Source organism: Marinobacter salicampi (assembly GCF_011074795.1).
Lineage (GTDB): Bacteria > Pseudomonadota > Gammaproteobacteria > Pseudomonadales > Oleiphilaceae > Marinobacter > Marinobacter salicampi.
Genome location: NZ_JAAMPF010000002.1, coordinates 1 through 57671, shown reverse-complemented (window position 1 = coordinate 57671; position 57671 = coordinate 1). Strand labels below are relative to the sequence as shown.

51 protein-coding genes (1 of these 51 running past the window's edge) are annotated in these 57671 nt (G+C 58.3%); 36 read left to right on the top strand and 15 right to left on the bottom strand.

The genetic code is table 11. The features are described from left to right. The 3 genes in view from era to pdxJ are tightly spaced (at most 21 nt apart) and all read left to right on the top strand, a layout consistent with a single transcriptional unit that may run on beyond the window. Positions 1–604: the 3' portion of a GTPase Era gene (gene era, locus G7W63_RS00550; protein WP_166251539.1), read on the top strand. Its footprint begins 317 nt before the window's first position; 604 of the gene's 921 nt are visible here — the last part of the coding sequence; its start codon lies off the left edge, out of view; it ends in the stop codon at positions 602–604. A 7-nt stretch (positions 605–611) separates the two neighbouring features. After that, entirely contained in the window at positions 612–1319 is a 708-nt protein-coding gene (gene recO / locus G7W63_RS00545) for a DNA repair protein RecO (protein WP_207308853.1), read from the top strand. A gap of 21 nt (positions 1320–1340) precedes the next feature. Next, on the top strand, positions 1341–2084 hold the full coding sequence (pdxJ, locus tag G7W63_RS00540; protein ID WP_166251533.1) for a pyridoxine 5'-phosphate synthase: 744 nt from the start codon (positions 1341–1343) through the stop codon (positions 2082–2084). 27 nt (positions 2085–2111) lie between these two features. On the opposite strand, the gene G7W63_RS00535 is transcribed toward pdxJ, so the two are convergent. Further along, complete coding sequence (locus tag G7W63_RS00535) at positions 2112–4988, bottom strand: response regulator (protein ID WP_166251530.1); 2877 nt, start codon at positions 4986–4988, stop codon at positions 2112–2114. A 182-nt stretch (positions 4989–5170) separates the two neighbouring features. Between G7W63_RS00535 and cysM the strand changes: the two genes are divergently transcribed. The 5 genes from cysM to G7W63_RS00510 all read left to right on the top strand — a co-directional run bounded on the left by cysM (position 5171) and on the right by G7W63_RS00510 (position 11171). Continuing rightward, positions 5171–6064 (top strand): cysteine synthase CysM, encoded by an 894-nt coding sequence (gene cysM, locus G7W63_RS00530; RefSeq protein ID WP_166251527.1) that lies wholly within the window; start codon positions 5171–5173, stop codon positions 6062–6064. 34 nt (positions 6065–6098) lie between these two features. After that, positions 6099–7436, top strand: a complete 1338-nt coding sequence (gene rlmD, locus G7W63_RS00525) for a 23S rRNA (uracil(1939)-C(5))-methyltransferase RlmD (RefSeq protein WP_166251525.1) — start codon at positions 6099–6101, stop codon at positions 7434–7436. Positions 7437–7528: 92 nt separating this feature from the next. Then, the gene (gene relA, locus G7W63_RS00520) at positions 7529–9766 is read left to right on the top strand and encodes a GTP diphosphokinase (protein WP_166251522.1); all 2238 of its coding nucleotides are present in this window, start codon (positions 7529–7531) and stop codon (positions 9764–9766) included. 3 nt (positions 9767–9769) lie between these two features. Next, on the top strand, positions 9770–10627 hold the full coding sequence (gene mazG, locus G7W63_RS00515) for a nucleoside triphosphate pyrophosphohydrolase (RefSeq protein ID WP_166251519.1): 858 nt from the start codon (positions 9770–9772) through the stop codon (positions 10625–10627). Between the two features lie 199 nt (positions 10628–10826). After that, the gene (locus tag G7W63_RS00510; protein ID WP_166251516.1) at positions 10827–11171 is read left to right on the top strand and encodes a pilin assembly protein; all 345 of its coding nucleotides are present in this window, start codon (positions 10827–10829) and stop codon (positions 11169–11171) included. 293 nt (positions 11172–11464) lie between these two features. Here the strand turns inward: G7W63_RS00510 and G7W63_RS00505 are convergent, their stop codons facing one another. Continuing rightward, a complete protein-coding gene (locus G7W63_RS00505; RefSeq protein WP_166251513.1) occupies positions 11465–11704 on the bottom strand; it encodes a hypothetical protein in 240 nt (79 codons plus the stop codon). Positions 11705–11825: 121 nt separating this feature from the next. On the opposite strand from G7W63_RS00505, the gene ppc reads away from it, so the two are divergent. The 7 genes from ppc (at position 11826) to G7W63_RS00470 (ending at position 19557) form a co-directional block, all read left to right on the top strand. Continuing rightward, positions 11826–14468, top strand: a complete 2643-nt coding sequence (gene ppc / locus G7W63_RS00500) for a phosphoenolpyruvate carboxylase (protein WP_166251510.1) — start codon at positions 11826–11828, stop codon at positions 14466–14468. A gap of 68 nt (positions 14469–14536) precedes the next feature. Next, positions 14537–15916, top strand: a complete 1380-nt coding sequence (locus tag G7W63_RS00495; RefSeq protein ID WP_166251507.1) for an HDOD domain-containing protein — start codon at positions 14537–14539, stop codon at positions 15914–15916. Between the two features lie 210 nt (positions 15917–16126). Then, entirely contained in the window at positions 16127–16780 is a 654-nt protein-coding gene (gene adk / locus G7W63_RS00490; RefSeq protein ID WP_166251504.1) for an adenylate kinase, read from the top strand. A gap of 16 nt (positions 16781–16796) precedes the next feature. Then, entirely contained in the window at positions 16797–17495 is a 699-nt protein-coding gene (tsaB, locus tag G7W63_RS00485; RefSeq protein ID WP_166251501.1) for a tRNA (adenosine(37)-N6)-threonylcarbamoyltransferase complex dimerization subunit type 1 TsaB, read from the top strand. A 26-nt stretch (positions 17496–17521) separates the two neighbouring features. Next, the gene (locus tag G7W63_RS00480) at positions 17522–18319 is read left to right on the top strand and encodes an undecaprenyl-diphosphate phosphatase (protein ID WP_166251498.1); all 798 of its coding nucleotides are present in this window, start codon (positions 17522–17524) and stop codon (positions 18317–18319) included. 69 nt (positions 18320–18388) lie between these two features. Beyond that, on the top strand, positions 18389–18751 hold the full coding sequence (locus tag G7W63_RS00475) for a UDP pyrophosphate phosphatase (protein ID WP_166251495.1): 363 nt from the start codon (positions 18389–18391) through the stop codon (positions 18749–18751). Further along, the gene (locus tag G7W63_RS00470) at positions 18751–19557 is read left to right on the top strand and encodes a class I SAM-dependent methyltransferase (protein WP_166251492.1); all 807 of its coding nucleotides are present in this window, start codon (positions 18751–18753) and stop codon (positions 19555–19557) included. The genes G7W63_RS00475 and G7W63_RS00470 overlap by 1 nt, the downstream gene beginning before the upstream one ends. Before the next feature lie 38 nt (positions 19558–19595). On the opposite strand, the gene plsB is transcribed toward G7W63_RS00470, so the two are convergent. Then, positions 19596–22061 (bottom strand): glycerol-3-phosphate 1-O-acyltransferase PlsB, encoded by a 2466-nt coding sequence (gene plsB, locus G7W63_RS00465; RefSeq protein ID WP_166251489.1) that lies wholly within the window; start codon positions 22059–22061, stop codon positions 19596–19598. A 133-nt stretch (positions 22062–22194) separates the two neighbouring features. Here plsB and nudC point away from each other — a divergent pair, with 133 nt between their 5' ends. Beyond that, entirely contained in the window at positions 22195–23016 is an 822-nt protein-coding gene (gene nudC / locus G7W63_RS00460) for an NAD(+) diphosphatase (protein WP_166251486.1), read from the top strand. Beyond that, complete coding sequence (gene murI / locus G7W63_RS00455; protein WP_166251483.1) at positions 23013–23867, top strand: glutamate racemase; 855 nt, start codon at positions 23013–23015, stop codon at positions 23865–23867. The genes nudC and murI overlap by 4 nt, the downstream gene beginning before the upstream one ends. Here the strand turns inward: murI and G7W63_RS00450 are convergent. Then, the gene (locus G7W63_RS00450) at positions 23845–24852 is read right to left on the bottom strand and encodes a DUF2156 domain-containing protein (protein WP_166251480.1); all 1008 of its coding nucleotides are present in this window, start codon (positions 24850–24852) and stop codon (positions 23845–23847) included. The two genes, murI and G7W63_RS00450, sit on opposite strands and share 23 nt — an antisense overlap. Positions 24853–24897: 45 nt before the next feature. Next, a complete protein-coding gene (locus G7W63_RS00445) occupies positions 24898–25554 on the bottom strand; it encodes a class I SAM-dependent methyltransferase (protein WP_166251477.1) in 657 nt (218 codons plus the stop codon). Positions 25555–25903: 349 nt separating this feature from the next. On the opposite strand from G7W63_RS00445, the gene G7W63_RS00440 reads away from it, so the two are divergent. Beyond that, complete coding sequence (locus G7W63_RS00440) at positions 25904–26776, top strand: transporter substrate-binding domain-containing protein (RefSeq protein ID WP_166251474.1); 873 nt, start codon at positions 25904–25906, stop codon at positions 26774–26776. On the opposite strand, the gene G7W63_RS00435 is transcribed toward G7W63_RS00440, so the two are convergent. Together G7W63_RS00435 and G7W63_RS00430 are read right to left on the bottom strand one after the other, a co-directional pair. Next, positions 26773–28944 (bottom strand): putative bifunctional diguanylate cyclase/phosphodiesterase, encoded by a 2172-nt coding sequence (locus G7W63_RS00435; RefSeq protein ID WP_166251471.1) that lies wholly within the window; start codon positions 28942–28944, stop codon positions 26773–26775. The two genes, G7W63_RS00440 and G7W63_RS00435, sit on opposite strands and share 4 nt — an antisense overlap. Before the next feature lie 19 nt (positions 28945–28963). After that, the gene (locus G7W63_RS00430) at positions 28964–30934 is read right to left on the bottom strand and encodes an HDOD domain-containing protein (protein WP_166251468.1); all 1971 of its coding nucleotides are present in this window, start codon (positions 30932–30934) and stop codon (positions 28964–28966) included. Positions 30935–31222: 288 nt separating this feature from the next. Between G7W63_RS00430 and G7W63_RS00425 the strand changes: the two genes are divergently transcribed. The 4 genes from G7W63_RS00425 (at position 31223) to G7W63_RS00410 (ending at position 37498) form a co-directional block, all read left to right on the top strand. Next, positions 31223–32572, top strand: a complete 1350-nt coding sequence (locus G7W63_RS00425; RefSeq protein WP_166251466.1) for an AAA family ATPase — start codon at positions 31223–31225, stop codon at positions 32570–32572. Between the two features lie 318 nt (positions 32573–32890). Further along, positions 32891–34426 (top strand): fatty acyl-CoA reductase, encoded by a 1536-nt coding sequence (locus G7W63_RS00420; RefSeq protein ID WP_166251463.1) that lies wholly within the window; start codon positions 32891–32893, stop codon positions 34424–34426. A gap of 413 nt (positions 34427–34839) precedes the next feature. Further along, positions 34840–36789: an acetate--CoA ligase gene (gene acs, locus G7W63_RS00415; RefSeq protein ID WP_166251460.1), complete on the top strand. Its 1950-nt coding sequence runs from the start codon at positions 34840–34842 to the stop codon at positions 36787–36789. Positions 36790–36829: 40 nt separating this feature from the next. After that, positions 36830–37498, top strand: coding sequence for a response regulator (locus tag G7W63_RS00410; protein WP_166251457.1), 669 nt, complete (start codon positions 36830–36832; stop codon positions 37496–37498). 74 nt (positions 37499–37572) lie between these two features. Here the strand turns inward: G7W63_RS00410 and G7W63_RS00405 are convergent, their stop codons facing one another. Further along, positions 37573–38145 (bottom strand): DUF1415 domain-containing protein, encoded by a 573-nt coding sequence (locus G7W63_RS00405; protein WP_207308849.1) that lies wholly within the window; start codon positions 38143–38145, stop codon positions 37573–37575. Positions 38146–38148: 3 nt separating this feature from the next. After that, a complete protein-coding gene (locus G7W63_RS00400) occupies positions 38149–38706 on the bottom strand; it encodes a YceB family lipoprotein (RefSeq protein WP_166251454.1) in 558 nt (185 codons plus the stop codon). 91 nt (positions 38707–38797) lie between these two features. Between G7W63_RS00400 and G7W63_RS00395 the strand changes: the two genes are divergently transcribed. Continuing rightward, positions 38798–39400, top strand: a complete 603-nt coding sequence (locus tag G7W63_RS00395; protein WP_166251451.1) for an HAD family hydrolase — start codon at positions 38798–38800, stop codon at positions 39398–39400. A gap of 28 nt (positions 39401–39428) precedes the next feature. Here G7W63_RS00395 and G7W63_RS00390 read toward each other — a convergent pair whose 3' ends face one another. Both G7W63_RS00390 and G7W63_RS00385 read right to left on the bottom strand, forming a co-directional pair. Then, positions 39429–39620 (bottom strand): CPXCG motif-containing cysteine-rich protein, encoded by a 192-nt coding sequence (locus G7W63_RS00390; protein WP_166251448.1) that lies wholly within the window; start codon positions 39618–39620, stop codon positions 39429–39431. An 80-nt stretch (positions 39621–39700) separates the two neighbouring features. After that, on the bottom strand, positions 39701–40924 hold the full coding sequence (locus tag G7W63_RS00385; RefSeq protein ID WP_166251445.1) for a pyridoxal phosphate-dependent aminotransferase: 1224 nt from the start codon (positions 40922–40924) through the stop codon (positions 39701–39703). 218 nt (positions 40925–41142) lie between these two features. Here G7W63_RS00385 and G7W63_RS00380 point away from each other — a divergent pair, with 218 nt between their 5' ends. Beyond that, positions 41143–42126 (top strand): D-2-hydroxyacid dehydrogenase, encoded by a 984-nt coding sequence (locus G7W63_RS00380; RefSeq protein WP_166251442.1) that lies wholly within the window; start codon positions 41143–41145, stop codon positions 42124–42126. A 103-nt stretch (positions 42127–42229) separates the two neighbouring features. On the opposite strand, the gene G7W63_RS00375 is transcribed toward G7W63_RS00380, so the two are convergent. Continuing rightward, the gene (locus tag G7W63_RS00375) at positions 42230–43381 is read right to left on the bottom strand and encodes an isocitrate/isopropylmalate dehydrogenase family protein (RefSeq protein WP_166251439.1); all 1152 of its coding nucleotides are present in this window, start codon (positions 43379–43381) and stop codon (positions 42230–42232) included. A gap of 170 nt (positions 43382–43551) precedes the next feature. Here G7W63_RS00375 and G7W63_RS00370 point away from each other — a divergent pair, with 170 nt between their 5' ends. Both G7W63_RS00370 and G7W63_RS00365 read left to right on the top strand, forming a co-directional pair. Further along, complete coding sequence (locus tag G7W63_RS00370; protein ID WP_242634261.1) at positions 43552–44331, top strand: EAL domain-containing protein; 780 nt, start codon at positions 43552–43554, stop codon at positions 44329–44331. A gap of 39 nt (positions 44332–44370) precedes the next feature. Continuing rightward, positions 44371–44733 carry a hypothetical protein gene (locus tag G7W63_RS00365; protein ID WP_166251436.1) on the top strand — a complete coding sequence of 121 codons (363 nt, stop codon included), beginning with the start codon at positions 44371–44373 and terminating at the stop codon, positions 44731–44733. A gap of 43 nt (positions 44734–44776) precedes the next feature. On the opposite strand, the gene G7W63_RS00360 is transcribed toward G7W63_RS00365, so the two are convergent. Continuing rightward, positions 44777–45682, bottom strand: a complete 906-nt coding sequence (locus G7W63_RS00360; protein WP_166251433.1) for a LysR family transcriptional regulator — start codon at positions 45680–45682, stop codon at positions 44777–44779. A 153-nt stretch (positions 45683–45835) separates the two neighbouring features. On the opposite strand from G7W63_RS00360, the gene G7W63_RS00355 reads away from it, so the two are divergent. The 5 genes from G7W63_RS00355 to G7W63_RS00335 all read left to right on the top strand — a co-directional run bounded on the left by G7W63_RS00355 (position 45836) and on the right by G7W63_RS00335 (position 50549). Next, positions 45836–47047, top strand: coding sequence for an acyl-CoA dehydrogenase family protein (locus G7W63_RS00355; RefSeq protein ID WP_166251430.1), 1212 nt, complete (start codon positions 45836–45838; stop codon positions 47045–47047). Between the two features lie 22 nt (positions 47048–47069). Then, positions 47070–47885, top strand: a complete 816-nt coding sequence (locus tag G7W63_RS00350; RefSeq protein ID WP_166251425.1) for an SDR family oxidoreductase — start codon at positions 47070–47072, stop codon at positions 47883–47885. Positions 47886–47931: 46 nt separating this feature from the next. Further along, positions 47932–48996, top strand: coding sequence for a phosphotransferase family protein (locus tag G7W63_RS00345; RefSeq protein ID WP_166251422.1), 1065 nt, complete (start codon positions 47932–47934; stop codon positions 48994–48996). Next, complete coding sequence (locus tag G7W63_RS00340) at positions 48996–49685, top strand: histidine phosphatase family protein (RefSeq protein WP_166251419.1); 690 nt, start codon at positions 48996–48998, stop codon at positions 49683–49685. The genes G7W63_RS00345 and G7W63_RS00340 overlap by 1 nt, the downstream gene beginning before the upstream one ends. Positions 49686–49778: 93 nt before the next feature. After that, entirely contained in the window at positions 49779–50549 is a 771-nt protein-coding gene (locus G7W63_RS00335; RefSeq protein ID WP_166251416.1) for an SDR family oxidoreductase, read from the top strand. A 32-nt stretch (positions 50550–50581) separates the two neighbouring features. On the opposite strand, the gene dacB is transcribed toward G7W63_RS00335, so the two are convergent. Beyond that, positions 50582–52129 (bottom strand): D-alanyl-D-alanine carboxypeptidase/D-alanyl-D-alanine endopeptidase, encoded by a 1548-nt coding sequence (gene dacB / locus G7W63_RS00330; protein ID WP_166251413.1) that lies wholly within the window; start codon positions 52127–52129, stop codon positions 50582–50584. A gap of 307 nt (positions 52130–52436) precedes the next feature. On the opposite strand from dacB, the gene G7W63_RS00325 reads away from it, so the two are divergent. The 3 genes from G7W63_RS00325 (at position 52437) to G7W63_RS00315 (ending at position 54938) form a co-directional block, all read left to right on the top strand. Next, the gene (locus G7W63_RS00325; protein WP_341273672.1) at positions 52437–53210 is read left to right on the top strand and encodes a glutathione S-transferase N-terminal domain-containing protein; all 774 of its coding nucleotides are present in this window, start codon (positions 52437–52439) and stop codon (positions 53208–53210) included. 119 nt (positions 53211–53329) lie between these two features. After that, the gene (locus G7W63_RS00320; protein WP_166251410.1) at positions 53330–54262 is read left to right on the top strand and encodes an aldo/keto reductase; all 933 of its coding nucleotides are present in this window, start codon (positions 53330–53332) and stop codon (positions 54260–54262) included. A gap of 4 nt (positions 54263–54266) precedes the next feature. Then, entirely contained in the window at positions 54267–54938 is a 672-nt protein-coding gene (locus G7W63_RS00315; protein WP_166251407.1) for a DUF6064 family protein, read from the top strand. An 18-nt stretch (positions 54939–54956) separates the two neighbouring features. Here G7W63_RS00315 and dkgB read toward each other — a convergent pair whose 3' ends face one another. After that, positions 54957–55766, bottom strand: a complete 810-nt coding sequence (dkgB, locus tag G7W63_RS00310) for a 2,5-didehydrogluconate reductase DkgB (RefSeq protein WP_166251404.1) — start codon at positions 55764–55766, stop codon at positions 54957–54959. 342 nt (positions 55767–56108) lie between these two features. On the opposite strand from dkgB, the gene G7W63_RS00305 reads away from it, so the two are divergent. Together G7W63_RS00305 and G7W63_RS00300 are read left to right on the top strand one after the other, a co-directional pair. Continuing rightward, positions 56109–57101, top strand: a complete 993-nt coding sequence (locus G7W63_RS00305) for a zinc-dependent alcohol dehydrogenase family protein (protein ID WP_242634260.1) — start codon at positions 56109–56111, stop codon at positions 57099–57101. Positions 57102–57164: 63 nt separating this feature from the next. Beyond that, on the top strand, positions 57165–57578 hold the full coding sequence (locus G7W63_RS00300) for a GFA family protein (RefSeq protein WP_166251401.1): 414 nt from the start codon (positions 57165–57167) through the stop codon (positions 57576–57578). Positions 57579–57671: the final 93 nt, after the last annotated feature.

Below are 57671 nucleotides of genomic sequence, written 5' to 3'. Positions count from 1 at the left end.
CCACTGGACCACCGCGGACGAGATGGTTCTCGACAAGCTGTCGAACGTACCGTGCCCGGTTATTCTCGCCATTAACAAAGTGGACAAGATCGAGAACCGGAATGTGCTGTTGCCGCATCTCGAGATGCTGTCGAAAAAGCGCGAGTTTGCAGAGGTCATTCCTCTCTCGGCACTGAAGGGCACCAACCTGGAACCTCTGGAAAAGTCCGTTAACCGGTTCTTGCCCCAGAGCGTGCATTTTTACCCTGATGACCAGATCACCGACCGCAGTGAACGCTTTCTCGCCGCCGAAATGGTGCGGGAGAAAATCACCCGGCAATTGGGCGCAGAACTGCCGTACTCGGTTGCTGTGGAGATCGAAGAGTTCCGCCGTGACGTCAAAACCTTGCATATTTCCGCCTTGATACTGGTGGAGCGGGAGGGCCAGAAAAAAATTGTCATAGGCGACAACGGCGAGCGCCTGCGAAGTATCGGCCAGGATGCCCGGATCGACATGGAGAGGCTTTTCGACAGCAAGGTCATGCTACGGCTCTGGGTCAAGGTGAAGCGGGGCTGGGCTGACAGCGAGCGCGCCCTGAAAAGTCTTGGAATGAACGACTTCTGATATGCCTGTGACCGGGTCGGTTCAACAGGAGCCCGCCTATGTCCTGCACCGCAGGCTCTACCGTGAGACCAGCCTTCTGGTCGATGTATTTGCCCTCAACGCTGGCAGAATCAGCGTCATCGCCCGCGGCGCCAACTCCGCCAGAAGCCCACTGAAAGCGCAGTTGCAGCCCTTCCAGCCGCTTTTGCTGGACTGGCAGGGCCGCAGTGAGCTCAAGACCCTCACCCAGACCGAAGTGCGTCCGGGCCCTGTACTTGGCCAGACCCGGGCGCTCTACAGCGGCCTTTATATCAACGAATTGCTCCAGCGTATCCTTCCTGCCGGGGACCCCCAGCCAGAGCTCTTTGCTGCTTATATTGAAACCCTCCATGCCCTTGAGCAGAATCTGGAACTGGAGCCGATCCTGCGCCGGTTCGAGTTTGCCTTTGCCCGTGCCATGGGTCTCGATTTTGACTGGGGTGAGGCCATGGATACCGGTGACCCGGTGCAGGCGGGCGGCTTCTACGGCTATGATCCGGAGCAGGGTATTGTGACCGAATCCGTGGCCGGTACCCGCCTTACCCGTCTGCCTGGGCGGGTGCTTCTGGACATAGCCGAGGGTGACCTTGATACGCCCGAGTGCCGCCGTCTGGCCAAACGTGTCATGCGGATTCTCATCGATCATTTAATGCAGGGCCGGCCACTTAATAGCCGGGCCCTGTTCAGTCAGGATTAGTCAGGATTAAAGGAGCACATCATGAACCCTAGAGTACTGCTCGGCGTCAACATCGACCATGTCGCCACCCTTCGCCAGACCCGTGGCACCCGATATCCGGACCCGGTCCAGGCCGCTCTGCTGGCAGAAGAGGCGGGCGCCGACGGCATCACACTGCATCCACGGGAGGACCGCCGTCATATCCAGGACCGCGATGTGCTGATGTTGAGGGAAATGCTCAATACCAAGATGAACCTGGAAATGGCAGTGACCGATGCCATGCTGGCCTTTGCCGAGCAGGTCCGGCCCCAATGCGTATGCCTGGTCCCCGAGAAGCGTGAAGAGTTGACCACCGAAGGCGGCCTGGATGTGGAAGGCCAGGAAACACGTATTGCCAAAGCCTGTGAGCGTCTGGCCCGGATTGGCGCCGAAGTCTCCCTGTTCATCGACCCTAACCCGGCCCAGATTGATGCTGCCGTGCGGTGTGGCGCCCCTGTCATAGAGTTGCATACCGGCGAGTACGCTGAAGCAGATGCGCCAGAATCCGTTGAAGCCACCTTCGGCACACTGGCCGAGGCCGTCGCCTATGCCAGACGCAAGGGCCTCATCGTCAATGCAGGCCATGGCTTGAACTACCACAACACGGAACGCGTCGCGGCTATTGCAGGGATAAATGAGCTGAATATCGGACACGCCATTATCGCCCGGGCTGTGTTTACCGGCCTCAAAGAAGCCGTGCGGGACATGCGGGCCATACTGGACAGCGCCCGGCGGCCGGAGTTTTAACCCCGGCTCGCGGGCCAGGCTTGTTGATCAGCTATTGCGATCGCTGAGCGCGCGTCCATACTCCCTGAACAGGCTGTGCCAGTCAGTCTGTTCACCCCAGATCTCCAGACGCTCGATAGCAGCAATGAGTCGGTTTTTGCGGCCTTCCAGGTCTGGTACCGACCGCTTCAGCCCGGCCTCCAGATGCTCGGCCACATGACGCAGTTCAGGGACACCACAGTATCGGGTGGCGCCATGGAGCTTGTGGACCACCTCCAGCATGACGGCCAGGTCGTTTTTCTCCCAGTTCGACCGTATGGCGCGCAGATCACCCTGAAGCTGCTCTAAAAGCATGCTGAAGAGCTCTTCTGCCAGGTCCGTTTTCCCAGCCGCCAGTCGCACACTTTCTTCCACATCCACGCAGGGTTGTTGTTGCTCGCGGGTGGATGGCCGTGCCGCTCGGCGGGTATCCCGCAACTCCGGCAGTGCGGGGACGTGGCCCACAGTGGCGGCGCAGTCGAAGCCGGTGTAGTCACGGATGGTGTCCATCAGCTGTTTGTTGCTGATCGGTTTGGCCAGGTAGCCGCTGAAGCCCTCCTGCATCAACCGTTCCTGCTCGTCGGCCAGGGCGTGGGCGGTGAGGGCAATGACCGGCATCTCCCGGTTCTGTCCGTCCAGGTTGCGCAGGCGCTCAGTGGTTTCGATCCCATCCATGCCCGGCATCTGGAGGTCCATGAAAACAAGGTCGAAGGCTTGCTGTCGGGCTTTGCTCAGGGCTTCAAAGCCGCTAGCCGCGCCTTCAGCACGGACATTGCAGTCCCGCAGCAGGGTCAGTACCAGTTTGAGGTTGGCTTCGTTATCATCGACTGCCAGAATCCGGGGGGCTGCGAGCAGACCTCCTCCGTCGGTCTGGAATGTAAGCGCTTCATGGGCCTCGGCCGTGTTGATGCCGTGAACGAGCATCAGGAGTTCATCGTAAAGCGCTTCGCGACACACCGGTTTGGTAATGTGGCCACTGGCAAACCCTGACAGGGTCATGTCGTGGGTATCCAGTGTGGGTGTTAGTAGCAGGGTGCGGCAGTCCCGGTCAATTTCCAGGTTGTGGAGCAGTTCCCGGTATAGGGTTGAGTTGAGCAGATGCCGGGTTATGCCCACCATGGCGACACCGTAACCCGCCTGGTTCCGCTGCGCTGCTTCCACCCGTTCCAGCAGCTCCGCAGGGGTACTGGCTTTATCCACCCCAATACCCCACTCCTTGAGCAGGTGCTCCACCGCAAGGCCGGTGGTTTTCTGGTGTTCGAGATAAATAACCCGTTCGCCCTTCAGCGCGTCCCGGGGCTCGGGGGCTTCACCACCGGGGGTTATTTCCGAGCAGAGGGTGAACCAGAAGGTGGAGCCGTGCCCCAGTTCGCTTTCCAGCCCGATTTTGCCCCCCATTTCCTCCACCAGCCGCTTTGATATGACCAGACCAAGCCCGGTGCCGCCGTATTGACGGGCAGTGGACGCATCGGCCTGGCTAAAAGCATTGAAAAGAGATTGTTGCTGGGCCCGGGAGAGGCCAACACCGGAGTCGGTTATGCTCAACCTCAGGGTGACCCGGTTTGCGTCGGAGTCCTGGTCTTCCAGACTGACGCGCAGGACCACCTCCCCGGTCTGCGTGAACTTGATGGCGTTGTTGACCAGGTTGGTAATGACCTGCTTGACCCGCAGCGGGTCGCCCACGACATTGTCGGGCACATCACGGTAAACCAGCGGCACCAGGTCCAGGTTCTTGCTGTGAGCCGATGGTGCAAGCATCACCATGACGTCTTCGATAATATCCCTGAGCTGGAAAGGCACCCGATCGAGGATGAGTTTGCCCGCTTCAATTTTCGAAAAGTCCAGAATGTCATTGATGATCGTGAGCAGAATTTCCGAGGACTTGCGGATGGTGTTGAGGTGGTCCCGTTGTTGTTTGGGTAGGGGGCTTTTCAGTAGCAGCTCAGTGAAGCCAATGATGCCATTCAGTGGCGTACGGATTTCGTGGGACATGTTGGCCAGGAACTCCGACTTGATGCGGCTCGCTTCCAGGGCTTCCTTGCGAGCAAAGTCCAGTTCGATGTTCTGGATCTCGATGGTTTCCAGGGTTTCCCGGAGGTCTTCAGTGGCCTGCTCAATATTCTGCTGCATCTCTGCCTGAGCGTCGCTGAGCTCTTCGGCCATGGCATTGAGGCCAGACTCCAGCTGCTCAAATTCGGGGCCTGCACGGGTATGCACGCGTGTGTCCAGCTTGCCTTCCTTGAGCCTGGCCACTGCCATATTGAGCTCATACACCGGGTGGGTAATAGACCGGCTCATGCGCATGGCGATCAACAAGTTAAGCCCTACACCCGCCAGTACCAGCAACAGGCTGATGAGCATGGCCTTGTAGGTTTCCTTCTCGGTGCTCAGGTGGGACATCTCGACCGCGACCCAGCCAATAGGTTCCGCCGGGCCAAGGCCGGAACTGCCGGATTCGAACTCCAGGACACTGTCCAGCATAAGGTCACGGAGGAAAATCGGTGCAAGGAAGACCGTGCTGTCCGCCAGTTGTCTACGGCTGGGCCCGGTAGGGTCCAGGGCGGCTTTGTCCAGCGGTCGCGCAGTGCGGGGGCCGGTATGAAGAAGGCGCTCGTGGCTGGCGTTGTAAAAACTCAGGGAGCGCACATCCTGCTCTTCCAGCAGAGAACTGGACAGGCTGTTCAGAAGGCTCCGGTTCGCGGTAGCCATGCCGTATTCGGCGGCAGCGGATAGCTGGCGGGAGAGCGAATCGCCCCGGTCCCTGAGCAGCTGCTCAATGTTACTGACCCAGCTGTAGGTAAAGAACAGGCCCAGCATCAGGGTGGTCAGGAGAGTAGGGACCAGTGTCACTACCAGTACTTTTTTTCGAATGCCCCACCGACGCATGACCTGGTTCCTGAGTTCGCCCGTCGTTAACGACGCCTGATATACCCCATGGTCATTTTGATAGCGGTAAGCTGTATTGGGACACGGTTGGGGTTACGCGTATGATGCGATGCCAGAGTGTATCATAGGGAGCATTACGAGATTCACCACTCCCTTTGTTGGATGCCAGAGCGAGGACAGTTATGCATTTCCCCACCATTGAGGACCACGTCGGCCACACGCCCCTGGTGCGCCTGCAGCGGCTGCCAGGCCAGACCAGTAATGTCATTCTGGCGAAGCTGGAAGGTAATAATCCCGCCGGCTCCGTCAAGGACCGTCCCGCCATCTCCATGATCCAGGAGGCCGAACGCCGAGGTGATATCAAGCCAGGGGACACCCTGATTGAAGCCACCAGCGGTAATACCGGCATTGCGCTGGCCATGGCAGCGGCCATAAAAGGCTATCGCATGGTGCTCATCATGCCCGCCCACATGAGCGAGGAGCGCCGGGCGTCCATGCGCGCCTATGGGGCCGAGCTTGTCAGCGTGAGCAAGGAGGAGGGCATGGAGGGCGCCCGGGATCTGGCAGACCGAATGCAGGCCGAAGGTAAAGGCTACGTTCTGGACCAGTTCGGCAACCAGGACAACCCGCTGGCCCACTACCGCACAACCGGCCCGGAAATATGGGAGCAGACCGGCGGTCGGGTTACCCACTTCGTGAGCTCAATGGGCACAACGGGCACCATCATGGGCGTTTCCCGTTACCTCAAGGAGCGCAATCCGGACATCCAGATTATCGGTCTCCAGCCCCGGGAAGGGGCCTCAATACCCGGCATCCGGCGCTGGCCGGAAGCCTACCTGCCAAAAATATTTGACGCCGCCCGGGTCGATCAGGTGATCGACATCGGCCAGCAGGAAGCGGAAGAAACCATGCGGGCCCTGGCCAAGAAAGAGGGTATATTTGCCGGCGTTTCGTCCGGTGGTTCCGTGGCGGCGGCGCTGCAGCTGTCGGCACAGGTTGAAAACGCGGTTATCGTGGCCATCATTTGTGACCGGGGTGACCGCTACCTGTCCACCGGAGTTTTTCCTACCGCCTGATGCGGCCGTGATCCAGTATGAATGAGAGCAGATTATGACCAGACGACGCAGGAAAAGCCTGCCGGCCGAGCCGGTCCGGTGCGTCATTGAAAAGCTGAGCCACGACGGCCGGGGCATTGCGTACAAAGAAGGCAAGATCCAGTTTGTGGATGGCGCCTTGCCAGGTGAGACCGTGGTCGCAAAAGTGATCGGTTCCCGTAGCAAGTTTGATGAGCTGCGTACGCTGGAGGTCATCGAGCGGGCCCCTGAACGGGTTGAGCCTCCCTGTGCCTTTGCCGACCTCTGCGGAGGCTGCAGCCTCCAGCATATGGGCAGTGACGCCCAGATCCAGTTCAAGGAAACGACACTGCGGGAGAACTTTGCCCACTTCGGGGGCACCGAGCCTGAAGCCTGGGAGCCACCCATGCGCTCACCCTCGCTTGCGTACCGGCGCAAGGCGCGCCTTGGGGTCAGGTTTGTGCCCAAGCGGGACTCGGTTCTGGTGGGCTTCCGGGAGAAGCGCAACAGTTTCCTCACCGACATTACCCGCTGTGAGGTGCTCGATGCCAGAATCGGCGACCGCATTACTGGCCTGCGCGAACTGCTCTACACCCTTGAGGCCCACAGCAGTATTCCCCAGGTAGAGGTGGCCTGCGGAGACGATGATGCGGCACTGGTTTTCCGCAACATGGAGCCTCTCAGCGATAAAGATCAGGAGCGCCTGATTGAGTTCGGCAAGGCCCATAACTTGCATATTTATCTTCAGCCCAAGGGTCCCGATACCGTCTACCGTATCTGGCCCACCGATGGGGAAGAGCGCCTGAGTTACCGGTTGGACAGCTTTGACCTGACCCTGAAGTTTCATCCCATGGACTTCACCCAGGTCAATGCACAGATCAATCAGGAGATGGTAAAAAAAGCGCTGGACTGGCTGGACGTTCAGCCCGGCGAGCGGGTGCTCGACCTGTTCTGTGGTCTTGGCAATTTCACTCTGCCACTGGCCCGCAATGCCGGCCATGTGGTTGGTGTCGAGGGCGACGAAGCCATGGTCGTGCGTGGCCGGGAAAATGCAGCCCTGAACGACCTGGACAATGTCACCTTCCATGGTGCCAACCTGCAGGGCGACTTTACCTCCGAGCCCTGGGCCCGCGAAGGCTTTGACAGAATCCTTATTGATCCACCAAGGTCCGGCGCCCAGGAAATCTGTGAGTACCTGCCAGCGTTCGGGGCTCAACGCATTGTCTACGTATCCTGTAATCCGGCCACCCTGGCGAGGGATGCCGGCGTGCTGGTCAGCAAGGGTTACCGCCTGGTCAGGGCGGGGGTGATGGATATGTTCCCCCACACCACCCATGTGGAGTCCATCGCCCTGTTCGAACGGGGCAAGAAGTAGAACCGGATATGGGACAGATCAGTCTGACAATTTTGGGGAACAATCAAGTGATCAGGTTGTCAGCGCAGCACACATAGGAAAATGGAAACGGCATGGTAAAAGTCCGCGAAGATTATGCTCTGACCAAGGACGGTCACATCGACATCGAATGCTGGGTCAACAAGATCCAGGCCCAGACCAATCTTGAGGATGTGGATCAGTTCCGGCGCGCCTGTGAAAAAAGTGCCGAGATCGATCTGCAGGCCTTCCGCGAGGACCGCCTCTGGGCCCCGGGTGCCAGCAGTTTCCGTACCGGCATCGAAATGGCCCAGGTACTGGTGGAGCTGCACCTGGACCAGGCGAGCCTGGTGGCAGCCATTCTTTACCGGGCGGTCCGGGAAGAGCGCGTAGCCCTGGCTGAGATTCGCCGTGAGTTTGGCGATGAGGTGGCGGGACTGATCGATGGCGTCCAGCAGATGGCGGCCATATCCTCTATCCACCATCCCCTGAAAGGCAATGTGCTGGGTCAGAGCGAAGGCCAGCTCGACAACGTCCGGAAGATGCTCGTGACCATGATTGATGACGTCCGGGTGGCGCTGATCAAGCTTGCGGAGCGGACCTGTGCCATCAGGGCGGTGAAGGATGTATCTCCGGACAAGCGAATGCGGGTGGCGCGGGAGGTCTTCGATATCTACGCACCGCTGGCTCACCGGCTGGGCATCGGGCATATCAAGTGGGAGCTGGAGGACCTGTCCTTCCGTTACCTCCACGAAACCGCCTACAAGAAAATTGCCAAGCTGCTCGACGAAAAGCGGCTGGACCGGGAAGGCTATATCAAGCGCGCCCTGGAGACCCTGGAAACCGAGCTCAAGGCGGCCAACATCAAAGGCGAGCTGGCGGGCCGGGCCAAGCACATATACAGCATCTGGCGGAAGATGCGCCGCAAGGGCATCGATTTTTCCCAAGTCTATGACGTCCGGGCCGTGCGGATCCTGGTCCCCGACGTACGTGACTGTTACGCCGCCCTTGGCATTGTCCACAGCCTCTGGCGCCATATTCCCAACGAATTTGACGATTACATTGCCAGCCCCAAGGAGAACGGCTACCAGTCCCTGCATACGGCGGTGATCGGCCCCGAAGGCAAGGTCGTGGAAGTCCAGATCCGTACCCATAAGATGCACGAGGAAGCGGAGCTCGGCGTCTGCGCCCACTGGCTGTATAAGGGCATGGACAAAGGCAACAAGTCGGCCGGCTATGACGCCAAGATCAACTGGCTGCGGCAGGTACTCGAGTGGCAGGAGGAGCTGGGTGATCTCTCCGGCCTGGTGGATCAGCTCAGGAATGACGTAACCCCTGACCGGGTCTACGTGTTTACCCCCGAAGGCCATGTGGTAGACCTGCCGCAGGGCGCGACGCCGGTGGATTTTGCCTATCGGGTTCACACCGAAGTCGGTCATGCCTGCCGTGGCGCCAGGCTCAACGGACGTATTGTGCCGCTGACCTATCCCCTGAAAACCGGGGACCAGGTCTTCATCCTGACCTCAAACAACCCGGCCCCAAGCAGGGACTGGCTCAACTCAAGCCTGGGCTACATCCAGACTTCTCGGGCCCGGGCGAAGGTGACACACTGGTTCAAGGAGCAGGACCGTGACCGTAACATCGCTGACGGTCGGGCGATCCTCGAAGATGAATTCAAGCGGCTTTCCATCTACGACGTGGACCTCAATGACCTGGCGGTAAAAGTCAATCACCGCAACTCCGAGGATATGTTTGCAGCGGTCGGCGCCGGCGACCTCAAGCCGACCCATGTGGCCAACGCGGCCCAGCAGATGATCGAGCCCCGAGTTCACCAGCTCGACCTGAAGCTGAGCGGCAATCGGGCTACGCCCTACGATACCGAGTCTGATATCCAGATCCAGGGGGTCGGCAAGCTCAAGACTCAGGTGGCCAAGTGCTGCAAGCCGCTGCCGGGTGACCCTATCGGAGGTTATATCACGGTCGGCCGGGGCGTCACCGTACATCGCCAGGACTGCCTCACGTTTCTGCACCTGCGCGAATACGAGCCCAATCGCATCATCGAAGTGAACTGGGGTGGCAAGCCGGAGGCGGTCTATCCGGTGGATATCGAGATCGAGGCCTACGACCGGTCCGGGCTGCTGCGCGACATCACCATGGTGCTGTCGACTTCCCGCAGTAACGTACTTGCCCTGAGTACCATGTCCAATCCCAACGATAACACTGCGATGATGACCGTTACGGTCGAAATTTCCAGCCTGGAGCAACTGGCACGGCTACTGGCGCAGATCCGGAATCTACCCAACATTCTTGAAGTCCGTCGAAAGCGCAGGTGAGTGATGAGCTATTCCATTGAAGACCTCAAGATCCTGATGGCAAGGCTGAGGGATCCGGACACCGGCTGTCCCTGGGACACAGGGCAGACCTTTCGCAGCATTGTTCCTCACACCCTGGAGGAAGCCCACGAGGTCGCTGATGCCATCGAGCGTGCCGATTACCCCCACCTGAAAGATGAGCTTGGGGACCTGCTGTTTCAGGTGATCTTCTACGGTCAGCTCGGTGCCGAGGAGGGTCATTTCGATTTTGACAGTATCGTCGACAATCTGGTGCGTAAGCTCATTCGCCGTCATCCCCATGTGTTTCCCGAGGGCACCCTTACCAGTAAGGTCGACCCGGCCAACCGACCTGACGAAGCCCAGATCAAGGCCAACTGGGAGCGCATTAAGGCCGAAGAGCGTGCCTCTGCACCGGATAAGGGCACCGCGACCGAGTCCGGCAACGCTCGACTGGATGGCATAGCCCGGACCCTGCCGGCCATGGTTCGCGCAGAGAAGCTGCAGCGCCGGGCATCCAGTCACGGCTTTGACTGGCCGGACGTTGAGCCCGTGTTTGACAAGCTTCACGAGGAAATCGATGAGCTCCGGGAAGCCTGGAAGACTGCCCAGTCGAACCTTGCGGCACAGGATGCGGTTGAAGATGAGCTGGGCGACCTTCTTTTTGTGTGTGTGAATCTGGCACGCTTCATGAAGGTTAACCCTGACCAGGCTCTGCGCAGGACCAATCACAAGTTCGAGGCCCGCTTTCGTGCCATTGAGAGACAGCTTGAGGAACAAGGCCTGGCCATGGAGTTGCAGAGTCTGGAGGCCCTCGACAGAATCTGGCAATCCGTAAAGGGTGTAGAGAACAAACAGGCTTGACTGGGACAGAAAACACCTATTCTGAAACATGTGTAATCTGATAAGTACAATCCGTAACCATATAAGAGACTTAAGGTTATTTGTTTCGTCTACACTAATCCCAGTGATAAAAAATTAAAGAGTGCTTGGCACAGGGCCACAAGCCGCCAACATTCACAGTCCGGATATCATCCGGAATTCGGGTCAGGAGTTGAAGGATATGAAGATTAAGGATCTGGTGAAATACTGGGATAAACACGCCCGTGGAAGGCTGACGCGGGACGCCTATTACATGGCATTGTCAGACCAGCATCACCATCGGCTGGAAAAGCTCTCTACGCTTTATCCCATGAAATCGTCCCAGGATCTGGTCCGCGACCTCATCTCCGCTGCACTGGATGAGCTTGAGACCAGCTTTCCTTATGAACAGGGCTCCAAGGTTGTTGCCTTCGATGAAGATGGTTTTGAAATTTACGAGGACAAGGGGCTGACACCGAAGTTCGTTAGCCTTAGCCAGAAGCACATTCAACGGCTCAAGTCCCGTCAGATCGAATCGGTCGCCTGAAGCAATTCTGGTCCACCACCCCGGGGACCAGTATTGCCGATCGCCGGCGCGGTTGCGCTCGTGCGGTGGGTGCTCGTGCGGTGAGTGAAAGTGCCGTGTTGGGTGAGTGAAAGTACCGTGGCGGCAGTGCCGTTTGTCCGGAAATGCTATCGATTGAGCGTTCAGTCAATCAAGGGTGAGGTTGGCCGAGGGTGCCGTTGACCAAAGATTCCAGCGGAGACTCCGGGTGTCCAGCACCCGGGACCCGCAAGCGACTATTCTAATCTAACGTTCTGTCCCAGTTTCAGTTTCTGTTACTGCCCATCTTTGGTATTCGTGAGCTTGTCTTTCAGCGGGCTCTGACGCACCAGGTCATCCAGGGCCGCACCAATCATATCGTTAAGAATGTCACTTTCAGTACGATCAGGATACAGTTCAGCCAGGGCCGCTATACGGGCCGCATCTTCCAGCGGCAGGCGCAGGTTGTAATCATGGCTGCGTTCAACGGGCTGCTTTTCCTGTTCCCAATACTTGGGTAAATCCGTCACTTTCATCGCGGGCTCCTAAAGAACTTGGCCTGGCCCGGCGGGGCGGACCAAATGGCGCATAGACTTGTCCAGACATTCCTTAGTATCGTTATAAGCGTTGGTATCCGTCAATTTAAAAGGACGTCACGTGGCAGAACTACACCCCGATCTCCGTGAAAATGTGCGCTTGTTGGGCGAGCTGTTGGGACAAAGTATCCGTCAGCATCCCGGCCAGGAATGTTTCGAGCTTATTGAAGAAATACGGGCGGCGGCCAAGGCCGACCGGCGCCAGGAAAGCGGTTCCGGCCAGCGCCTGATTCAACTGCTTAGCCGCCTAACAGACGACCAGCTATTGCCCGTAACCCGTGCCTTCAACCAGTTCCTGAACCTTGCCAATCTTGCCGAACAGTACCATGGCATCCGCCGTAAGCGGGGACACCAGTCGGACCTCATGGTCGAATCCCTTAGCGAAGTGTTCGATCGTCTCAAGGACCAGGGCGTGGCGCCGGAAGAGCTCCATGACCGGGTGCGGGATCTTCGTATCGAGTTTGTGTTAACCGCCCACCCCACCGAGGTGGCCCGGCGAACCCTGATCATGAAATACGACGAGATGTCCGATTGCCTTGCCAGGCTGGATCACGATGATCTGTTGACCCGTGAGCATGACGAGATCATTGAAAGGCTCCGGCAGCTGGTGACCGAAGCCTGGCACACGGATGAAATCCGCTACGAACGACCCACCGCGGTCGATGAGGCCAAGTGGGGCTTTGCGGTAATCGAGAACAGTCTCTGGCAGGCGCTGCCGCGGTTCCTGCGTAGCCTTGATGATTCATTGCTGACAGCAACCGGCCAGGGGCTGCCGGTCGATGCCGCGCCCATACGGGTCGCTTCCTGGATGGGGGGCGACCGGGACGGTAATCCGAATGTGACCCATGATGTGACCCGGCGAGTGTTCCTGCTGGGCCGCTGGATGGCAGCCGACCTCTATCTCCGGGACATTCAGGCGCTGCGCGCAGAACTTTCCATGTGGCAGGCCAACGACGCGTTGCGGGCAGCGACCGGTGACAGTCGGGAGCCTTATCGGGTGGTCCTTGCCCGCCTGCGGGACCGGCTGGTGAAAACCCGGGACTGGGCAGCGGCCCGGGTGAACGACGAGCCTGCGGACAACACCGATATCCTCTTCGAAAACAGTGACCTGGTAGAGCCATTGACGCTCTGTTACCAGTCACTGGTTGACTGCGGTCTGGAAACGGTGGCCAGCGGGCCATTGCTGGACACCCTGAGGCGCGCCCATTCCTTCGGCCTGCCCCTGATCCAGCTGGACGTCAGGCAAGAAGCCAGCCGTCATGCAGAGGCTGTGGCCGAGATCGTAGACTACCTGAACCTCGGGGATTACCTGGCCTGGAGTGAAGACGAGCGTCAGTCCTTTCTGATTAAAGAACTGAAGGGTAGACGCCCGCTGATTCCCCGTCACTGGAAGCCATCGGACCCGGTTCAGGAAGTGCTGGCTACCTGCGAGGTGATCGCAAAGCAGACCCCGGAAGCCTTGGGTTCCTACGTTATCTCGATGGCCAGCAAGCCGTCGGACGTTCTGAACGTTATTCTGCTGCTCCGGGAAGCGGGCATGACCTTTCCGATGCGCGTTGTGCCCCTCTTTGAAACCCTCAATGATCTTTCGGGCGCGCCGGAGAGCATGTCTGCGCTGTTTGAGCTGGACTGGTACCGTGACTACTGTAATGGTCACCAGGAGGTCATGATCGGCTATTCCGACTCCTCCAAGGACGCAGGCCAGCTGATGGCTGCATGGGCCCAGTACCAGGCCCAGGAAAAACTCACTGACATAGCGCGGCAGTATGGCCTGCACCTGACCCTGTTCCACGGCCGCGGTGGCACCGTGGGGCGGGGCGGTGGCCCGGCAAACCGGGCGATACTGTCCCAGCCCCCGGGTTCGGTTAATGGCAGCTTCCGGATAACCGAGCAAGGGGAAATGATCCGCTTCAAATTCGGTTTGCCGAGGCTAGCGGAGCAGAGCCTGACCCTCTACACCACCGCAGTGATAGAAGCGACCCTTGCGCCACCGCCAGCTCCGGAACCGGAATGGCGGGATACCATGGACTGGCTGACCGAGCGGTCCCTTGCGTCCTATCGCAAGGTGGTGCGTGAAGATCCGGACTTCGTTCCTTACTTCCGCCAGGCGACACCCGAGCAGGCGCTCGGCAAGCTGGCCCTGGGCAGCCGTCCTGCCCGGCGCAATGCTACCGGCGGTGTCGAAAGCCTGCGGGCCATCCCCTGGATTTTCGCCTGGACCCAGATGCGCCTCATGTTGCCAAGTTGGCTTGGCAGCGATGTGGCACTGAAGGAGGCGGCTGAATCCGGGCGTTTGCCTCTGTTGCAGGATATGATGGCGCGATGGCCGTTTTTCCGCACCTACGTGGACATGCTGGAAATGGTCCTTGCCAAGGCAGATCTGCGCATTGCCAGCTACTACGAAAAAACGCTGGTAGAGCCTGGTCTTCAGCATCTGGGAGAAGATCTCCGGCAGCGTCTGACCGGTTGCATAGAACAGGTAAAGGCGCTCAAGAACCAGGAGGCCCTGCTACAGGCAGAACCGGTCTTTGCCCACTCCATGCGGGTACGGACACCCTATACTGATCCCCTGCATTATTTGCAGGCGGAGTTGCTTCGGCGGGATCGTGAGAATAGCGAGGCGGGTCAGGTGCCGGAACTGGTTGAGCGAGCGCTGAAAGTGACCATGGCAGGGATCGCCGCCGGTATGCGTAACACCGGCTAGGACCGGTCGGGCCGGCGCCTGACCTGCAGACGCGTGGCCAATATCATCAAGCAGTAAGGAGATATACCGTGGCGTCATCTGCCCGACTCGAAATGTACCTGAACAGGAAGGGCCTTCACTTTGATGAAATTCCGCTGGCCCCCGGTGACGGTTTTGAAGTGGCCGTCATGCATTGCGGCAGGGCGCTGGAACAGGTGGTTCGCGCAACCTTGCTGATTGATGCATCCGGTGTGTTGATGGCTGTGCATCCGTTCGATACGGTCCTCGACACCGAGGCGGTTCACGCCCTTACCGGTCGCCGGCTTCAACCCCTGACAGCTCGCCAGGCTGACCGTCTGTTCAGCGACTGTGACTCAGGCTTTCATCCGCCCGTGGGCGGTGCTTACGGCGTGCCGGTTATTGTGGATGACCGGGTGCTGTCCCAGCCGAGGGTGCTCATGACAGGCGGCAGTGCCGGCGCGCTGATCGAAATGGACGGTCGAGCTCTGCGTCTGGCATTGGCAGGAGCACGGTCGGCCCACCTGGTTCTCAATGGTTCAGGACAGGCCCCGGGCAATGGCCAGCAGGTAGTTACCCTCGAAGAGGTGGCCGAGCAGCTACAGAAGCTCTATCGCTTGCCGCCCATGCCGGCATTGGCATTGAGAATCCTCCGGCTCACATCCAACACGGATGCTACCGCACGCGAGTTGGCAGACCTGATCGAGTTTGACCCCAGCATGACCGCCCAGATCATGCGATATGCCCGGTCTGCCCTGTTCAATTACCCGGGCCAGATTGACTCGGTCCAGGACGCAGTGACCCGTGTTCTGGGCTTTGATCGGGTCGCACACATTGCCCTGGGTATTGCTTCGGTCAGAGCATTTGACGTTCCCAGGGGAGGTATGCTGGGAATGGATGAGTTCTGGCGTCACTCCTTGTATTGTGCCTTCCTCTGTCAGAAGATGGCCGGCAAATGCAATGCAGATAAGGGCCTGGCGTACCTGTGCGGTCTGTTGCACAACTTTGGTTTGCTGTTGATAGGACATCTTTTTCCTGCTGAGTATCAACAACTGGGTGTCCTGCGTGAGGCCAATCCCGAGCACAGCATGCGTTCCCTTGAGCGCCAAGTGTTTGGAAATGACCAGGGGCAGGAGTTAATGGTTGTCGGCCACGGCGCGATCGGTGGAATTCTGCACAAGCTGTGGCAATTACCCGATGCCGTCGTGAAGTCGGCCGGCGTCCATCAGCAGGAGGATTACCATGGCGAGCACGAGTCCTATGTGCTTATGGTGCAGCTGGCAAATGAGTTGCTGAAGGAAAAAGGCATCGGTGACGAGTTCAATCTTCGCAGCCCGGCTGACCAGGCCGGGCGACTCGGATTGAGCGACAACGATCTGGACCAGCTTCGAGAAGCGGTTGATACAGTGTCTGAGGACCTGGACGCCCTGGCACGTTCGCTGACATCCTGATGTGGCAAAAGACCGGCAGGGGGTCAGAAGGCCTGCTACGGAGGTCCACTTTCTCTCGTGGGCCTGAGTTCGTATAATGCCCGATCTTTTGAATTCAGGACCCAGCCTGCACGTGACAAGTCAGGGTAAGAGGCCCGGAAGCTGCGGAGTTGATTGCTGCTCAGTCCCCGCCCTTCACACAAAAATTTTACTATAAGGGAGCAGAACGAAATGAGAGTCATCATGCTAGGGGCGCCTGGCGCCGGGAAGGGCACTCAGGCCCAGTTCATCACCGAGCGCTTTAATATTCCACAGATTTCCACCGGTGATATGCTGCGGGCGGCGATCAAGGCGGAGTCCGAACTTGGCAAGCAGGTCAAGGATGTCATGGCCAGCGGTGGTCTGGTCTCCGACGAGATCATTATTGCGCTTATCGAGGAGCGGGTTAAACAGGAAGATTGCCGGAATGGTTTCCTTCTGGACGGCTTCCCCCGCACCATCCCTCAGGCCGAGGCTCTCAAGGAGCAGGGCATCGTCATCGACTATGTGGTGGAAATCGCAGTGGACGACGAAGAGATTGTCCAGCGTTTGTCAGGGCGCCGTGTCCATGAGCCCAGCGGCCGCACCTATCATGAGAAATACGATCCGCCGAAAGTACCCGGAAAGGATGATGTGACCGGCGAGCCGCTGGTACAAAGGCCGGACGACAAGGAAGAAACCGTGCGCAAGCGCTTGAGCATCTACCACGCCCAGACAGCGCCACTGGTCAGCTATTATCGTGATTGGGCTGCCACCGACAAGGAAGCCGCGCCGAAATACGTACGTGTGGAAGGCGTCGGTTCGCTGGATGACATACGTCAGCAGATTCTGGAGAAGTTAAGCTGAGCCGGGATTTTCTGCTGTGAAGATATTGGCTCTGGACACATCATCCGAGGGTTGCTCGGCAGCACTTCTGGTGGATGATCAGCTTACCGACCGCTTCAGTCTGGCACCGAGGGGTCACACCCGTCTGCTCATGCCGATGGTCCGGGACCTGCTCAGCGAACAGGGGCTCGCTCCTGCCCAACTGGACGCCATTGCCTTTGCTTGCGGACCCGGTTCTTTCACGGGATTGCGTATTGCAACAGGCGTGGTCCAGGGACTTGCCTATGGCCTTGGCATACCGGTGCTGCCGGTTTCCTCCCTTGCTGCTGTCGCTGCCCAGCTGATTCCCGAGCATGCCCCGACTGGCACCGACACAGGCTTTGCGATCGCTTTTGACGCCCGCATGGGTGAGGTCTACTGGGGGTGCTTTTTGTGTCGTGACGGTGAGCCGAAGCTTATTGTGCCGGAGCGCGTGTGTCGTCCTGAATCCCTTACCCTGCCGGACGGCCCAACGACCTGGCTAGGTGCCGGTTCGGGCTGGCGTCTTGAGGCGGATATGCCTGGGGCGTTGGTCAACAGCGTAATCGATGTCGACCCAACCCTCGTGCCCAGGGCGAGGGAGGTTGCCCTTCTAGGCCGCGGGGCCTGGCAAAGAGGTGAGTCGGTGGCTGCCCACGAGGCCAGGCCGGTGTACCTGCGTGACGAAGTGACCTGGAATAAACTGCCCGGTCGTTAACCATCCTTTTTGCGGAATCCCAAGCCATGGATCTGTGGCATATCATTATATTGTCTATCCTGCAGGGCCTGACTGAATTTCTTCCGATCAGTAGCTCCGCACATCTTATCCTTCCGTCGCAGCTTCTGGGCTGGCCTGATCAGGGGCTTGCCTTTGATGTGGCGGTGCATGTAGGTACTCTGGCTGCTGTGGTCTGGTATTTCCGCCGCGACGTGGCCCGGCTGAGCCAGGCTTGGTTGACGGATACCTACCACCGCCGCGTAGGAGAGGACAGCGGCCTGGCCTGGGCCGTCATAGCGGCAACCATTCCCGCTGGTTTGGCCGGTCTTTTGTTGGACGACATGATAGAAGCCCACTTGCGGTCCGGACTGGTCATAGCATTTTCCACCATCGGGTTCGGTTTGGTGCTCTGGTGGTCAGACGCAGTCGGTCGGCGCGAGCGCGAGTTGCCGGGGCTGCGGTTAAAGGATGCGGTCATCATCGGACTGGCTCAGGCCCTGGCTCTGATTCCCGGCACTTCCCGCTCGGGCATCACCATGACCGCCGCACTGTTTCTGGGATTCAGCCGTGACTCAGCGGCCCGGTTTTCGTTCCTGATTTCCATACCACTGATTGCGGCAGCAGGGCTTCTGAAGGTCATTGAACTTATCAACCTGGGTGAGGCGGCAGACTGGCAGTCCATTGCCCTTGGGGCTGGCATTTCGTTTGTCAGTGCGGTCGTCTGTATTCATCTGTTCCTGAAATTCCTGGAACGGCTGGGTCTGATGCCCTATGTCATCTATCGCATGTTACTGGGTGTAGTGCTCTTGGTTGTGCTTTGGTAACCGGGCTTTTATTTTCCCGCGACCCGTTCCATACTTTGCTTTCAGCTGAATTTGCCCGGACAATTCGAAATGGTTGGTCTGCCCTCTAGCACATTTCTTCCTGCCCAGAGCGAGGCTGCGTCAGCCCGCAGCCGGCCGGATGTCGCCCGCAACCCGGCCGTCAGCGGACCAAACGCCAGCGGGACCGATATTCGCAGGACGCTTGCTGAGCCCAGAGACGAGCGCAGTCCACGCCAGCCGGATGCAATCGACAGCGCGGCGATCGAGCGCCGGGTGGAGGCGCGCCAGGCAGCCGAGGATGCCCGTCTGGAACGGTTCCGTGCCGACGAACTTCCATTTGCCAGTGCCCGCGCACTTGATGTATTCGCAGCGGTGGCAGGGCAGCGGGATGGCGGGGATGTTGAAATGGCCGGGATTGATATCCGGGTCTGATGCTGACGCCTTCCAATACCTCTATTGCTGTCGCGGGCTCAGGCCTGGCTGACATTGCCGGCCTTCGGCAACTTGCTCTTGATCTTGACCTGCCCTTTCTTGGCACCGTCGATCCCCGCCACGTCCGTAATTTTTCGATGCTTCTTTATGGCGACGAGCAGGGTCTGTGCCTGCAGGTCACCGGCAAGGGAGCTCCGGGTCCTGTGCGCGCTGCCTTCGACACCGGCAAGGCAGGCTACCGTCTGGAGCATGGTGGTGGCACAGGCCAGTTGATCGCAAGGGCCGTCGGGCTCCAGAAAACACGGCAACCTCTGCGCATACTCGATGCCACTGCCGGCCTGGGCCAGGATGCCTTTGTGCTCGCCGGGCTCGGCTGTTCAGTGACACTGCTTGAGCGTTCACCGATCGTCCACGCATTGCTGGCTGACGGGCTGGAGAGGGCGAGTCTGAATGCCGCTGCGGCGCCGGTGGTCGAACGCATGGAGCTGATCAGGGAAGACAGTGCTAACTGGCTGGAAGGATCGGAGCCGGACGTAGCAGACGTCATTTACCTTGATCCGATGTTTCCCCACCGGGATAAATCAGCGCTGGTCAAAAAAGAAATGCGGGTATTCCGGGATCTGGTGGGTGATGACGACGATGCGCCGGCTTTATTGAGGGCTGCCCTGGTGCGGGCGACCTATCGGGTGGTGGTCAAGCGTCCGCGAAAAGCGCCGCCCGTGACAGGCATTGAACCGGCTACCCGGCTGGAAGGTAAGACCAGCCGCTACGACATCTACCCGATCAAGGCCCTCCCGGTCCGATAAGCTGTTTCCCGGAGGACCCATACTCCCCCTCGAAATGGTCAAGCTCCCAGCATGGTTACCTGCTGGATCGCCTGACGCTTCTCCACGCTCAGCACCAGGCGAGCATCTTCAGCTACTTCATCCAGGCCGTCGGTATAGCATAGCTGGCCGTTGGCATCCTCGGTGATAACCTCGTTCTTTTGCAGGTTGGCTATGAAGTTGCGGAACAGTGTCTTGTCAAAGAATTCGGGCGCGTTCAGGCCAAACAGTATGGACATGCGCTCGGCCATCAGGGTGCTCTGCTCTTCCAGTTCGGTCGCGCTGATCTTCCCTGAGCCATATTTGCGAAGTACGGCAATGGAAATATGGTAGCGTTCCAGGGTCTGGATAATGAACCGCGACAGTATTCTCAGCCGGAGCATGGCGTCGGTGCCTTCCAGGGGTCGCATGATCAGGTCCCCCTCGGAGCGCAACAATCCCTGTGACACGAGTACATCCAGCCACTGGTCGACCACCTGTTCGGCCTGCTCCGGATGATATTTGAGGAACAGCTCCGATTGCAGGTAGGGATACACGACGCTTGCCAGGAAGACCACCTTGTCCTGGGCAAGGGAGGCATTGTTCTCGAACAGAGAGGCAATCAATGAAGGCAGGGCAAACAGGTGCTGGATGTTGTTCCTGTAATAGGTCATCAGGATGGCGTTATTGCCCTCGAGCGCGATGATATCCCCCAGTTTCTGTGGTTGGCGATCCACCAGCCCCATGCCCTCGCAATAATCTACCCAGTCTTTGCCCTGGCCTTCGGGAAGGGTCACCGTGTCGGCGTAGGGAAAGGCCCGCAACAGGTCGGCAAACTGGTCCATCAGGCGACTGAGCTGGGACTCATCCATTGCCAGCCTCTCAGTGCTTAGCAATACGGTCGCTGTCATGCCAATGGGGTTCACGGCGACCGCGGCATTGATCCGGGTGGCGACCCGGATCGCCAGTTCTGAAACCGCCCTGTTCAGCCATTTGGGGCGATAGTCACTGGCGTAAGCCTGTTTGCGCCAGCTTGGCTCCACCTCGTCCAGCAAGGGCGCTAGGGGAATGGCCTCGCCAAAATTGACTGCGACCTTGCCGAACGAGTTCCTGAGCTTGCCGATTGCCCTGATCAGGGAGAAAATACTTTCTTTCTGCTTCTTCTTGCCTCGCAGCTCACCAAGATAGGAGCGTCCCTCCATCACCTTTTCATAGCCTACGTAAACCGGCACGAACACGATCGGCTTGCGATGGTCCCGTAGAAAACTCCGTACGGTCATGGCAAGCATGCCCGGACGCGGCTGGAGCATTCTGCCGGTGCGACTGCGCCCGCCTTCAACGAAGTACTCTACCGAGTAGCCCCGGGTGAACATCACGTGCATGTATTCGTTGAACACCGTGCTGTACAGGGGGTTGTCCTTGAAACTGCGGCGCATGAAGAAAGCCCCGCCACGGCGAAGCACCGGGCCCACCACGGGCATATTCAGGTTGATGCCCGCCGCTATGTGAGGCGGCATCAAGCCATTGCGATACAGAACATAGGACAGCAGAAGGTAGTCAATGTGGGATCGGTGGCAGGGCACATAGATCACCGAGTAATCGCGGGCCACATCCTGGGCGACTTCGATGTTATTCACCGCAACGCCGTTGTAGATCCGGTTCCATAACCAGCTGAGAACCACCTCGAGGACGCGTATTGTCGCCACCGACATGCTGGCGGCAATTTCGTCTGCGTACTTGCGGGCTTTCATGCGGGCTTTTTCCGGCGGAATGTCCTCTTTTCGCGCGGTTTCCCTTATGGCGTCTTTTACTGCAGGGGTACGGATCAGGCCTTCAACCAACGTGCGCCGGTGCGACAGGTCCGGTCCAAGGACCGCCTGGCGCACACGGCGAAAGTGGGTGCGCAGGACACGGGCCACCTTTCGTATGGCTTTCTGCTCGTTATCCCGGTGCTCATCGACCACCTGGCTGAGGGACAGGGGCTTGCTGAACTGAACGTAGGTATTGCGGCCGTGCACCAGGATGATCAGGAATTTCTGCAAACGACCGGCGACCGACCAGGTGTCTGACAGCACCAGCTTGACCAGTGACCTGGCCTTGTCAGGCGCCCGGCCCCAGAACAGTGAAACCGGCACGACCTGGATATCGAGGGTAGGGTCGCCAAGGCAGAGTTCGACGTATGCCTGCATGCGCTCAGTCAGGGTAGGGGTCTGTCTTCTTCGGAACAGGCCGCCGGTGCGGTGGTATAGGAAGAAGAAGGACCGCTGGGGTGCGCCGTGAATCGGGACGGGCTGTTCGGCGGAGGGCAGACCGGCGCGAAGCACCTCCTGCTCCAGGACCAGGCGGCTGGAAAGGGAGCTGTACTGGAGCACGTAGCAAATCGGCTTGTCTGGATCCAGTTCCAGTTGTTCCCGGCTGGCGCCTATAACGTCCGTTCTGACCCAGAGAAACAGGCATTTACGAAACAGGGTCAGGATAAGGCTGCTCAGGCCCGGCAGAAAACGCATAGTCGATCGCTCTGGTTACCAAACTGGCGCTAAGTGTACTTGCTCTGCCAGTCGGCGCAAAGCCGCTAAGCTGTTATGGCTCGGGCAGCGATATGGTACATTTCTCTGTGCAGCCATAGACGAGGTTTTGGTAATGACAGAATGGGTGGCCGGCTGGTCTCGGCAGTGTCCTGAGCATAATGATGGGGTGATCGCGCTGTGTGGCGACGCAATCGTTCGGCCTGAAACCGGCTGGCTGCAGGACTGGTCACAAGTCAGCGATTTACTGGCCTCAGACAGCGAGCCGGTGTATGTGGGGCGCTATCAGGAACGTAACGTTTACGTGGTGGAGGTCAGTCCGGAAACCCAGTCCCGGGCTGGCTACCCTGTACCCCTGCGTGAAGCCCTGCTGAACACCGAAGATGCGCCCACCACAATGCTTGGGACCGCCATGCAGGTTCAGCATTGGTGGCGTGATCACCGATACTGTGGCCGATGTGGCCAGCCGACGGACTACCATCCGGCTGAGCGGGCCCGCTGGTGCGAGCCTTGCCAGCTACCCTGGTACGCCCGCCTGGCACCCTGTGTGATTGTGGTCATTCGCCGGGAAGGCAGGTTCCTGCTGGCTCGGTCCTCCCGGACCCGGCGGCACTACTACAGCCTGATCGCAGGCTTTGTCGAGCCTGGTGAAAGTGCGGAAGAGGCAGTACGCCGGGAAGTGAAGGAGGAGACCGGGCTGGACGTCGATAACATCCGCTATCATGCGTCCCAGCCCTGGCCCTTTCCCCATCAACTCATGCTGGGCTATTTCGCTGATTATGTGGCCGGTGATCTCGTTCTGCAGGCCGACGAGCTTGCTCACGCCGATTGGTTCGAGCCTGGGGATCTGCCGCCCGTGCCACCCCTGACTACCATTGCCGGTCGCTTGATTCGGGCAATGGAAAATGAGATCAATGGTACAGAGGCACTGTCGTGAGCGGCCCGAAGGTATTGGTTTTCGATTCGGGTATCGGTGGATTGAGCGTAGCGCGCTGTATTGGGCAGACTGTGCCGAATGCGAGGCTGACCTACCTGATGGACAACGCCTTTTTTCCCTATGGCAACCAGCCCGAGTCCGTAGTCATTGAGCGCTGCGTAAGTCTGATCGGCCAATGTCTACAGAATACTGGAGCAGATGTGGTGGTGATTGCCTGTAACACCGCCAGCACCATTGCCCTGCCGGCGCTGAGGGCAGCCATTCCTGTACCTGTGGTTGGGGTCGTCCCCGCCATCAAGCCGGCGGCCGGCGTATCCCGGAACCGGCGAATAGGCCTGCTGGCGACGCCTGCGACCGTTAAACGTCCCTACCTGGACGCGCTCATTGGCGAGTTTGCTTCTGATTGTACAGTCACACGAGTTGGTCAGGCCGACCTGGTGCACTGGATTGAGGCCTGGGCTTCGGGGCACGCGGCGCTGCCGGCAGAGCAGCTGTCAGCCGCGCTGGAGCCTTTCAGGGTCGCTGAGGTGGACACGGTTGTATTGGGTTGTACCCATTACCCGCTGATAGACGAGCTGTTAAGAACCCTGTTGCCCGGTGTCAGTCACTGGGTGGACTCAGGAGAAGCGATAGCCCGACGGACCCGGCAGTTGTTGACCGCGGCCGGTTTCGTGATGACACAAACGGTTCCGCGCGACGTCGTTGGGGTGCGTGTGAACGGATGTTTCAGCGGCCCGGCACCGGCTCATATCAGAACTTATATGGCCGGGCTGGGCATGGCGCCTGATGTGCTCACAGGCTTCTGGCCAGGTACGCCTCAGGCTGACGCTACAGCAGTCGCGTCAGCTTGAACATGGCAAGAAACTCGAGCGCCGGCAGCGAGCGTTGATGGCAGCAATAGGTTTTGAAGCTACTGCCCCTGAACCGGGATTTGGTGAATTCCAGCCCTTTGAAATTATAAAGGAAATTACCGCGATCATAGAGTCCGTGCAGGATTCGTTTCAGTAAACGGCTTTCCTGGTGTTCGGTCTCCCTGTCCAGTGACAGGGGGATCAGGCCAAGATCCAGGTGAGGCACGCCTTCCTTCTGGAATACTTCCATGGCGTGGGCCATGAGGGTGTAGAAGATACCTTGTCGGAACTGCGCGTTGGCCCGGGAAATGTTCGGAACATAGCTGACAATGCGATTGTTGCGGTAGATGGGATCGAAGTAGATGAACCCAACAGCCTTGCCATCCTGATAGGCGTAGAAATGCCGCTCGTTCTCCCGATAGCTCATTTCCATTGGCCGGATGAGGAAGCGTATTTCCTTGCTTTTGCATTTCCGGGTGCGTATCCAGGCATCGGAAATCTCTCGGGTATGGTCGTCGCTGAACCTTTCTTTTACGGTGATGCCGCTTTTTTCAGCCTGATTCAGGGCAGTGCGGATGATCTGCTTCTTCTTGCCGCTCAATGACCAGGTCTCCAGGTTGATCCGGGACTCGCTGCCAAACTGGGTACCGTAGAGATCAAAGCGACGATGCAGGTAGTCCACAACGGGTTTCGATACCTGAATATAGGAGGCATTCGGATAGCGTGAATGAAACCGCTCCAGAATGACTTCAAAATGCTCTGGTGCCGTGACCGGGTCGGACAGTACAAAGGTCATGCCCCATTTGCGCATGAATCCGATATAGCCGACCCCGGGCAGATCAAAGTAGTCCATACCGGGCTGCAGTGTCGAGAAGGACTGTGAGTGTGTGCCGAACTTCTTCAGGTAGTCCACGCGCTCGGAAAAGGTGAACGAGCCTTCTGCAAGCGAGCCGTACTGTTCCAGTGCCAGAATCTGATTTGTCATGCGGCCTCCCCCAGGGATTCAGGTGTTGTTCTGTGGTGTGGGGCGTTATTGCGCCTGTTTCTGTCCAAGGATCGACCAGTAGCAATTCATGTTGAGCAACTTGAAGTGCTTCTTCTCGGTTACCTGGAGGCCAAGGCGTTGCATGTGCTCGGGATAGTTGTAGATCTTGTGGAAAGCATTGTTGGCAAACAGCCAGAAGGTGAAAACAGCCATATACCAGTAGAGCTTTTTGAACATACGTGCCAGAGGGTTGCCGGAGGGGTAGCAAAAGTCACCCACGACAACTTTGGCGTCCGCCTTGCCGAGACGGATCAGGTGTTCAAGAACGCGGACCATCATGTCCTCGTCAAACACGTTCAGGAAGAAGTTCGCCACCACCATGTCGTACTGCTCGAATTCGTCCACTGTCATGATGTCGCTGTGGATGCGTCGGATGTTGAGATCGGGTGCTTCTTTTTGCTGAGCGTCGGCAAATTTGCGCAGCATGGTTTCAGACAGGTCGACGACAGTGACATCTGCCCCCAGTTCCGCTGCCCGTATGGCGTCACGACCGTGGCCAACACCGGCAAACAGAACACGGGTTCCGGGTTTAATGGTTTCGACATCAAGCATGGCGGTTTTACAACGGTGAATGTTTTTTCCGCTGTAGAGGTTGCTGAGGAAATCGTAAACGGGGCCTATGTATTTATATTTATCACGCATGGTTTTCAGTGCCTTCCAAGTCAGATTAACCCGCTGCGGTATTGTCGTTATTGAGTGCCGCGCGGGGCCTTGGACCTCACTCGGTTACGCAGTCGAGCAGTTCGTTGAAAAAGCTTAGAGTAAGAGGGAGGGGCAATTATGTGCAGTAGGCCGCATTTCCAGATACATAAGGTTACGCATCGCAACACTTTGCAAACCGCGTCATAATTGTTAATCGAAGTGTAGGACAATCTATTTATTGTTTTTCAGATATTTGGCAGCTCCTGTCACGAGGACGGCAGAATAAAAGTGACCCGGGTAAATTGCCGGGTCTATACTCCTGACATTATGTCACCGCTGAGGTGTTTGTTTGCAAAACATGCTTCTGGTGCACGGTGGACGACGGCGTTCATGGCTGCCTGATATACCAGGCCGGCACCATCTGCTGTGCCCGTCCCTGTGCGCCCTGATCCTGCTGGCAGGCCATTCCCCGGTCTCTGCGGAGCCCTCCTCTGCAACAGAGCCGCTGCGTATCACCTACCTAGTGTTGGACGACAAGGCCCAGCCATTCCAGATTGTGCAGGACAATGTCAGTACCCGAGGGATTGTTTCTGACATCGTCAGTGCAGTCTTCGCAGGCTCCCGGTACCAGGTTGAACCCATTGTGCTGCCGGTAAACCGCCTTCGTGACAAAGTGCAGAGCGGCCGGGTAGTGGACTGGGTGGCGTACGATGCTCCGGTCTGGAACTCGTTTGGTGACTATGGCGAGATGGCCGCTCAGCCACTGTTTGTGACCAATCACGTTTTGCTCACCTGTAATCCGGCCTTGCCGGCGCGGGTTGAACAGGTGGAGGACCTTAAGGGCCTGGCCATAGTCTCTTTGAGGCACTTCCGGTATCCCGGTTTTTCCGAGGCCATGGAAAGCGGGGACATACGATCAGTGCCAGTGGAGCGGTTCGATGCCGGGCTTAAGTTGGTCAGCGCGCAAAGCGCGGATGGTTTTCTTGAGCTGCACTCGCGGCTGAACTACCACGTTGAAAAGTTTTCCGGTGACAAGCAATGTTTTCGGGAGGTAGATGTCAGCTCCATTATTCCTCAGTTTCCCATTTACCTGAGTTACGATCGGAATATGCCGGCTGAAGTAAAAGAGTTGATCAACAGCAGACTTCTGGAGATGGGTGGTAGCGGCGAACTGGAGGCCATCCGCAGGCGCTACATTGCCGAAGAGGCAGGGCTCTACTAGACCGCGGCCCTGATGGCTCCGCATCCCAGCAGGCGGCTGATGGCGTCCGCTGGCTGAGCGGGGCCATAGAAAAAGCCCTGGACCTGATGGCAGCCAAGGCCTTTGAGGTAACTCAACTGGATGTCGGTTTCCACCCCCTCCGCCACTATGTCCAGTTTCAGCCCGTGTGCCATGGCAACGATGGCATTGACGATGCAGGCGCCGTCCTCGCCAGTACGTATGCCCCGAACAAAGGTCTGGTCCACTTTCAGGGTGTGAATGGGGAGCCGGTGCAGGTAATTCAATGACGAGTAGCCTGTTCCGAAGTCATCGATAGCAATTCGGACGCCCACGTTGGCGAGTTCCCGGAGCTTCAGGCTGATCTGCTCCAGATCGCTCATGATGACATTTTCAGTGATCTCGATTTCCAGGTTGCCGGGTGGGAAGTCCTGGTTGTGGAGTTGTTGCAGGAGGTTCTCCACAAATCTCGGGTGATCCACCTGGATGGGGGACATATTAACCGCCAGTCTCAAGCCCTCATGGCCGTCGTTGATCCATCGCTTCACTTCCCGGCAAGCCTGAGCCAATACCTGCTCACTGAGGTCGACAATCAACTTGGTTTCTTCCGCCAGCGGCAGGAAGTCTTTCGGATAAAGCAGTCCGCGTTCCGGGTGCTGCCAGCGGACCAGCGCTTCCAGGCCGACGATTTTCCCTGTAGTAGCGCTCACCTGGGGCTGATAGAAGACCCGGAGTTCATTGTTGTCGAGCGCCTGGCGGAGGTCCCGCTCAAGGTTAAGCCGGTGGGCGGTGTCGATGCTCATGGTGTCGCTGAAAAAACGGTAACCGTCCTTGCCCCTGGCCTTGACATGATACATGGCAATATCAGCGTTCTGTATCAGCTGATCCAGTGAATTACCCGCGTCCGGATAGAGCGAGATGCCGATGCTGACGCCCACGAAAACCTCATGGTCGCCAAGCTGGAACGGGGCCTTCATGGCACGTATGAGCTTCTTGGCAATGCCCCGGGCGTCTTCGTGGCTGTTTATTTCAGGAAGCAATAAGGTGAATTCATCGCCCCCGAAGCGGGACAGGGTGTCACCTTTGCGCAGACATTCTTCCAGACGCTGGGTCACGGCCTGAAGAAGGCGATCACCCATGGCGTGGCCGAGGGTATCGTTGATGATCTTGAACCGGTCAAGGTCCAGGAACATGACCGCAAGCTTGCGACGGTTGCGGCGGGCCTGAGTGATTGCCAGGTTCAGTCGGTCCTTGAACAGGGCGCGGTTGGGTAGCCGGGTAAGCAGGTCATGGTAGGCCTGGAAATTGATAAAGGCCTCTGCTTCCTTGCGCTCGGTAATATCCCGGGCGGTGCCATAGAACCGTGCCTTCTGGCTTGCCTCTCTGGCTGCGATGTCGGCGGCAAGTGGCCAGGTTTCATGATCAATGGGGAAGGCGGTAATCTCGAAGTAGCGGTTCGCCTTGCGGCTGCTGCGGGTCTTGATCCTCACTTCGAGGGTTCGGGGATTCTCAGCGCTGATGCCTGGGTCCTGCAGGGCATAAGTGCCCCGTGTCACATCCTGTTCATCGATCAGTGTTCGAAAATGCTTGCCGTTCAGATCGGCCGCCCGATAACCCAGCAGAGCTTCGATCTTGTTGTTGAGGAAACAGAAGCGGCCTCTTTCGTCGAGCATGAAGACGATGTCGGGTGAGCTGTTGACGATGTATCGGTGGAGCGCTTCGGATTTCTCAAGCCTTTGCTGAACGTCCGCATGGGCGCGGACGAGGGATTGCTTGCCCAGAACCCCTTCGAGGGTAGCCAGCAGTTCATCGGGATCAAACGGCTTCTTGATATAGTCCTGGGCGCCACGTCTGAGCGCTCGGCTGACACTGCTGAACGAGCTTTCGCCGCTAACCACGACAATGCCGCAGTCCGCCTGAACACCGGCAGCATGGGCCATGACATCAAAACCATCAACGTCGGGCATGCGCAGATCGAGCATGGCCAGATCAAAGCGCTGGTTAGAGAGCTCTTCACAGGCGGCCCGGCCTCCGAGCGCGGCGGTTACGTCATAGCCGCGCTGTTCCAGTAACGTCGCCAGGCTCTTGAGAAGACGGGGGTCATCGTCCGCAACCAGAATGCGGGCCATCGTAAGCGACGGCTTCAGTGGATAGGTGAGCTCCCTTGTCATCGCGAATTACCCATGATTATTATTCTTCGTCATTTTGGTCCGATGCTGCAGGCAAAAGGATACGGAAACGGGTTCCCTTTTCACCTGAATGGCAGCCGATGATTCCCTCCATGTCATCAATGAGCTGTTTCACAATGCTCAATCCCAGGCCGCTATGCCCTGCGCCCTTGCCAGAAGTTACCGGTAAGAACAGTCGATCCTGGACGTCTTTCGGTAAACCCGGACCGGTGTCTTCTACCAGCAACTCTACCCATTTGCCACCGTTTTGGAAAACGGGAGCAGTTGTGGTCAGTGCAATACTGCCCCCCGTGGTCATGCTTTCAACGGCATTGCGGATCAGGTTGATCACCACCTGACGCACCGGTGCCCTGGTTGCCTTGAGTTCGGTTGAGCCACTGCTCAAGGACAGCCGGGAGGTGACCTTGCGGTCTCCGAACAGCGTATCCTCAAACAGTTCGTTCAATGCCCGCAGTTCATCGTTCAGGATTGCGTGGCTTACCCCTTCGCGCTCATGCTCATGGGCTTCGCCCATCTGCAGCAACAGGTTGCCAGCGCGCTCCAGTTCATCCCGGATAATGTCCAGCTCTTCATGGACCTGGCTATCGTCGAGTTTACCGCGCAGTTGATATATGTACTGCCGGATGATGGTCAGCGGGTTGCTTATCTCGTGGATCTGGCGCCGGATACCCTCTTCCAGAAGCGCCTGGGTAAGATCCTCTGTGCCAGTGCCTGCCGCCACCGAGTCTGCGATCAGGCGTGTCAGGCGCTGGCTGAACATTCGGGCAAGGGTTTCCACTGCGGCGTCGTCAGCTGAGTCTGTGCCAAGCAGAAAAACACCGTAGCACTGTTCCTCAAAAAGCACCGGTAACGCCATCATGGTGGTGCTCCTGAGCAATCTTAGTACTTGCTGGTCAAGTATGCTCAGGTCATCAGGGTCGGAATAGACAATGACACTATCCCGGTGGCAACGGGTCAGGGCGCTCAGGGCAGGCGTTGCTGAAACAGCCATGTCAGGGCAGTCCCCCTGACTGGTGGACACGAGCTTCAGAGATTCAGGCCGGGCTGTGAAAAACAGCGCGGGACAGCCGGTTAGCAGGGTCAGGTTGCTGACAGTGCTGGCGAGCATCAGCGGGATGGTTTCGTGATTGCCTGCACAACTCAGGCTCTGCTCCGCCATGGCCTGCCGGATCACCGTCTGGTGAAGTACCCGGCTTGCCGCATGACCATCGTACTCATCAGCCAGGGTGACCCCGAGAGAAGCGGCCAGGGTTGCGACCTCGTTATTGATGCGCAGGCAGATTTCCCGGGTCAGGTCATCGCTGATGCCAAAGACTGTTCCCGCAGCAGAAATGCCGGCGGCGTCAGCCTGGGCGAGGCGGGTAGACAGGTTAATGAGTTTGACCAGGTGCGCGGCGTCCCGAATGCTGGCAGGCGACGCCTGCTGGTAACGCATGGCGTCGGCGGCCATTGGTCCCAGCCCCCAGGACAGGGCGAACTGGGCCCCTATCTCGGACTGACTGTTGAGCTTTTCCTGCTGGGAGTCACCGGGCGCCATTTTCAGGGCAATCAGTTCGCCGATGTTGTGGACCATCCCGATCATGAACGCTTCGTCAGCCGAGGGGTAGCGGGTGAGGGTAGCCAGTGCCTTGGCAGTTAGCGCGGTAGTCAGTGAGTGGCGCCAGAAGTCCCGCAGCTGCTGCCATTGGTCTGCACCCAGATCGAACAGCAGCTGACGCAGAGCCGCGGTCAGGATCAGGGTGCGAATCCGGTCGGTGCCCAGGCGTAATAGGGCGTGTTCCACCGAGCGGATTTCTCCTGGCCGGCCATACAGGGAAGAGTTTGCAAGGGCGAGAACGCGGGCCACCAGGGCAGTGTCGGTAGCAATAATCTGACTGATCTGGCGATAGCTGTCTTCATGCTGACATGCCTCCAGCGCCCTGAGGGTGATCTCGGGGAGGCTGGGGAGTTGTGTGTCTGGCGAAATCTGCATGGATTTACCGGTCACTGAATAAGTCATGTCAATTAAATATACGTATGGCAAGAGCTTAGACAATAAACCAGGTATCTTAAAATTTATTGTCGCTTAATTAAGCAAACTATAAGCCACGGTGTGCGTCCGTTACCATTTTTTAAAGTAAAATCCTGTCACATGGCTGAGACGGATGTCCCGTTTGTGCTTATATTTTGACGCATCTTCAGGCTACACTGGCCATTGCGTCTACTTGTCGGAGCGCCCAGCGCTGACCGAGCGGCTAATCAGCAGATTAAAGATAGGTTAATGACGGACTCTAAACCTGTATCGCGCCAGCCACGAATTCTTGCCATCACCGGAGGCAAGGGTGGGGTCGGTAAAACTTCGGTAGCGCTTAATCTTGCCCTTACTCTGGCCCGTGAGGGCAGCCGTGTGCTTTTGCTTGACGGGGATACCGACCTGGCAAACATAAGCATCATGCTGGGCCAGTACCCGGACCGGACCCTGGCCGACTTCCTTGATAAACGATGTTCCCTCACAGACACCCTGATGTCGGCACCCTTCGGCCTCGACATCATCCCTGGCGCGTCTGGTGTCCAGAAGTGTATGGACATGGCAGAGGCCGACAGTTTTGAGCTTCTGCGCTCTCTGGCCGAGCTCGAGCGGCACTACGAGTATGTATTGATCGATACCGCTGCCGGCCTTCAGCCTGTGGTGCTTCACATGATTGCCGCTGCCGGCATGGCATGCGTGGTAGTGACTCCGGACCCGACCGCTCTGACCGACGCCTTTTCACTGCTTAAGGTGCTGCAGCGCCGCGGCTACCGCCGTACCCCGAGTGTCCTGGTCAACATGGCCCAGGGCGCCAGTCAGGCACGCTCGGTGTTCCAGCGCTTTGCCGGGGCGCTTCAGCGTCACCTCAGTATCCAGCCGCACTATCTGGGCGCTATCTGGCGCGATGAAACCCTGCGCCAGTCGATTATCAATCAGCGACCTGTTGCGCTGATGCCGGAATCTGACCCGTCCAGCCGCCAGTTCCGGGTGCTGGCCGACATGGTGAAGGTCCGCCTGGACCAATTGCCGCCTCGTAAAGCGGGTATTGCGGCTTATTGGCACCAGATCGCAAAAAAGGGCCGCGTGGCGGAGAGCTCACGGGATGGGCACGAGGGCAATATTCATGGGCGGGTAGCAGCTCCGGCGGCTGCCGATACCGATGCCAAGCCGGCTGGCGTTGCGGAAGCCCCCGAGGATCGGGCAGGCAGGCTGGTGGCCGAACTGGGGGCACTGCTGAAGGATGACGATGGTCATGGGATGCTGCGTTATGAGGCATTTATGGCCTGGTTCGCGCTGTTGGGGCGCACCATGGATGAGGACACCATCGAAATCGTTCAGACTGGGCTTGCCTCCCTGGACTGGAACTCACTGGCGCCCGGCCATCGCCAGCACCTTGCCACCCATCTGCGCCACCTGGCCGATCAGATGGCGCCGGCAAAAGCTCCCGAAACCTCCGAATTGGCCGGGTTCAAGACCCTGGAGCCCCGGTATGACCAGGTCATTTTCGGGGATCAGGACCGTTTGCTCAAAGCCATGCGGGAACAGCCGGTGGACGTTTCCCTCGACCGCTTTCTAAGGTCGCTTACCGAGCGGTCCGGCTAGGGTTGGCTGATCTGAACAGCCACCACGCATGGCAGGGCTTCCGGTAGTGTTTTTTTGTTATTTTTCTTGCAGCGTGTCACCCCTTTGTTACCGACAATATGCGATCATTGCGCAATAAATGAACGCAGTTATTTGGGCTTCGATCGCTCTCGGAGCGACGCCTTCAATGTACTGGCGCATTACATGCTTCTTCCCCAGCGCGGCCGGTGAGGTTTTCCTCAAGGACGACCGGATTGTCGGGGCGGGCAGGTTTGTTTGTTGAACAGTCTCCGGAATCCATGGACCGGATCAAAAATAGTCGAGAAGGAGTTCAGGGTTATGGCATCACAGCAGCAGGTTTCAGGAGAGGCGGCCTCTCGGGTTCTCTCCCAGCTTCGCGGCAAGCACGTCCTTATCACAGGTACCAGCGGATTTTTAGGCAAGGTGGTATTGGAAAAGCTCATGCGGACAGTGCCGGATATTGGCGGTATATGCCTGCTGATCCGCGGGAACGCCCGCTACCCGAACGCCCGTGAACGGTTTCTTAACGAGATCGCCACTTCTTCGGTATTCGAGCGCCGTAAGCTTGAAGACGGCGAGGGTTTCGACAGCTTCCTTGAAAGCAAGCTTACCTGTGTCACCGGCGAGGTGACGGAACCCCTGTTCGGGCTTCCCCGGGACCAGTATGACCAGTTGTCCGAAAAGCTCGACGCGGTGATCAATTGTGCTGCCAGCGTCAATTTCCGCGAAGAGCTGGACAAGGCCCTGGCCATAAATACCCTGTGTCTCAATAATATCGCGAGCTTCGCCAAATCGGCCGGGGGGCTGCCGGTGGTTCAGGTTTCCACCTGTTATGTTAACGGCAAGAACTCGGGCCAGGTCCATGAGCAGGTCATTCGGCCGGTAGGGGCTGCCATCCCCAAGAGTCAACAGGGGTTTTATGAGGTTGACGAGCTGATTCTGCTGTTGCAGGACAAAATCGCCGATGTCAGATCCCGCTACAGCGGCAGGTTGCTTGAGAAAAAACTGGTGGAGCTTGGTATCCGCGAAGCCAATCATTATGGCTGGAGCGATACCTACACCTTCACCAAATGGCTTGGTGAGCAATTGCTCATGAAAGCCTTGCAGGGCCAGTCCCTTACCATACTGCGCCCGTCAATCATTGAAAGCGCCCTGGAGGAGCCTGCGCCGGGTTGGATCGAGGGTGTAAAAGTGGCGGACGCCATTATCCTGGCCTATGCCCGTGGCAAAGTGAGCCTGTTTCCCGGCAAGCGCAGTGGCATTATTGATGTCATTCCCGTGGATCTTGTGGCCAATAGCATCATACTTTCGCTGACCGAGGCCCTGGCCGAACCGGGCCGCCATCGGGTTTATCAGTGTTGCAGCGGCTCTTCCAATCCGATCCGCCTGGGTCAGTTTATCGACTACCTGATGGAAGAGGCCAAAACCAACTACGCCGAATACGAACACCTCTTTTACCGCCAGCCGACAAAGCCCTTCATCGCTGTCAATCGGAGACTGTTCGACACTGTTATCAGCGGTGCGCGGGTACCCCTGTCGATTCTTGACCGTGCCCTGAAAATGGCAGGCCAGCCGGTGGAGCTGAAGTTGTTGAAGAACATCGACACCACCCGGTCGCTGGCCACTATCTTCGGTTTCTATACAGCACCGGACTATGTGTTCCACAACGAGCAGCTGATCTCTTTGTCGCAACGTCTGGGGAAAACAGATCAAGCCCTTTTCCCGGTCGACCCGAGACAGATCAACTGGCCCACATATCTGAGAAAAATCCACCTGGCCGGACTGAACCGTTACGCTTTGAGCGAGCGCAAAGTCTATCGGCTCAATACGCGGAAAGTGCGTAAGGCTGCCTGACCGGTTGTTGCTGAGTCCCGGCACATCGCTATGACATCCTCAGGGCGCTGGATGGGACGGGTTGAGCTTTCCTGGAGGTCAACCCGTCCCATTTTTTATGTCGCTTCACTCATGCCCAAAAGGGGCTCTCCCGCCTCTGATCGCTACCTGTCTTTGTTACCAGCTGTTTCAGGGTCTATGATTCCAGGTATGCCTGTGGACCCATGTTTCTGCGCTGGTCCGATTTTCGTGTGGAATTAGGACGTTAGTCTAATTCATTGCATTGCACTGCCCGTGGTGAACTAGAAGGATAATTTCTGGAGGGACACCTGGTGCTATTTCTGCAGAACTCCGGTTCTGTTCAGAACCTGTGATCCCGGACCTGTTAACAACAAAATTCATAATAATTAGCACGTCATCTAAGGGGGAACACAATGTCTCACAAGCAGGAATATCCGGTCAGTCAGGAGTTTTCGCAAGGGGCCCTGGTCAACAAAGACCAGTACGAGCAGATGTATCGTCAGTCCGTGGAAGACCCACAGGGGTTCTGGGGCGAGCATGGCAAACGCCTGGAGTGGACCAAACCCTTCACCAAGGTCAAGAACACCACCTACGATTACGAAAACCTGTCCATCAAGTGGTACGAGGACGGTGAGCTGAATGCCGCTGCCAACTGCCTTGATCGCCACCTAGAGACCCGTGGCGACCAGACCGCCATCATATTCGAGGGCGACGACCCCGCCGAATCCCATTCGGTTACCTACCGTGAGCTGTACGTTGAGACCTGCAAGTTTGCCAACGTGCTCAAGTCGATCGGGATCAAGAAGGGGGATGTGGTCACGATCTACATGCCCATGATCGTCGAAACCGCCGTCGCCATGCTGGCCTGCGCCCGTATCGGTGCCATCCACTCGGTTGTATTCGGCGGTTTCTCCCCCGAAGCGCTGGGCGCCCGTATCGAGAACGGCAAGTCCCGGTTCGTGGTGACGGCAGACGAGGGGCTTCGCGGCGGCCGCAAGATTCCCCTCAAGAAAAATGTTGATCTGGCCCTTGCCAGCGACAAGGTGCCCGATGTTGAAAAGGTCGTGGTGGTGTCCCATACCGGCGCTGATGTGCCCTGGGACGACAGTCGCGATCTGGGTTATGAAGACGCCATGAAAACAGCTGAGGCGGAATGCCCGGCCGAGCCGATGAGCGCGGAAGACCCCCTGTTCATGCTCTACACCTCCGGTTCAACGGGCGCACCGAAAGGCGTCCTGCATACTACCGGTGGTTACATGGTGTACGCATCCATGACCCACGAGTATGTGTTCGATTACCACGACGGCGACGTCTACTGGTGTACTGCGGACTTTGGCTGGGTTACCGGCCACACCTATATCCTCTACGGGCCGCTGGCTAACGGGGCAATTACTGTGCTGTTCGAGGGCGTACCCAATTACCCCGACACCTCGCGGATGGGCCAGGTGGTAGACAAGCACAAGATCAACATACTATACACAGCACCGACAGCGATCCGGGCATTGATGGCCGAGGGCGAGTCCTGCATGAATGGCACGACCCGTGACAGCCTGCGTCTTCTTGGTTCAGTAGGTGAGCCGATCAACCCCGAGGCCTGGGAGTGGTACCATCGCGTGATCGGCAATAATAAGTGCCCGATCGTGGACACCTGGTGGCAGACCGAGACCGGCGGCATTCTTATTTCGCCTCTGCCGGGCGCCACGGACCTCAAGCCGGGCTCAGCCACGGTACCTTTCTTTGGTGTTCAGCCAGCCATTGTGGATAACGATGGCAACCTTCTTGACGGAGCAACCGAGGGCAACCTGGTGATTCTGGACAGCTGGCCCGGCCAGATGCGCACCATCTACGGGGACCACGAGCGCTTCAAGCAGACCTATTTCTCCACCTACCCGGGCATGTATTTTACGGGCGATGGCGCCCGTCGTGATGAAGATGGCTACTATTGGATCACCGGCCGGGTGGACGACGTGCTAAACGTTTCCGGCCACCGTCTTGGTACTGCCGAGGTGGAGAGTGCCCTGGTTGCCCACAGCAAGGTAGCGGAAGCGGCTGTGGTCGGCTTTCCCCATGACATCAAGGGGCAGGGGATCTATGTTTACGTTACCCTGGTTCAGGGTGAAGAGCCCAGCGATGAGCTCAAGAAGGAACTGGTACAGTGGGTGCGTAAGGAAATCGGCCCCATCGCTTCTCCTGATGTGATCCAATGGGCGCCAGGTCTGCCCAAGACGCGTTCAGGCAAGATCATGCGCCGTATTCTACGCAAGATAGCGGCTAACGAGCACGATGCCCTTGGGGATACCTCGACGCTGGCAGACCCAAGCGTTGTTGACGATCTGATAAAGCACCGCGCTCAGGACAAGTAGTGGCCGTAGCGTGACCCTAAAACCGCGAGGAATCGACTGAATGGCACAACAGATAATCATTGCCGATGATCACCCCCTGTTTCGAGCTGCGTTGAAGCAGGCGGTGAATCAGGCAGTTCCCGATGCAAAGACCGTAGAGGTCGAAAGCATCAAGGCTCTGCAGGCGGCAGTGGAGGCTCACCCGGATGCGGATCTGGTTCTGCTGGATCTGAACATGCCGGGGGCCCATGGCTTCTCGGGACTCGTATTCATGCGAGGACAATACCCGGGCCTGCCAGTTGTGGTTGTGTCCGGTTCCGAGGAACTGCAGGTCATGCGCCGGTCCATCGATTACGGGGCGTCCGGGTTTATCCCGAAATCGGCACCACTGCCGACCATAACCCAGGCAATTCAGGATGTGCTGGGAGGGGATGTGTGGTTGCCGGCCGGGGTTGCCGACAAGATCGAGCGTCTGCACGGTGATACCACGGACTTCTCAGACAAGCTGGCCTCCCTGACGCCCCAGCAGTTCCGGGTGCTGGGAATGCTGGCAGAAGGTCTGTTGAATAAGCAGATCGCCTACGATCTGGATGTATCGGAAGCGACTATCAAGGCGCATATTACCGCTGTGTTTCGAAAGCTTGGGGTCCGCAACCGGACTCAGGCGGTGATCGCCATACAGCAAATGGAGATTGATCCTTCAGATACCTCCCTGTCCGGCAGTCAGTAAAACCGGGGCTGGGCAACGCAAAACGCAAACGGGGCCGGTTCAGACTGGCCCCTTTTTTATGTCTTTCTGAGCAATCAGTTGCTTTTGCTTCCGTCTTTCTTCCAGAGCTGGTTCCAGCCCTCTGTTCCGAGTCGCCTTAGCAGGGCTATGTTATTACGGTAGATGGCATCGGTATCGGCCATGGTTTCGGTAGCCCGGGTGATGCTGGTTTCCCTTAGCAGGTGCAAGGTGGGGTAGGGGGAGCGGTTGGTATTGTTGTCGACCGCCCCGGGATCACTGTCGGCAAAGCAGTAGTCCGGGTGGAAGCTGGCTATCTGCAGAATGCCATCGAGGCTGGCGACTTCCAGAGCATGGTCAGCGACGGCCAGAAAATCCACGTAATCGTAAAAATCATTGAGAACGTGAGGGTGGATCAGCAGGGTGGTTTCCCATTCCGATGGATCGGCTGCAGCAAGCGCCTGAAGACTTTGCAGAAGGTCATCCAGCAGCGCTTCCGGTGTCCGGGCCTCTGACACCTCAAAGCGAACCTGCTGTTTCTGGTAGGGGCTCCGGGCGAATGGGCACAGGTTCAATCCGATAACGGCGCGCTCTAGCCACTGCCGGGTCTCGGCGATGGCAGGGCAGGGTCGGGGCTCAGGAGAGGACACGATTCAGTTTTCCCTGGTCACGAATTCGAGCCGGCCGGGCGCGACCCGGATGTCCATGGGGACCACCCCGAACAGGCGCTGCCTGATATCGCTGTCATCCAGACGGTAAATCGGCATGGTTTCCAGCATCTGGGCGACCACGCGCATGACGTTATCGGTGATGGGCTTGAGGTCGCCGCTGAACATCGGCGAATCAATGCGGCTGTCCAGCAACTTGAGGCGGCGCAGGTAGACAGCCTTTTCTTCGCTGTCGTAAACCGGTGCCCCTTCCAGCTTGAGCACAATATCGACCGGCAGGCGGGCGGCGAGCACATTGACCGACACCTGCCCTGCCAGATCGAGGACGGCCACGTCCCGGCCATCCGGTCCCAGGGTGATATCGGCATCGCTCATGGACACGCTGAGTGGCGAGCCGGCACGCAGCTGTTGCCGGTCAAAGTTCTCGATCACATTCTGGAGGTTACGCTCCAGGGTGCCTTCGCTGATAGAATAGGGCGAAAAACTGGCACAGCCGGCCAGTGAAAAAGCAACAACCACGAGTAGGCTGAGAAAACGTAACATGGTCCGACCTCCTGATTAGCAGGTTGTATCCTGAGACATGCCCCCGACCGGGAGCAAGCAGGAATTCATTAATGACGCGTTAGGAGACACAATGCGACGGCTGACTGAGCTGGACAGATCACAGGTGCGGGGTATCGCCTTTGACCTGGATGGCACCCTCGTGGATTCCGCCCTGGATTTCGTAGCCATTCGCAAGGAACTCGGGTTTCCTGACGGCGTGGGGCTGCTGGAGCACATCGAAACACTGAGCGATGCCCGCGCCGTTGACCATGCCCACGGGGTGATCGCTCGGCACGAAATGGCCGGCGCCATGCGTGCAAGTTGGATGCCGGGCGCACGGTCACTGCTCGAAACGCTCAACGATGCCGGTATCCCCACGGCCATACTGACCCGGAACAGCCGCGCAGCCACCCGCAAAACCTGTGAGGCGCTGGATATCCCCATAAGCCGCATAATCACCCGGGAAGACTGTGCCCCCAAGCCTGATCCGGAGGGCCTCCTGCGCATCGCCCGGCATTTCGGACTGATGCCTGCCCGCATGATGTACGTGGGTGATTTTATTGATGACCTGACAGCTGCCCGGCGTGCCGGCATGGCCGGCTGCCTCTACCGCAACAGGAAAAACAGCGCGTTTGTGTCCGAAGCCGCCTATGTGATTGACCATTTCCGGGAACTGGCGGTGCTCTTCCATTAAGGCTCGTCCGACCTGACCTTGGCAGCCCCTACTCGTTTTCGGGCGTCACCGAGACTGCCAGTTGCTGACTTTCATTAAAAACCGCGTGAATAAGAATCGGCTGGCAGCAGACCTGGCAGTCCTCCACGTATTCCTGATCCGAAACCGAGGGGTCGATAGCGATCTCCAGCGCCTCCCAGCAATAAGGGCACTGGATGGAAGTGTACTGGAGCTCTGTCATGTCCGACCCCATTCTCATGCGTCTCTCTGTCAGGTGTTAATGTAATGCTAGGTCAGATCCTGCCCTTGCACCTAAGGATGTTAGAACTTCTGCTTGGCCATCCAGGGAATGATCCGGTCAAAGGCACTCTCAATGGTTTCCACCGACGCCGAGAAGCTGAATCGCAGTGCGTTGGTCGTGCTTTCACCAAAGGCATCCCCCGGAACCACGCAGACTCCGGTTTCCTTGAGCATACGAAGGGCCAGGTCTGAGCCGTCCACATGCAGGGGCAGATCAGGAAAGGCGAAGAAGGCGCCGCCGGGGGTGTAGCCGGTCATGTGTGGCGTCTGGTTGATCAGCTCGACAATGCGGTCGCGACGCTCCCGGTAAATGGACACCATATCTCGCACGCACTGCTGGTCGCCGGTCAGAGCTGCTACCCCGGCAAACTGGGACGGGGTATTGGCCACCGAGGTGGTGAACATATGGTAGCGTCTGAGGGACTTGATGGTGGCCTGACTGGAAATCACCCAGCCCACCCGCAGGCCCGCCATGCTGAAGGTCTTGGAAAAGCTGCTGATGCACATGATGTTGTCCAGGTCGACACTGCACCGAAGCACACTGGCATACTCTTCGTCGTCAAGAATCAGGTGGTCGTAGACCTCGTCACTGAACACCTGGATGCCCCTATACGCGCATTCCTCAACAATCTTTTCGATCGTGCTCTTGGGGTAGACCGCCCCGGTGGGGTTGTTGGGCGAATTCAGCACGATGGCAAAGGTGCGGGGCCCCATGGCCTTGATGACTTCATCCGGGTCGAGCTGGTGGTTATTCTCGATACGGGTGGGCACGAACTTCACTTCACCGCCGTTCATGCGGATAAGGGGGGCATAAAGCAGGAACGAGGGATCAGTCACGATAAACTGGCGACCGGGGGCCGAGGTCGCCGACAGCGCCAGGTACATGGCCTCGGTGGCGCCACTCGTTACCAGAATGTTGTCACGGGTCAGCTTGCGGTCGTACCGCTTGCTGTAATAATCCCGCAGCGCCACGAGCAGTTCAGGCAGGCCGGCGTCCATGGTGTAGCCGGTCTGTCCTGCATTCAGCGCGTCTATGTAGGCGTCAATAATATGTTTGGGGGTCGGCAGGTCAGGCTGACCAATGGACAGGTGAATGACGTCCTTCATGGTGGACGCCAGGTTTACCATGCGCCGGATGCCCGGTACCGGGATCGCCTGCATTGCGGGGTGCCAGCGAGCCTTGGTCTTGCGATACTTGATCTTCCGCGGTGGATTCTGTGCGGCGTTATTCGCGGTATCTGGCATGTGTCCTCCTGAGAATGCAAACGAATGGCCTGCCTGCAGGTTAGTGCTTAAACAAAGGGGCCACAAGCAACGTGACAAAGGATTATGCAATTCATGGAAAACAGGTAGGAGGCCGGGGTTAAGACTAATGATCGGGCCTGTAATTTGACCGGATTAAGGTCAGACACCAGACTGTCTACAGACCACTGAAACCGACACCTATCACTGCAGAGGCCGCCATGACCAGCTCCGAAAAGTCCACTGTTGTTACTGTCCTGACCGCGCCCGGCGAGCCCGAACCACCGGGGCTGGATGGCCTGCGGGCCCGTGCCGAGGTGAGGTTCGCGTCCGATGAGCAAAGTCTGCGGGAAACGCTGCCCGGAACCCGGGTCCTGATGGTAACCGACTTCCGGACTGAGGCCCTGGCTGCTGCCTGGCCCGAGGCTGACAAGCTCGAGTGGATTCATGCCACCAGTGCCGGGGTCGATGCGCTGATGTTCCCGGAACTTATCGAGGGCCCGGTCAGAGTAACCAATGCCCGGGGCATCTTTGATCGAACCATAGCCGAGTATGTGCTCTGTACGATCCTGATGTTCGCCAAGGACTTTCCCCGGTCCATCCGGCTTCAACTTGACCGGACCTGGCAGCACCGTGATACCGAGCGGGCAGAAGGGCAGCAGGTGCTAATAGTAGGCGCAGGTTCCATCGGACGGCAGATAGCCCGTATGGTCAGAGCTATCGGGCTTATTCCCCATGGCATTGCCCGGCGCGAGCGACTGGATGACCCGGATTTCGCGAGCGTACATGGTAACGATCAGTTGTTTGAGCAGCTTGAGCTGGCGGATTACGTGGTGATTGCAGCGCCCCTTACGCCGCAGACCGAGGGTCTGTTTGATGTCAGGGCCTTTGAAGCCATGAAGCCCAGTGCCCGCCTGATCAATATTGGTCGGGGCCCCATCGTGAAGACCGATGATCTTGTGGAAGCCCTGAAGTCGGGAGTCATCGCCGGGGCCGGACTGGATGTGTTCGAGGAAGAACCCCTGCCGGCGGATCATCCCCTCTGGGCCATGGATAATGTCATCATGACGGCCCATATGGCCGGCGACTTTATTGGCTGGCGTCGGGCATTGACCGATCAGTTTCTGGCCAACTTCGACCGATGGCAAGCTGGCGAAGGCTTGTTTAATGAGGTGGACAAGAAGCTGGGCTACGCCGCCAGCTGATGTGGGCGCTGCTTGTCAGGATTCTTCAGTAAACGTCCGATTGCGAACATGACAAAGGGCTGCGGTTGCAGCCCTTTTTTTTATGCCTCAGCGTTAGGATCCTTCAGCCCAGTCGGGACAGCACCGCATCCCCGATAGCGCGAGTATCTCGCCTGCTCCCGCCATGTTCAGCCAAGTCCGCCGCGACCGCGTCAAACAGCTCGTCCCCGGCTTTTGCCAGCTCCGGGTCCTGCCGCCCCAGCCAGGTAAGCATCCGTGCGGCGGTAAACAGCATCGCGGTCGGATCAGCAATACCCTTGCCGGCAATGTCCGGTGCGCTGCCGTGGGTGGGTTCGAACATCGACGGCATCGAATCATCGTCAGGGTTCAGGTTGCACGACGGCGCCACCCCCATGCCACCGGAAAGAACGGCAGCCAGGTCCGTCAGGATGTCACCCTGCAGGTTGCTGGCGACCACCACATCAAAATGCCAGGGGCTTTGTACGAACTTCATGCAGGCTGCATCCACCAGTTCATGGTGGGTGGCCACATCCGGATATTCTCCGGCGATCTCGACAAAGGCTTCGGAATACATGTCGCCCCAGTAACGCAACGCATTGCGCTTGGTGATGATGCAGACCTGGCTTTCGCATTCACTGCCGTCCAGATTAGCGAACGTGCGGGTTCGGCCTTCCTCCGAGCGCAGACGGGCACGTTCCCGGGCTCGCTCAAAGCCATAGCGGATGATTCGGTCGGTAGCCCGGCGTGTAAAAACTTCCATCTGGGTGGCCACTTCGTCAGGCGTGCCCTGCCGCAGGCGCCCCCCCTGGCCCACATATTCGCCTTCGCTGTTTTCCCGGATGACCAGCATGTCGACGTCCCGGGCGCGCTCATCCGCGAGAAACTGGCGGGCGCCGGCCAACAGCCTAGCTGGACGCTCACAGACCCACTGATCGAATCCCTTACGCATTTGCAACAGGGGTGCCAGTGAGACGCTGTCAGGTAGCAGGTAGCGACTGGGATCGTTGAGTGGACCCGGGTCGCCAAGGGCTCCCAGGAGGATGGCGTCAAACTCTTTTAGCTGCTGCAGCGCATCCTCTGGCATGATCTCGCCGTGCTCCTGATGCCAGGCATGGGAGGGCCAGGTGAAGCGGGTCCATTCCAGCGCCAGGCTATGAGTCTCTTTCAGCTTCTTGAGGCATCGCAGGGTTTCATCGACGACTTCCGGGCCAATGCCGTCGCCTGGGGTTACCGCAATCCGGATGGGTTGGGGCATAACGACTCCTTGGTTTGGGTTCAGTCCGCTGCCCACAGTGTAGACGTGCAATGGCTTTGCGTCACAGGTGCAGTTTTCCCGGGCGGAGAACATCGCTATAGTACCAGCCACGGTTGGTTGGAAAGCTTATGCTGCCAGTGCGCGACCATTACTTGCTATAAGGAATCCTTGTGACTGCACCAGAAACTCTGTTTGATGAAAGCCACTGTGAGGAGTGTGCCTGTGGCGAGGGACTGGACTTCAAGTTTACCTTTGCATTTCAGCCAATCGTTGATGTATCTGATCGCTCTGTCTATGCCTATGAAGCGTTGATTCGAGGTCTGCAGGGGGAGAGCGCCTGGAGTATTCTTTCCCAGGTGAACAAGACCAACCGCTATGCATTCGACCAGATATGTCGGGTCAAGGCAGTGAAGCTGGCGGCCAAGCTGGGCATGGAGACTTTCCTGAGCATCAACTTTCTGCCCAATGCGGTTTACCAGGCCGAGTACTGCATCCGTACCACCCTGGCGGCGGCCCGGACCTACAAGTTCGATACCCGTAGGATCATTTTCGAGCTCACCGAGGGTGAAGACCTGACCGATACGGATCATCTGGTATCGATCGTACACTCGTATAAAGAGATGGGGTTTCAGGTTGCGATAGACGATTTCGGGGCAGGGTACTCCCGCTACAATATTCTGATGGCCAGTCCCCCGAGCCTGCTCAAACTGGACATGGGCCTGGTACGGGACATAGAGCGCGAGCCAAACAAGCAGGCCATCGTCAACGGCATCATCACCATGATGGACCAGCTCGGCGGCCGTATCATCGCCGAGGGCGTGGAAACCGAAGCGGAGTATCACTGGCTCGCGGCCCGGGATATCAAGCTTTTTCAGGGTTATCTTTTCGCCAAGCCCGGCTGGGAAACGCTGCCAGAACCTTATTTCCCGGCTAGCTTCCCGGCTGCGTAACCGGCCTAACCATTCACTCATGCTATCTGGAGTCGAATCTTGATCTACCGTATGGTGACCCTCGTAGGCGCCGTCCTGTTCGTGGTGCTGTTGTTCTGCCTCCTCTGGTTTCTCTGCCGCCAGTTCCTTAGCCGTCATAATGCCTCTGGAGACCTGGCCGACCGCGCCATGGTCCTGGCTACCTGGACCTTTGCGGGTATCAGTGTCGGGCTTGTGTTCGCGGTTGTGGGGGCGTTTCTGCTCGGCCCTTGGGCTTTTCATCGTGCCCTCAAGAAACAGCCGGACGTGGGCGTTTCCGAGGGCGCGGCCGTCTGGTGGGGGCTGGGCATAGTGGCCACATCCCTGTTTGCTACCGTTCTGGTGGCGTTTCTGGTGCTCTATTCGGTCGGAGCCCTTTCGTAGCGGCCGGCATGGGGCCGGGTGGAGCTGTGACAAAGTGTGAATCTCAGGCTTCGTCTTTTGCCACCGCATGTAACTGCTCACGGAACCAGATCAGTGCCGGTTCCTTCTCGTAGGGCTTATGCCAGTAAAGATGTACGTCGATATCCGGCAGCTCTGCCGGTGGCGTATGAATGACGATGTCCGCATGTTCTGCAATAAGTCGGGCGTAGGTTTCCGGCATGGTCAGAAGCAGATCCGTGCCTGCCGCCACGCGGCAGGCGGCATAGTAGTGTTGGCACCTCAGCCTGATGTTGCGCTGCACCCCCTGCCTCGACAGTTCAAAATCTTCAATGCCGGGCCCTTCGGACCTGGACGATACCAGCACGTGCCGGGCGGCCAGGTAGTTTTCCATGGTGAGGCCATCGGCCGCCAAAGGGTTATCCCGGCGGGCAATGACCACCAACCGGTCTTTGCGCAGGAGCTCATGGGCGGTCTGGTCACTGATGGGCAGCAGCACGTCGACCGCAAAATCCAGCTTGCCGGCCGCAAGCTGGGTCTCCATGTCACGTCTGGCGATGCGCTGGCTGGCTATCCCGATATCCGGGTAATCCCCCAGCCGGCGCATCAGCTTTGGTAGAAACGTGGACTCCAGAATGTCCCTCAAAGCGAGTGAGTAGAGTTTGCGCTGAACCGCGGGGTCAAAGGCGTGGAACTGGTTGACCGCGCTCTGGATCTGCGTCAGGCCCGGACGCATGGTTTCGGAAAATCTGCGGGCCAGGGGCGTCGGCACCATCTGATTACCCTGACGGGTAAATAGTGGGTCGTCAAAGTGCTCCCGCAGCCGGGCCAGGGAATGGCTGACTGCAGGCTGGGTAAGGTGCAGGGCGCGGGCAGCACGGGTAAGGCTGCCCTCACGGAATATGGTATCAAATACGTGTAGAAGGTTGAGGTCGAGTCGGTTCAAGGCCATTCCGGTATCCGCAAGTTTAATAAGTAACGCTAATAATAAACGATAAGTATAATTCAGTCGCGTAATAGCGTAGAGGCCCCTAGACTGATGTGATCAAGAGCAGCCAGCGCCCGTGCTGGCGCTAACGGTTCACATTGAGACAGGGGACCCGGTATGGACTTTACCATTTCCGCAAAAGGCCAGGATTATCTGAAGCGTGTCAAAGCCTTCATGAAGGACGAGATTTTCCCGATTGAGGCAGCCTACCGCAAGGAACTGGCGGCCCAGGACAACCGCTGGGTGGTATTGCCAGTGATCCGGGAGCTGAAAGAGAAAGCCCGGGCCCAGGGGCTCTGGAACATGTTTTTCCCCGACGAAAAGCACGGTTGTGGCCTGCTCAATTCCGACTATGCCCTGATTGCAGAGGAAACCGGACGCAGCTTTATTGCACCGGAGATTTTCAACTGTAATGCCCCGGACACCGGCAACATGGAAGTGCTGATCCATTACGGTTCGGACGAACAGAAAGCCGAGTGGTTGCCCCGCCTGATGAGTGGCGAGGTGCGGTCCGCGTTCTGTATGACGGAGCCCGACGTGGCGTCATCCGATGCCACCAATATGCAGGCGACTGCGATTGTCGAAGGCGAAGAGGTTGTTCTCAACGGCCGCAAGTGGTGGAGCACCGGTATCGGCCATCCGGACTGCAAGGTCGCCATCTTTATGGGCCTGTCTGACCCTGAGGCTCACAAGTATCGCCAGCATTCCATGGTGCTGGTACCGTTGGATGCCCCCGGCATCAAAATCGAGCGTATGCTGCCGGTATTCGGCGCCTACGATGAGCCCTATGGTCATGGCGAGGTCAGTTTCACCAACGTGCGGCTGCCCAAAAGCGCGATCATCGCAGGGCCGGGCCGTGGCTTTGAAATCGCCCAGGGCCGTCTGGGGCCGGGTCGGGTTCACCATTGCATGCGTGCGATTGGCGCCGCCGAGCGTACCCTGGACCTGATGATTCGCCGTGCCATGAGCCGGGAAGCTTTTGGGCGGCCGCTGGCGAAGCTTGGTGGCAATCCGGACATCATTGCCAATGCCAGGATGAGCATTGAGCAGGCCCGTTTGTTGACCCTTAAATGTGCCTGGCTGCTGGATACTAAGGGCATCATGGGGGCGCTGAGTGAGGTGTCGATGATCAAGGCGGTCATCCCGCAGATGCTCCAGACCATCGTCGACCAGACCATCCAGATACACGGTGGTGGCGGCGTCAGCGATGACGACTTTGCCCTTACCGAGCTGTTCGCCTATGCCCGGGCACTTCGCCTTGCGGATGGTCCGGATGAGGTTCACAGAGCCACGGTCGCCAAGCTCGAACTTAAAAAGTACGCTAAATAAACCTGATTAATAAGGCAGCACAATGACTCAGCGAGTATTTATCACCGGCGGTGCCAGCGGCTTGGGGCGGGCCATCGCCCTGCGTTACGCCCGTGAGGGCGCCCGGGTCTGTATCGGGGATATCAACGCGGATCTCGGCGCACAGGTTGAGCTCGAAATTAACGCCCAGGGTGGCGAGGGCTATTTCGTCAACTGTGATGTGCGTCGGCTGACCGATCTGGAAAAGATCCGCGATGATCTGGAGGCCCGCTGGGGCGGACTCGATGTGGTGGTGAACAATGCCGGGGTTGCGTCCGCCGGCACTATCGAAGACAGCACCATGACCGACTGGGAGTGGATTCTAGACATCAACGTTCTGGGCGTGGTTCGTGGCTGCAAGGCGTTCACACCCCTGTTCAAGAGGCAGGGCCAGGGCGCCTTCGTCAACGTAGCCTCCATGGCCGGGCTCATGCTGGCGCCACTGATGAGCAGTTACAATGTATCCAAGGCCGGGGTGATTGCCCTCTCGGAAACCCTGAGTCAGGAACTTCGGGGCTACGGCATTCGCACCAGTTGTGTTTGTCCGGCGTTTTTCCAGACTAACCTGACCAGTACCATGAGATCCGACATTGCCGGCATTCAGCAAAATGTGGGCAAGCTCATGAAGCGGTCCACGGTCACGGCAGAGGATGTGGCTGAGGACATTTTCCGTGCTGTGAAGCAGGGTGAGTTCTGGGTCCTGCCCCACGTCAAGGAGAAGCGCATGTGGATACTGAAGCGCCACGCGCCCTGGGCATTCGACTGGTTAATGCATCAGGAGAGCAAGCGCTGGATGAAGAAAATGGGTAACACAGGCTGATAGCGGGTCCACGCCATACTGAGGGCAAAATCGAGGAGAGCATTGAATGACGCAGATAGATCAGGCGGTGGCCATCCGGGAAGGCGAAGAACTGGATGTGGCGGCTGTCGACCGCTTCATGAAACAGGCGCTGCCGGACCTCATCGGTGAGCCTTCCATAAAGCAGTACCCCGGAGGTGCTTCCAACCTGACCTACCAGGTGGACTATGGTGACCGGTCATTTGTCCTGCGTCGTCCCCCCTTTGGGAAGATCGCCAAGTCAGCCCATGACATGCTGCGCGAAGCCAGGGTCATGAAGGCGCTGAAACCTGTTTACCCCTATGTACCCGACATAATCGCGATCTGTGACGATCACAGTGTGCTGGGCGCCGACTTTTACGTTATGGAACGTCTCAAGGGCATAATCCTGCGCCAGGACTTTCCCAAGGGGTTTGAGCTCGGCGAAGAAGACACCCGCAAGCTGTGCCTGAACGTCATAGATAAACTGGTGGATCTGCACCGGGTAGATCCGGAAGCTGCCGGGCTGGACCACCTGGGCAAGGGCGCGGGGTACGTCAAGCGCCAGATCACAGGCTGGAGCGACCGTTTCCGCAAAGCCAGGACAGACGACGTCGGCGACTTTGAAAAGGTCATGGCCTGGCTTGACCGGAAAATGCCCGATGATGTCGCCCAGGTGGTCATACATAACGATTTCCGCTTCGATAACGTGGTGCTCAATCCGGACAACCCGTTTGAGGTCATCGGGGTGCTGGACTGGGAAATGGCGACCATCGGCGACCCGCTGATGGATCTGGGTAACAGTCTCGCCTACTGGGTACAGGCAGACGACGAAGGCCCCTTCCAGATGCTGCGACGCCAGCCCACCCATCGGCCCGGCATGCTGACCCGGCAGGAGGTGGTGGATTATTACCTGGAGAAGTCAGGCCTGAGTGTAGAGCGGTTTGACTATTACGAGATCTATGGCCTGTTCCGGCTGGCGGTGATCATCCAGCAGATCTATTACCGGTTCTACCACGGCCAGACCAAAGACAAGCGCTTTGCCGCCTTTGGGCACGCGGCCAACTACCTGGAAAAGCGCTGTCTGAAACTGATCGAGGCCAGTGACCTGTAATGGCCACCCTGTATCTGATCCGTCACGGCCAGGCCAGTTTTGGCAAGGAAAACTATGACCAGCTTTCCCCAAAGGGCTGGGAGCAGGGCCGGGTGCTGGGCCGCTGGCTGTCAGGCAAGGTCGCGCCCGGGGCGGTGTTCGGTGGCAATATGGAACGCCACCGGGAAACCGTCGAGGCCATGGCCAGTGGCTATGCCGGTACCCTGCCGGATATGCAGGCAGTGGCCGGCTTCAATGAGTTTGACCACAACGCCGTTATCAAAAGCTATCGCCCGGCCTGGGCTGACCGTACCGTTATGGCCAGAGACCTTGCTGCCTTTCCCAAGCCTGCCCGGGCTTTTCAGGAAGCGTTTATTAGCGCGGTCAAACGATGGGCCAGTGGCGACTTTGATAACGATTACGAGGAAACCTGGCCAAGCTTCAAGGCGAGGGTCACACGGGCATTGGATGAACTGGTTGAGTACGCCGATGGCTCGGATGTGCTGGTAGCCACCTCAGGCGGGCCTATTTCGGTGATGGTTCAGAGTCTGCTGGACCTTGACGACCGGCGCGCCCTGGGACTGAACGAAGTGATCGCCAACACCAGTGTGACCCGGATATTGTACTCCGGCTCCCGTCGCAGCCTGGCCGTCTTCAATAATTACAGTCATCTGGAAGCAGAAGATCCTGATCTGGTGACTTTCAGATAATCCTTAACGAGTCCCTACGCCTGGTAAATTTTGTTCAGCACCTTGAGGTTTCGACCGCGAAGGTGGTGCCAGGCACTACCATGGAGTTTTTTCATGAGCAGCAACAACCTGTTTGACCTGTCCGGAAAAGTCGCCCTGATCACCGGCGCAAGCCGTGGTATCGGAGAAAGTGTGGCCCGTACCCTGGCCCATTATGGTGCCCACGTGATTGTCAGCAGCCGCAAGATCGATGGCTGTGAGGCTGTGGCCGGCAGCATCCGGGACGCCGGCGGCAGTGCTGAAGCCTACGCCTGTCATATTGGCGAAATGGACCAGATAGAGGGGGTCTGGAAGCACATTGAGGAAACCCATGGCCGCCTTGATATTCTGGTCAACAACGCTGCTACCAATCCTCACTTCGGGCCTATTGAGGACACTGATTTGGGGGCATTCCAGAAAACCGTTGATGTGAACATCCGGGGTTATTTCTTCATGTGCGCCCGTGGTGCGCGGCTAATGAAAAAGCATGGCGGTGGCGCCATCGTTAACGTGGCGTCGGTCAACGGCGTTGCGCCGGGGCATTTCCAGGGTATCTATTCAGTAACCAAGGCGGCGGTCATTTCCATGACCAAGGCTTTCGCCAAGGAACTGGGTCAGCAGAACATCCGGGTCAATGCCTTGCTGCCGGGCCTGACCGACACCAAGTTCGCCAGCGCCCTGACCACCAATGAGAGCATCAAGAAACAGGCCCTGACCCACATACCGATGCACCGGATGGCGGACCCGGCCGAGATGGCCGGCACGGTCCTGTACCTTGTTTCCGGTGCCTCAAGCTATACCACGGGCACCTGCATCAATGTAGACGGCGGTTACCTCACCGTCTGATCTGCCTGCCGTAAAAGCTCTCGGCAATACGGCTACTGAACCGTTGAGCCAGAGGCCGGGCCCTGGGACAGGGACGTGCCCATGGGTGGGTTGTAATAAAGCGAATACAGCACCCGGTCCAGAAGGGCCTGGCCGTTCCAGGCCGGGGAGTGGTTCACGATGCCGACAATGACCCAGCTGGTTTCGGACTCGTCCCGGGTAAAGCCCGCGATCGAGCGCACGTCTTCCAGGTAACCGGTTTTGATCCGGCCTTCGCCCTTGAGCGCCGTGTTGCGCAGGCGCCTCACCATGGTTCCGTCCATGGCAATCAACGGCATGGATGACTGCAGGTCGGCCGCAAAGGGGCTGTTCCAGGCGTACTGGAGAATGCGGGCAGTCTGGCGAGTGGTGATGCGCTCGTAACGGGACAGGCCGGCGCCGTTATCCAGTACCATTCCGGCGGTGTTGATCCCTTTGGCTTCCAGCCATTCGTAGACCACTCGAATGCCAGCGACGCGGTCATCCTCTTCATCGGGCAGGCGGTTTTCTGCGCCCATGGTCAGCAGGAGCTGGCGCGCCATCACATTGCTGCTCCACTTGTTGATGTCACGCACCATGGTAACCAGGTCAGGGGAGCTTGTGACCATCATCAGGCGGGCATCGTCAGGGGTGCTGTCAAAACGGTACCCGCCTTCCAGGGTGCCCCCGAGTTCTTTCCAGACCGAGCTGATGGCGGCGGCGCTGTAGTCCTTGTGAGGCAGGAGCGAAAAATAGGCGGCGGTCCGGCAACCCTGGGCCAGCCGGCCTTCTACCCGAACAGTCACGCGGCCGTCATCATGGAAGATCGGTTTCCAGGTGAAGTTGCGACGGGCCGGGCACTGACCCGCCTCGGTCGCGATGACACGGTTATCGATGACTACCTGCTCAAGCGCCGGAGTGCTCCAGGCCTGGGTGCCACGCTCATCGGCTCTTACTTCGAAGTGTTGCAGGTTCAGGTTGGTGAGGTACCCCGACGGCTCCACCAGAAACGGCGCGTAAGGATTGTTGCCGTTGTCTTCGAATAGGGGTAGGCCCTCCGGTAACTGGAAGTAGTTACCGTCAAGCACAAGGTCACCGGTGATGGTGTCCAGGCCCATGCCGCGCAATTCACGGATGACGCTCCAGAGCCGCTCCACTGTGAGCTTGGGATCTCCGCCAAATTTTACATAGAGGTTGCCCTCAAGGGTGCTGCCGTTGAGCGTGCCATCGGTGTAAAAACGGGTATCCCACTGAAAGGTGGGCCCCAGGATCTCAAGCGCTGCGTAGGTGGTGATCAGCTTCATGATGGAGCCGGGGTTCATGGGCTTGTCAGCATTGATGTACTGCTCGATCCCGGGCCCGTTCAGAGGGATGGCCGCGATGCTGAGGCCCTCCCGGTCTGACAGCGATTCGGTGGCGTAGGCCAGCATCTGGCCGCTCCAGGTCTTGGTCTTTTCCGGCGCAGCCGCTGATACGGAGGGTACCGCCGCAGCCAATGTCATTGCCAGAGCAGGTGTCAGTACACACGCCAGGAACCTGCGGGACTGCATGCAAGCCAGAAATCGGGGGAAGCGTGACGACATAAGCGGAGTAATCCAGGGAGGCGCGACAGATTCATTAACGATAGCTCATATTCATTATCCAGACTATGTGGGAAAGCTCTACATGACGTTAAAAACTGCCAGTACAGACACTGTTTCTACAGGGTTTTTGTGACACGGTGTAAGCGCTCATTGGTTATCAAGGGCTTAGACTTGCCTCTGTTTACAAAAGGATCGTGAGCCGATTCACCTTTTAGCCAAATCCCTGTGGCGCGGCGGCCATCGTGACCCCGCGCTTTAGGGGTATCATGGCTTTCTAGATGGTTTAACTTTCCTTACCAGAGGCCAAATGATGTCTAATGCCCTGCTTTTTAACCTGAACCTGCTCGAGTCTGTGACAACCTCGACCCTGAGCGGCTGGCGCGGTTGCCTGGTCGTAAAGGCTGCGACCCGCCCTGAAAAGGTTCTGGTTCTTTACGATATGGAAGGGTGCCCCTACTGCCGTCGGGTGAGAGAGGTCCTGACGGCGCTTCACCTTGATGCGGATATCCGTCCGTGTCCCAAGGGCGGACGACGTTTTCGCGATGAGGCCGTGGCCCTCGGGGGCAAGGCCCAGTTTCCCCTGCTCATGGATGAGAACACCGGAGAAAAACTCTACGAGTCCAGCGACATTGTTGCCTATCTTTTTCAGCACTACGGCAAGGGTAGGGTGCCCGGCTACTATAAAAGCCGCATTTATCAGCCTGTGACCGGTTCCATGGCCTCAGCTGTCAGTGGTCTGAGGGGGCTTCGCGCTACGCCTTCGTTGAAACCGGAGCAGACGCTGCGTCTCTGGAGCTTTGAAGGCAGCCCCTTTTCCCGGCTGGTGCGGGAACGGTTATGCGAGCTGGAGCTTCCCTATACCCTCCACAACCTGGGCAAGGAGCACTGGACCGAGATCGGGCCGGCAAAGCAACGACTCAAACCCGGACCCTATACTCCGCGTCCCGGAGGTAAACGGGCGGCGTTTTTTGCCCGGCACGGCCGGGTTCAGGTGCCCTATCTGGAAGACCCCAACAGCGGCGAAGCTCTGTTCGAATCCAGCCGGATCCTGCGCTATCTTGACCGTCAGTACACAGTCTGAGGGCAAGGCAGATCGCGATCGCTGACAGGTAATATAGAGAACGAACCAGGAACTGACGCCCGGGTACGCTTTTGGTAGGTTGTAGGCAGGAATAAAGCAATCGATCAGGGAGCCGGCCCATGGCCAACAGGATCAGCCGTCGCCATTTTCTCGGCGGTCTCGCCACCGTCAGTCTCGTGAGCCAGATGCCGGTGCTGGGTATTGCCAGCCAGCATCAACGCTCAGAACCCATTACCAGGCCTATTCCCGGCTCGGGGGAGCAGCTGCCCGTTATAGGGATGGGTACCTGGCGCACGTTCAACGTGGGCCGTGACGAGAAGCTGCTGACCCAGCGCGCACAGGTGCTCAAGACGTTCTTTGAGTATCAGGGTACGGTGATCGATTCATCCCCCATGTACGGAACGGCCGAGCTTGCCCTTGGAAAAGCATTGTCAAAGCTTGGTCGGGACGACGAGCTGTTCGCCGCGACTAAAATCTGGACCTCGGACACCGAGGAGGGCGTCAAGCAGGCCAAAGAGTCCCGCCAGCTTTGGGGTGTCGAGCGCTTTGACCTGCTTCAGGTCCATAACCTGGTCAACTGGCAGGCCCACCTGGAAACCCTGAAAACCATGAAGGAGAGGGGCGAGGTGCGTTACATCGGCATAACCACCTCCCACGGTCGTCGCCTGCAGGAGTTTGAGGACATCATGGAGCGCGAGCCCCTGGATTTTGTCCAGCTCACCTACAACGTGCTTGATCGCTGGGCGGAAGAGCGTCTGTTACCTCTGGCACAGGAGCGGGGTATTGCGGTGATTGCCAACCGGCCGTTCCAGGGTGGTCGGCTGTTCGACCGGTTCCAGGGCCAGCCTCTGCCCTCCTGGGCTGGCGATGCTGGTTGTGAGAATTGGGCTGAATACTTCCTCAAGTTTATCGTCTCCCATCCTGCCGTGACCTGTGCTATTCCGGCAACAACCCAGGTTGAGCACATGCAGGAGAATATGGGGGCGCAGTTCGGAGCCTTGCCCGACCCGGGGCAACGAAGCGAGATGATAAGGTACCTGGAGGAGCTCTGAATCCATGCGCTGGGACTACTCATTGGCTGATCTGGTCATGTTCACACCCGAGGTCTACCTGCGACTGTTCAGCCGGTTCAATGAGGCGGCCTGGCCCCTGCATCTGCTTGCCCTGCTGGGGGGCCTGGCCATTCCTTTTCTGCTCAGCCGTCCGCTGCCGCTGTTTCGCCACGTGGCCATTGTCCTGCTGGCTCTGGCCTGGATATACACGGGTCTGGGGTTCCTGCTGGAGTATTACAGTCCCATCAACTGGCCTGTTACCTACTTTGCTTATGGCTTCGTAGCCCAGGCCATGCTGATCGGGGCGGTGGCAGGCTGGTGGCATCCGGTGGGTCGTTGGCCATCAGGAGGCGCCAGGGCAGGCATTCTCTGGCTGCTGTGGCTGCTGTGCCTGTTGGGGTTGCCCTGGCTTACCGCCAGCGCTGCTGACAGCTGGCAGGCGCTGTCCCTGTTTGCCATGACTCCCGATGTCACTGTGGTGGCAACACTCCCGGTCCTGCTTCTGGTGCACCGTCGGGTTCGCTGGCTGCTATTGCTCCTGCCCCTGGGCTGGTGTTTTTTCAGTGCCGCTACCCTGCTTGCGCTGGAGACAGCCGGACTCATGGTGGTGCCGGCACTTGGTCTCGTCGCTGGCCTGGTATTGCTGTTCCTGCCCTCGTGGTCGGAACCTGGCTGATGTCAGCCAGGGCCATTCTCAGTCCCAGGCTGGAGCGAAATCGGTGTCAGCAATACGCTCGTTGCGGTCCAGTTTAGCAATGGCGGCTATTTCTTCTGGGCTCAGACGGATATCCAGTGCCTCGAGATTGGCTTTCTGGTGCTCAGGGCGAGTGGAAGAGGGAATAGGCACGATTCCCCGGCTCGCTATCCACGCGATGGCGATCTGCGCCGGGCTGGCATTGTGGTCGCGGCCAATCCGCTGCAGGGTCTCATCCTGCATGACCTTTCCCACGGCCAGTGGCATATAGCCGGTCACCGTAATACCGAGTTTGTGTGCGTGATCCACCACTTTGCGATTGGCGAGAAAGGGGTGCACCTCCACCTGATTGGTAAGTATGGGCGTGTCTTTCAGGATGTCCCTGGCCTGGTCCATCTGGGCACAGGTGAAGTTGGAAATGCCGATATGCTCGGTCAGGCCTTCCCGCTGGGCATCCCGCAGCGCTGTCAGATACTCGCTCATCGGCACTTCGTCGTCAGGGGACGGCCAGTGGATGAGGGCGAGGTCGACATGATCGGTTTTCAGCCGCTCAGTGCTCTGCTTCAGGCTATTGATAAGGTCACTGGCCCTGAGGTTGTCGAACCAGACCTTGGTGGTCAGAAAAATGTCCCGACGGGGAATGCCGCTGGAGGTGATACCGTCACCAACAGCCGCCTCATTGTCGTACATCTGGGCGGTGTCGATGTGGCGATAGCCCAGTGACAGCGCACTTTTGACGGCTTCCCGGGCATCGTCGCCCTTGAGCCGGAAAGTACCCATGCCGATACGCGGTAATTCTTTGAAGGTCATGGCAAGCTCTCCTGAAAGATCAGTATTCACGAGCCCTGGGACAATGGTCAACAGGTCTGTGAGTCAAAGGGGAATGATAATGATCCTATACGTTGGCGCCCTGCGCCCCCCACTTCAAGGGTCGTCGGATTTGACAGGTGTTGAATAACTCCTGCGAAAGCAGCCACTTTATGCCTGCATAACATTGGCGCGCTTCACTGCAGAGCTGACGGTTTTGACCCTGTTGTGAATCGTCTGGAGCCTTTATGCTGGAGCTATCCAATAATATGCTCGAGCCGAGGCCGCGGGAGCCTTCCGACGGGAGTCGGTTTCCGGCGAGTTCCGATAGATAGGGAGTTGATGATGATGCTAAGAGCCCAGTACGACAAGCGGGGGCCAGTGCCCCAGGAGCATATCGAGGCGGTTGAGTCTGAATTGCCGGAACTTAAACAGGGAGAGGCACTGGTAGAAGTACTGGCATCGCCGATCAATCCCTCCGATGTTCTGACGCTGACCGGAGAGTATGGCATGTTACCGTCGCTGCCGGCGGTGGGCGGCAACGAAGGTGTGGGTCGCGTTGCGGCGGTTGGTGCTGGCACCAAAGGCCCTGAGGTGGGCCAGACGGTGCTGTTGCCGGTGGGTATTGGAACCTGGGCAAGTCATGTGGTTGCCGAGGCCCGAAAGCTTGTGCCCCTGCCGAACGAAGCGGACCCGCGCCAGCTTTCCATGATGACGATCAATCCGCCTACCGCGATGCTGATGCTCTCCGAGTTTGTCGATCTGAAGCCCGGCGACTGGGTAATCCAGAATGCCGCCAACTCCGGAGTCGGTGGTTACCTGATCCAGTTGGCAAAGATAAAGGGCTTCAACACAGTTAATGTGGTTCGCCGTGAGTCTGCCATCGAGAGCGTCAAGGCCCAGGGCGGGGAAGTGGTGCTGGTCGACGGCCCCGATCTGCACAAGCGGGTGCGGGAAGCCATTGGCAGCGGCCAGGTGAAGCTGGCTATCGATGCCGTTGGCGGCCCGTCCACAGACCAGATCGCGGATTGTCTCGCCGAGGGTGGCACGCTGGTGAACTACGGCATGATGAGCGGAGAGCCCTGTCACGTTTCACCCCGCAATATCGTATTCAGGAACGTAACGGTAAAAGGGTTCTGGCTGGCCAAGTGGTTTGAAAATGCCAGCCAGGAAGACCAGATGAATGTCTTTGGCCAACTCACCAAGCTGATTGCCACCGGTAAGCTTCAGGCCAGGGTCGCAGGCGAGTATGATGTGGCTCAAATCAAGGATGCAGTGGCGGCCGCAGCCGCCGGCGAGCGAGACGGCAAGATCCTCGTGGTGCCCCGGCACGACTGAGTCGTACCGGGCCGCACCAGGCCCCTCATGGGCGCCGCCTGCCCATCAGACCGGAGAAGAACCATGCTGACAGGTCAGTGCCTGTGCGGTGGCGTAACATTTACCTATCAGGGCCCGCTGGGGCCCATAGCGCTGTGTCACTGCAGTCAATGCCGCCGTGTTCATGGCAGTGCATTTTCTGCCAGTGCCCCGGCCCAGAAGGTTCACTGGCAGTGGCTGGCCGGCACCGAGCTGATCCGGGAATACGAATCCCGGCCGGGCAAGTTCCGTGCTTTCTGTTCTGTCTGTGGCAGTTCGCTTTACAGCCGGGTCGATGCCATTCCGGGCATCCTCAGGGTGCGTACCGGCCTTATCAACGAGCCACTCAACAAATCGCCTGCAGCCCATGTTTTTGTGGGCTCAAAATCCGACTGGTTCGAAATTACCGACGCCATTCCCCAATATGACAAGCTGGAGCGGACCAACGACCCGCACTGACCGGTCTGTGGACCTGCCGACCGGAAACTGGAACCCAGAACCCAGAACCCAGAACCCAGAACCCAGAACCCAGAACCCAGAACCCAGAACCCA

Bases quoted from the DNA above. Each gene is read 5' to 3' on its own strand.
- G7W63_RS00535 (WP_166251530.1), bottom strand. From the start codon at position 4,988: ATGCGTCGGTGGGGCATTCGAAAAAAAGTACTGGTAGTGACACTGGTC.
- nudC (WP_166251486.1), top strand. From the start codon at position 22,195: ATGACAGAATGGGTGGCCGGCTGGTCTCGGCAGTGTCCTGAGCATAAT.
- G7W63_RS00315 (WP_166251407.1), top strand. From the start codon at position 54,267: ATGCGCTGGGACTACTCATTGGCTGATCTGGTCATGTTCACACCCGAG.
- dkgB (WP_166251404.1), bottom strand. From the start codon at position 55,766: ATGACCTTCAAAGAATTACCGCGTATCGGCATGGGTACTTTCCGGCTC.
- G7W63_RS00475 (WP_166251495.1), top strand. From the start codon at position 18,389: ATGGTTGGTCTGCCCTCTAGCACATTTCTTCCTGCCCAGAGCGAGGCT.
- pdxJ (WP_166251533.1), top strand. From the start codon at position 1,341: ATGAACCCTAGAGTACTGCTCGGCGTCAACATCGACCATGTCGCCACC.
- G7W63_RS00445 (WP_166251477.1), bottom strand. From the start codon at position 25,554: ATGCGTGATAAATATAAATACATAGGCCCCGTTTACGATTTCCTCAGC.
- G7W63_RS00305 (WP_242634260.1), top strand. From the start codon at position 56,109: ATGATGCTAAGAGCCCAGTACGACAAGCGGGGGCCAGTGCCCCAGGAG.
- G7W63_RS00425 (WP_166251466.1), top strand. From the start codon at position 31,223: ATGACGGACTCTAAACCTGTATCGCGCCAGCCACGAATTCTTGCCATC.
- acs (WP_166251460.1), top strand. From the start codon at position 34,840: ATGTCTCACAAGCAGGAATATCCGGTCAGTCAGGAGTTTTCGCAAGGG.
- G7W63_RS00300 (WP_166251401.1), top strand. From the start codon at position 57,165: ATGCTGACAGGTCAGTGCCTGTGCGGTGGCGTAACATTTACCTATCAG.
- G7W63_RS00395 (WP_166251451.1), top strand. From the start codon at position 38,798: ATGCGACGGCTGACTGAGCTGGACAGATCACAGGTGCGGGGTATCGCC.
- G7W63_RS00480 (WP_166251498.1), top strand. From the start codon at position 17,522: ATGGATCTGTGGCATATCATTATATTGTCTATCCTGCAGGGCCTGACT.
- G7W63_RS00505 (WP_166251513.1), bottom strand. From the start codon at position 11,704: ATGAAAGTGACGGATTTACCCAAGTATTGGGAACAGGAAAAGCAGCCC.
- G7W63_RS00345 (WP_166251422.1), top strand. From the start codon at position 47,932: ATGACGCAGATAGATCAGGCGGTGGCCATCCGGGAAGGCGAAGAACTG.
- mazG (WP_166251519.1), top strand. From the start codon at position 9,770: ATGAGCTATTCCATTGAAGACCTCAAGATCCTGATGGCAAGGCTGAGG.
- G7W63_RS00470 (WP_166251492.1), top strand. From the start codon at position 18,751: ATGCTGACGCCTTCCAATACCTCTATTGCTGTCGCGGGCTCAGGCCTG.
- G7W63_RS00430 (WP_166251468.1), bottom strand. From the start codon at position 30,934: ATGCAGATTTCGCCAGACACACAACTCCCCAGCCTCCCCGAGATCACC.
- G7W63_RS00375 (WP_166251439.1), bottom strand. From the start codon at position 43,381: ATGCCCCAACCCATCCGGATTGCGGTAACCCCAGGCGACGGCATTGGC.
- G7W63_RS00400 (WP_166251454.1), bottom strand. From the start codon at position 38,706: ATGTTACGTTTTCTCAGCCTACTCGTGGTTGTTGCTTTTTCACTGGCC.
- dacB (WP_166251413.1), bottom strand. From the start codon at position 52,129: ATGTCGTCACGCTTCCCCCGATTTCTGGCTTGCATGCAGTCCCGCAGG.
- G7W63_RS00335 (WP_166251416.1), top strand. From the start codon at position 49,779: ATGAGCAGCAACAACCTGTTTGACCTGTCCGGAAAAGTCGCCCTGATC.
- G7W63_RS00355 (WP_166251430.1), top strand. From the start codon at position 45,836: ATGGACTTTACCATTTCCGCAAAAGGCCAGGATTATCTGAAGCGTGTC.
- G7W63_RS00360 (WP_166251433.1), bottom strand. From the start codon at position 45,682: ATGGCCTTGAACCGACTCGACCTCAACCTTCTACACGTATTTGATACC.
- G7W63_RS00390 (WP_166251448.1), bottom strand. From the start codon at position 39,620: ATGACAGAGCTCCAGTACACTTCCATCCAGTGCCCTTATTGCTGGGAG.
- plsB (WP_166251489.1), bottom strand. From the start codon at position 22,061: ATGCGTTTTCTGCCGGGCCTGAGCAGCCTTATCCTGACCCTGTTTCGT.
- G7W63_RS00410 (WP_166251457.1), top strand. From the start codon at position 36,830: ATGGCACAACAGATAATCATTGCCGATGATCACCCCCTGTTTCGAGCT.
- G7W63_RS00510 (WP_166251516.1), top strand. From the start codon at position 10,827: ATGAAGATTAAGGATCTGGTGAAATACTGGGATAAACACGCCCGTGGA.
- G7W63_RS00320 (WP_166251410.1), top strand. From the start codon at position 53,330: ATGGCCAACAGGATCAGCCGTCGCCATTTTCTCGGCGGTCTCGCCACC.
- G7W63_RS00385 (WP_166251445.1), bottom strand. From the start codon at position 40,924: ATGCCAGATACCGCGAATAACGCCGCACAGAATCCACCGCGGAAGATC.
- G7W63_RS00325 (WP_341273672.1), top strand. From the start codon at position 52,437: ATGATGTCTAATGCCCTGCTTTTTAACCTGAACCTGCTCGAGTCTGTG.
- relA (WP_166251522.1), top strand. From the start codon at position 7,529: ATGGTAAAAGTCCGCGAAGATTATGCTCTGACCAAGGACGGTCACATC.
- G7W63_RS00380 (WP_166251442.1), top strand. From the start codon at position 41,143: ATGACCAGCTCCGAAAAGTCCACTGTTGTTACTGTCCTGACCGCGCCC.
- G7W63_RS00435 (WP_166251471.1), bottom strand. From the start codon at position 28,944: ATGACAAGGGAGCTCACCTATCCACTGAAGCCGTCGCTTACGATGGCC.
- rlmD (WP_166251525.1), top strand. From the start codon at position 6,099: ATGACCAGACGACGCAGGAAAAGCCTGCCGGCCGAGCCGGTCCGGTGC.
- adk (WP_166251504.1), top strand. From the start codon at position 16,127: ATGAGAGTCATCATGCTAGGGGCGCCTGGCGCCGGGAAGGGCACTCAG.
- cysM (WP_166251527.1), top strand. From the start codon at position 5,171: ATGCATTTCCCCACCATTGAGGACCACGTCGGCCACACGCCCCTGGTG.
- G7W63_RS00450 (WP_166251480.1), bottom strand. From the start codon at position 24,852: ATGACAAATCAGATTCTGGCACTGGAACAGTACGGCTCGCTTGCAGAA.
- G7W63_RS00420 (WP_166251463.1), top strand. From the start codon at position 32,891: ATGGCATCACAGCAGCAGGTTTCAGGAGAGGCGGCCTCTCGGGTTCTC.
- G7W63_RS00340 (WP_166251419.1), top strand. From the start codon at position 48,996: ATGGCCACCCTGTATCTGATCCGTCACGGCCAGGCCAGTTTTGGCAAG.
- G7W63_RS00350 (WP_166251425.1), top strand. From the start codon at position 47,070: ATGACTCAGCGAGTATTTATCACCGGCGGTGCCAGCGGCTTGGGGCGG.